The organism is Blastococcus carthaginiensis (assembly GCF_030731085.1).
GTDB classification, from domain to species: Bacteria; Actinomycetota; Actinomycetes; order Mycobacteriales; family Geodermatophilaceae; genus Blastococcus; species Blastococcus carthaginiensis.
Genome location: NZ_JASNFN010000002.1, coordinates 172,589 through 226,900, shown reverse-complemented (window position 1 = coordinate 226,900; position 54,312 = coordinate 172,589). Strand labels below are relative to the sequence as shown.

Annotated in this window: 61 protein-coding genes and 2 riboswitches (2 of these 63 only partly in view); of the genes, 22 read left to right on the top strand and 39 right to left on the bottom strand. The window is 75.9% G+C overall.

Going from position 1 to position 54,312, the window contains the following annotated elements; all coding sequences use genetic code 11:
• Both QOZ88_RS03915 and QOZ88_RS03910 read left to right on the top strand, forming a co-directional pair.
• A protein-coding gene (locus QOZ88_RS03915) for a S8 family serine peptidase (protein ID WP_305998481.1) crosses the window boundary here: on the top strand, positions 1–401 show its 3' portion. The gene continues 898 nt to the left of window position 1, outside the view; only the last 401 of its 1,299 coding nucleotides appear in the window; its start codon lies off the left edge, out of view; its stop codon occupies positions 399–401.
• A gap of 38 nt (positions 402–439) precedes the next feature.
• Complete coding sequence (locus QOZ88_RS03910) at positions 440–673, top strand: hypothetical protein (RefSeq protein ID WP_091929751.1); 234 nt, start codon at positions 440–442, stop codon at positions 671–673.
• A gap of 13 nt (positions 674–686) precedes the next feature.
• On the opposite strand, the gene QOZ88_RS03905 is transcribed toward QOZ88_RS03910, so the two are convergent.
• On the bottom strand, positions 687–1,142 hold the full coding sequence (locus QOZ88_RS03905) for an STAS domain-containing protein (protein ID WP_305998480.1): 456 nt from the start codon (positions 1,140–1,142) through the stop codon (positions 687–689).
• A gap of 277 nt (positions 1,143–1,419) precedes the next feature.
• Between QOZ88_RS03905 and QOZ88_RS03900 the strand changes: the two genes are divergently transcribed.
• The 6 genes from QOZ88_RS03900 to mug all read left to right on the top strand — a co-directional run bounded on the left by QOZ88_RS03900 (position 1,420) and on the right by mug (position 6,138).
• Positions 1,420–2,487, top strand: a complete 1,068-nt coding sequence (locus QOZ88_RS03900) for a phosphotransferase family protein (RefSeq protein WP_305998479.1) — start codon at positions 1,420–1,422, stop codon at positions 2,485–2,487.
• Positions 2,478–3,134, top strand: coding sequence for a histidine phosphatase family protein (locus tag QOZ88_RS03895; protein ID WP_305998478.1), 657 nt, complete (start codon positions 2,478–2,480; stop codon positions 3,132–3,134). Before QOZ88_RS03900 ends, QOZ88_RS03895 begins: the two co-directional genes overlap by 10 nt.
• 69 nt (positions 3,135–3,203) lie before the next feature.
• The gene (locus QOZ88_RS03890) at positions 3,204–4,562 is read left to right on the top strand and encodes an RNA-guided endonuclease InsQ/TnpB family protein (RefSeq protein ID WP_305998477.1); all 1,359 of its coding nucleotides are present in this window, start codon (positions 3,204–3,206) and stop codon (positions 4,560–4,562) included.
• Between the two features lie 164 nt (positions 4,563–4,726).
• A complete protein-coding gene (locus QOZ88_RS03885) occupies positions 4,727–5,086 on the top strand; it encodes a GAF domain-containing protein (protein ID WP_305998476.1) in 360 nt (119 codons plus the stop codon).
• 99 nt (positions 5,087–5,185) lie between these two features.
• Positions 5,186–5,437: an ANTAR domain-containing protein gene (locus tag QOZ88_RS03880; protein ID WP_305998475.1), complete on the top strand. Its 252-nt coding sequence runs from the start codon at positions 5,186–5,188 to the stop codon at positions 5,435–5,437.
• A 119-nt stretch (positions 5,438–5,556) separates the two neighbouring features.
• Positions 5,557–6,138: a G/U mismatch-specific DNA glycosylase gene (gene mug / locus QOZ88_RS03875; protein ID WP_305998474.1), complete on the top strand. Its 582-nt coding sequence runs from the start codon at positions 5,557–5,559 to the stop codon at positions 6,136–6,138.
• A gap of 9 nt (positions 6,139–6,147) precedes the next feature.
• On the opposite strand, the gene QOZ88_RS03870 is transcribed toward mug, so the two are convergent.
• A complete protein-coding gene (locus QOZ88_RS03870; protein WP_305998473.1) occupies positions 6,148–6,315 on the bottom strand; it encodes a YciI family protein in 168 nt (55 codons plus the stop codon).
• Between the two features lie 66 nt (positions 6,316–6,381).
• Here QOZ88_RS03870 and QOZ88_RS03865 point away from each other — a divergent pair, with 66 nt between their 5' ends.
• The gene (locus QOZ88_RS03865; protein ID WP_305998472.1) at positions 6,382–6,822 is read left to right on the top strand and encodes an NAD(P)H-dependent oxidoreductase; all 441 of its coding nucleotides are present in this window, start codon (positions 6,382–6,384) and stop codon (positions 6,820–6,822) included.
• 24 nt (positions 6,823–6,846) lie between these two features.
• Here QOZ88_RS03865 and QOZ88_RS03860 read toward each other — a convergent pair whose 3' ends face one another.
• The 3 genes from QOZ88_RS03860 to QOZ88_RS03850 form a co-directional block, all read right to left on the bottom strand.
• Positions 6,847–7,149, bottom strand: coding sequence for a hypothetical protein (locus tag QOZ88_RS03860; protein ID WP_305998471.1), 303 nt, complete (start codon positions 7,147–7,149; stop codon positions 6,847–6,849).
• A gap of 35 nt (positions 7,150–7,184) precedes the next feature.
• Positions 7,185–7,388 (bottom strand): cold-shock protein, encoded by a 204-nt coding sequence (locus QOZ88_RS03855; RefSeq protein WP_091929744.1) that lies wholly within the window; start codon positions 7,386–7,388, stop codon positions 7,185–7,187.
• 237 nt (positions 7,389–7,625) lie between these two features.
• The gene (locus tag QOZ88_RS03850; protein WP_305998470.1) at positions 7,626–7,820 is read right to left on the bottom strand and encodes a hypothetical protein; all 195 of its coding nucleotides are present in this window, start codon (positions 7,818–7,820) and stop codon (positions 7,626–7,628) included.
• Positions 7,821–7,926: 106 nt separating this feature from the next.
• On the opposite strand from QOZ88_RS03850, the gene QOZ88_RS03845 reads away from it, so the two are divergent.
• From QOZ88_RS03845 to QOZ88_RS03835, 3 genes are all read left to right on the top strand, one after another.
• Positions 7,927–8,109: a PspC domain-containing protein gene (locus QOZ88_RS03845; RefSeq protein WP_091929742.1), complete on the top strand. Its 183-nt coding sequence runs from the start codon at positions 7,927–7,929 to the stop codon at positions 8,107–8,109.
• A gap of 64 nt (positions 8,110–8,173) precedes the next feature.
• The gene (locus QOZ88_RS03840; RefSeq protein WP_305998469.1) at positions 8,174–8,950 is read left to right on the top strand and encodes a cyclase family protein; all 777 of its coding nucleotides are present in this window, start codon (positions 8,174–8,176) and stop codon (positions 8,948–8,950) included.
• The gene (locus tag QOZ88_RS03835) at positions 8,947–10,590 is read left to right on the top strand and encodes a thiamine pyrophosphate-binding protein (protein ID WP_305998468.1); all 1,644 of its coding nucleotides are present in this window, start codon (positions 8,947–8,949) and stop codon (positions 10,588–10,590) included. The genes QOZ88_RS03840 and QOZ88_RS03835 overlap by 4 nt, the downstream gene beginning before the upstream one ends.
• A gap of 30 nt (positions 10,591–10,620) precedes the next feature.
• On the opposite strand, the gene QOZ88_RS03830 is transcribed toward QOZ88_RS03835, so the two are convergent.
• The 4 genes from QOZ88_RS03830 to QOZ88_RS03815 form a co-directional block, all read right to left on the bottom strand.
• Positions 10,621–11,400 (bottom strand): alpha/beta fold hydrolase, encoded by a 780-nt coding sequence (locus tag QOZ88_RS03830; protein WP_305998467.1) that lies wholly within the window; start codon positions 11,398–11,400, stop codon positions 10,621–10,623.
• 4 nt (positions 11,401–11,404) lie between these two features.
• On the bottom strand, positions 11,405–11,767 hold the full coding sequence (locus QOZ88_RS03825; RefSeq protein WP_305998466.1) for a DUF1330 domain-containing protein: 363 nt from the start codon (positions 11,765–11,767) through the stop codon (positions 11,405–11,407).
• A 73-nt stretch (positions 11,768–11,840) separates the two neighbouring features.
• On the bottom strand, positions 11,841–12,602 hold the full coding sequence (locus tag QOZ88_RS03820) for an SDR family oxidoreductase (protein WP_305998465.1): 762 nt from the start codon (positions 12,600–12,602) through the stop codon (positions 11,841–11,843).
• Between the two features lie 35 nt (positions 12,603–12,637).
• Complete coding sequence (locus tag QOZ88_RS03815; protein WP_305998464.1) at positions 12,638–13,111, bottom strand: hypothetical protein; 474 nt, start codon at positions 13,109–13,111, stop codon at positions 12,638–12,640.
• A 108-nt stretch (positions 13,112–13,219) separates the two neighbouring features.
• On the opposite strand from QOZ88_RS03815, the gene QOZ88_RS03810 reads away from it, so the two are divergent.
• The gene (locus QOZ88_RS03810; protein ID WP_305998463.1) at positions 13,220–14,092 is read left to right on the top strand and encodes an alpha/beta fold hydrolase; all 873 of its coding nucleotides are present in this window, start codon (positions 13,220–13,222) and stop codon (positions 14,090–14,092) included.
• A gap of 6 nt (positions 14,093–14,098) precedes the next feature.
• Here the strand turns inward: QOZ88_RS03810 and QOZ88_RS03805 are convergent, their stop codons facing one another.
• The 8 genes from QOZ88_RS03805 to QOZ88_RS03770 form a co-directional block, all read right to left on the bottom strand.
• The gene (locus QOZ88_RS03805; protein ID WP_305998462.1) at positions 14,099–15,718 is read right to left on the bottom strand and encodes a peptide chain release factor 3; all 1,620 of its coding nucleotides are present in this window, start codon (positions 15,716–15,718) and stop codon (positions 14,099–14,101) included.
• 176 nt (positions 15,719–15,894) lie between these two features.
• Positions 15,895–17,478, bottom strand: coding sequence for a polyamine aminopropyltransferase (locus tag QOZ88_RS03800; RefSeq protein WP_305998461.1), 1,584 nt, complete (start codon positions 17,476–17,478; stop codon positions 15,895–15,897).
• A gap of 4 nt (positions 17,479–17,482) precedes the next feature.
• Complete coding sequence (locus QOZ88_RS03795; RefSeq protein WP_305998460.1) at positions 17,483–17,947, bottom strand: DUF350 domain-containing protein; 465 nt, start codon at positions 17,945–17,947, stop codon at positions 17,483–17,485.
• Between the two features lie 46 nt (positions 17,948–17,993).
• Positions 17,994–18,398, bottom strand: coding sequence for a DUF4247 domain-containing protein (locus tag QOZ88_RS03790; RefSeq protein ID WP_305998459.1), 405 nt, complete (start codon positions 18,396–18,398; stop codon positions 17,994–17,996).
• Positions 18,395–18,904, bottom strand: a complete 510-nt coding sequence (locus tag QOZ88_RS03785; protein ID WP_305998458.1) for a DUF2617 family protein — start codon at positions 18,902–18,904, stop codon at positions 18,395–18,397. The genes QOZ88_RS03790 and QOZ88_RS03785 overlap by 4 nt, the downstream gene beginning before the upstream one ends.
• The gene (locus tag QOZ88_RS03780; protein ID WP_305998457.1) at positions 18,901–19,515 is read right to left on the bottom strand and encodes a DUF4178 domain-containing protein; all 615 of its coding nucleotides are present in this window, start codon (positions 19,513–19,515) and stop codon (positions 18,901–18,903) included. The genes QOZ88_RS03785 and QOZ88_RS03780 overlap by 4 nt, the downstream gene beginning before the upstream one ends.
• Positions 19,516–19,609: 94 nt before the next feature.
• Positions 19,610–20,380 carry a DivIVA domain-containing protein gene (locus QOZ88_RS03775; protein WP_305998456.1) on the bottom strand — a complete coding sequence of 257 codons (771 nt, stop codon included), beginning with the start codon at positions 20,378–20,380 and terminating at the stop codon, positions 19,610–19,612.
• Positions 20,377–21,516, bottom strand: a complete 1,140-nt coding sequence (locus QOZ88_RS03770; RefSeq protein WP_305998455.1) for a globin domain-containing protein — start codon at positions 21,514–21,516, stop codon at positions 20,377–20,379. The genes QOZ88_RS03775 and QOZ88_RS03770 overlap by 4 nt, the downstream gene beginning before the upstream one ends.
• A gap of 249 nt (positions 21,517–21,765) precedes the next feature.
• Here QOZ88_RS03770 and QOZ88_RS03765 point away from each other — a divergent pair, with 249 nt between their 5' ends.
• Both QOZ88_RS03765 and QOZ88_RS03760 read left to right on the top strand, forming a co-directional pair.
• Entirely contained in the window at positions 21,766–22,755 is a 990-nt protein-coding gene (locus QOZ88_RS03765; protein ID WP_305998454.1) for an ATP-binding cassette domain-containing protein, read from the top strand.
• Positions 22,752–23,579, top strand: coding sequence for an ABC transporter permease (locus QOZ88_RS03760; protein WP_305998453.1), 828 nt, complete (start codon positions 22,752–22,754; stop codon positions 23,577–23,579). Before QOZ88_RS03765 ends, QOZ88_RS03760 begins: the two co-directional genes overlap by 4 nt.
• Positions 23,580–23,592: 13 nt before the next feature.
• Here the strand turns inward: QOZ88_RS03760 and QOZ88_RS03755 are convergent, their stop codons facing one another.
• The 10 genes from QOZ88_RS03755 to QOZ88_RS03710 all read right to left on the bottom strand — a co-directional run bounded on the left by QOZ88_RS03755 (position 23,593) and on the right by QOZ88_RS03710 (position 34,853).
• Positions 23,593–24,822: an MFS transporter gene (locus QOZ88_RS03755; RefSeq protein WP_305998452.1), complete on the bottom strand. Its 1,230-nt coding sequence runs from the start codon at positions 24,820–24,822 to the stop codon at positions 23,593–23,595.
• 167 nt (positions 24,823–24,989) lie between these two features.
• Positions 24,990–26,231 (bottom strand): C40 family peptidase, encoded by a 1,242-nt coding sequence (locus QOZ88_RS03750; RefSeq protein ID WP_305998451.1) that lies wholly within the window; start codon positions 26,229–26,231, stop codon positions 24,990–24,992.
• Positions 26,232–26,245: 14 nt separating this feature from the next.
• Positions 26,246–26,399: riboswitch (cyclic di-AMP (ydaO/yuaA leader) on the bottom strand.
• A 171-nt stretch (positions 26,400–26,570) separates the two neighbouring features.
• Positions 26,571–28,175, bottom strand: coding sequence for a uroporphyrinogen-III C-methyltransferase (cobA, locus tag QOZ88_RS03745; protein ID WP_305998450.1), 1,605 nt, complete (start codon positions 28,173–28,175; stop codon positions 26,571–26,573).
• Complete coding sequence (locus tag QOZ88_RS03740) at positions 28,172–29,017, bottom strand: energy-coupling factor ABC transporter ATP-binding protein (RefSeq protein WP_305998449.1); 846 nt, start codon at positions 29,015–29,017, stop codon at positions 28,172–28,174. Before QOZ88_RS03740 ends, cobA begins: the two co-directional genes overlap by 4 nt.
• Positions 29,014–29,751, bottom strand: coding sequence for a cobalt ECF transporter T component CbiQ (gene cbiQ / locus QOZ88_RS03735; RefSeq protein ID WP_305998448.1), 738 nt, complete (start codon positions 29,749–29,751; stop codon positions 29,014–29,016). The genes QOZ88_RS03740 and cbiQ overlap by 4 nt, the downstream gene beginning before the upstream one ends.
• Positions 29,748–30,101: an energy-coupling factor ABC transporter substrate-binding protein gene (locus QOZ88_RS03730; protein WP_305998447.1), complete on the bottom strand. Its 354-nt coding sequence runs from the start codon at positions 30,099–30,101 to the stop codon at positions 29,748–29,750. Before QOZ88_RS03730 ends, cbiQ begins: the two co-directional genes overlap by 4 nt.
• Positions 30,098–30,802 carry an energy-coupling factor ABC transporter permease gene (locus tag QOZ88_RS03725; RefSeq protein WP_305998446.1) on the bottom strand — a complete coding sequence of 235 codons (705 nt, stop codon included), beginning with the start codon at positions 30,800–30,802 and terminating at the stop codon, positions 30,098–30,100. Before QOZ88_RS03725 ends, QOZ88_RS03730 begins: the two co-directional genes overlap by 4 nt.
• Positions 30,789–32,174 carry a cobyrinate a,c-diamide synthase gene (locus QOZ88_RS03720; RefSeq protein ID WP_305998445.1) on the bottom strand — a complete coding sequence of 462 codons (1,386 nt, stop codon included), beginning with the start codon at positions 32,172–32,174 and terminating at the stop codon, positions 30,789–30,791. Before QOZ88_RS03720 ends, QOZ88_RS03725 begins: the two co-directional genes overlap by 14 nt.
• Positions 32,171–32,785, bottom strand: coding sequence for a cob(I)yrinic acid a,c-diamide adenosyltransferase (cobO, locus tag QOZ88_RS03715; RefSeq protein WP_305998444.1), 615 nt, complete (start codon positions 32,783–32,785; stop codon positions 32,171–32,173). The genes QOZ88_RS03720 and cobO overlap by 4 nt, the downstream gene beginning before the upstream one ends.
• 1 nt (position 32,786) lies before the next feature.
• On the bottom strand, positions 32,787–34,853 hold the full coding sequence (locus QOZ88_RS03710) for a putative cobaltochelatase (protein ID WP_305998443.1): 2,067 nt from the start codon (positions 34,851–34,853) through the stop codon (positions 32,787–32,789).
• A 73-nt stretch (positions 34,854–34,926) separates the two neighbouring features.
• Positions 34,927–35,068: riboswitch (cobalamin riboswitch) on the bottom strand.
• 126 nt (positions 35,069–35,194) lie between these two features.
• Here QOZ88_RS03710 and QOZ88_RS03705 point away from each other — a divergent pair.
• The 4 genes from QOZ88_RS03705 to cobM are packed head-to-tail and all read left to right on the top strand — an operon-like array spanning position 35,195 to position 38,615.
• Positions 35,195–35,839: a TetR/AcrR family transcriptional regulator gene (locus QOZ88_RS03705; protein WP_305998442.1), complete on the top strand. Its 645-nt coding sequence runs from the start codon at positions 35,195–35,197 to the stop codon at positions 35,837–35,839.
• Positions 35,840–35,855: 16 nt separating this feature from the next.
• Positions 35,856–36,617: a maleylpyruvate isomerase family mycothiol-dependent enzyme gene (locus QOZ88_RS03700; protein ID WP_305998441.1), complete on the top strand. Its 762-nt coding sequence runs from the start codon at positions 35,856–35,858 to the stop codon at positions 36,615–36,617.
• A gap of 28 nt (positions 36,618–36,645) precedes the next feature.
• Positions 36,646–37,878, top strand: a complete 1,233-nt coding sequence (gene cbiE / locus QOZ88_RS03695; RefSeq protein ID WP_305998440.1) for a precorrin-6y C5,15-methyltransferase (decarboxylating) subunit CbiE — start codon at positions 36,646–36,648, stop codon at positions 37,876–37,878.
• Entirely contained in the window at positions 37,875–38,615 is a 741-nt protein-coding gene (gene cobM / locus QOZ88_RS03690; RefSeq protein WP_305998439.1) for a precorrin-4 C(11)-methyltransferase, read from the top strand. Before cbiE ends, cobM begins: the two co-directional genes overlap by 4 nt.
• On the opposite strand, the gene QOZ88_RS03685 is transcribed toward cobM, so the two are convergent.
• On the bottom strand, positions 38,612–39,694 hold the full coding sequence (locus tag QOZ88_RS03685; RefSeq protein WP_305998438.1) for a cobalt-precorrin-5B (C(1))-methyltransferase: 1,083 nt from the start codon (positions 39,692–39,694) through the stop codon (positions 38,612–38,614). The two genes, cobM and QOZ88_RS03685, sit on opposite strands and share 4 nt — an antisense overlap.
• A gap of 26 nt (positions 39,695–39,720) precedes the next feature.
• Here QOZ88_RS03685 and QOZ88_RS03680 point away from each other — a divergent pair, with 26 nt between their 5' ends.
• The gene (locus tag QOZ88_RS03680) at positions 39,721–40,458 is read left to right on the top strand and encodes a cobalt-precorrin-6A reductase (RefSeq protein WP_305998437.1); all 738 of its coding nucleotides are present in this window, start codon (positions 39,721–39,723) and stop codon (positions 40,456–40,458) included.
• A gap of 43 nt (positions 40,459–40,501) precedes the next feature.
• Positions 40,502–41,119, top strand: coding sequence for a flavodoxin family protein (locus QOZ88_RS03675; protein WP_305998436.1), 618 nt, complete (start codon positions 40,502–40,504; stop codon positions 41,117–41,119).
• A 3-nt stretch (positions 41,120–41,122) separates the two neighbouring features.
• Here the strand turns inward: QOZ88_RS03675 and QOZ88_RS03670 are convergent, their stop codons facing one another.
• The 10 genes from QOZ88_RS03670 to QOZ88_RS03630 form a co-directional block, all read right to left on the bottom strand.
• Complete coding sequence (locus QOZ88_RS03670; RefSeq protein ID WP_305998435.1) at positions 41,123–42,355, bottom strand: MFS transporter; 1,233 nt, start codon at positions 42,353–42,355, stop codon at positions 41,123–41,125.
• A gap of 50 nt (positions 42,356–42,405) precedes the next feature.
• Positions 42,406–43,902 carry a precorrin-2 C(20)-methyltransferase gene (locus tag QOZ88_RS03665; protein ID WP_305998434.1) on the bottom strand — a complete coding sequence of 499 codons (1,497 nt, stop codon included), beginning with the start codon at positions 43,900–43,902 and terminating at the stop codon, positions 42,406–42,408.
• 74 nt (positions 43,903–43,976) lie between these two features.
• A complete protein-coding gene (locus tag QOZ88_RS03660) occupies positions 43,977–44,603 on the bottom strand; it encodes a precorrin-8X methylmutase (RefSeq protein WP_305998433.1) in 627 nt (208 codons plus the stop codon).
• An 84-nt stretch (positions 44,604–44,687) separates the two neighbouring features.
• Positions 44,688–45,512: an HNH endonuclease signature motif containing protein gene (locus QOZ88_RS03655; protein ID WP_319946871.1), complete on the bottom strand. Its 825-nt coding sequence runs from the start codon at positions 45,510–45,512 to the stop codon at positions 44,688–44,690.
• Positions 45,461–45,946 (bottom strand): hypothetical protein, encoded by a 486-nt coding sequence (locus tag QOZ88_RS23110; protein ID WP_319946870.1) that lies wholly within the window; start codon positions 45,944–45,946, stop codon positions 45,461–45,463. The genes QOZ88_RS03655 and QOZ88_RS23110 overlap by 52 nt, the downstream gene beginning before the upstream one ends.
• A gap of 102 nt (positions 45,947–46,048) precedes the next feature.
• Positions 46,049–47,260 (bottom strand): precorrin-3B synthase, encoded by a 1,212-nt coding sequence (gene cobG, locus QOZ88_RS03650; RefSeq protein WP_305998432.1) that lies wholly within the window; start codon positions 47,258–47,260, stop codon positions 46,049–46,051.
• Positions 47,261–47,301: 41 nt separating this feature from the next.
• Entirely contained in the window at positions 47,302–48,186 is an 885-nt protein-coding gene (locus QOZ88_RS03645; RefSeq protein ID WP_305998431.1) for a reverse transcriptase family protein, read from the bottom strand.
• Positions 48,187–48,192: 6 nt separating this feature from the next.
• A complete protein-coding gene (locus QOZ88_RS03640; protein ID WP_305998430.1) occupies positions 48,193–48,636 on the bottom strand; it encodes a hypothetical protein in 444 nt (147 codons plus the stop codon).
• A 308-nt stretch (positions 48,637–48,944) separates the two neighbouring features.
• Positions 48,945–49,517, bottom strand: coding sequence for a hypothetical protein (locus tag QOZ88_RS03635; protein ID WP_305998429.1), 573 nt, complete (start codon positions 49,515–49,517; stop codon positions 48,945–48,947).
• Between the two features lie 25 nt (positions 49,518–49,542).
• The gene (locus QOZ88_RS03630) at positions 49,543–50,331 is read right to left on the bottom strand and encodes a DUF4383 domain-containing protein (RefSeq protein ID WP_305998428.1); all 789 of its coding nucleotides are present in this window, start codon (positions 50,329–50,331) and stop codon (positions 49,543–49,545) included.
• Between the two features lie 290 nt (positions 50,332–50,621).
• On the opposite strand from QOZ88_RS03630, the gene cobN reads away from it, so the two are divergent.
• On the top strand, positions 50,622–54,239 hold the full coding sequence (gene cobN / locus QOZ88_RS03625) for a cobaltochelatase subunit CobN (protein WP_305998427.1): 3,618 nt from the start codon (positions 50,622–50,624) through the stop codon (positions 54,237–54,239).
• Between the two features lie 54 nt (positions 54,240–54,293).
• Here the strand turns inward: cobN and QOZ88_RS03620 are convergent, their stop codons facing one another.
• Positions 54,294–54,312, bottom strand: the 3' portion of a protein-coding gene (locus tag QOZ88_RS03620; RefSeq protein WP_305998426.1) for an ABC transporter substrate-binding protein. It continues 1,094 nt past the right edge of the window; 19 of the gene's 1,113 nt are visible here — the last part of the coding sequence; its start codon lies beyond the right edge, outside the window; its stop codon occupies positions 54,294–54,296.

Below are 54,312 nucleotides of genomic sequence, written 5' to 3'. Positions count from 1 at the left end.
TCGTCGTGGCCGCGGCCGGCAACAACGCCGACCGCCGGGCGGGCTCGTGGGGGTTCGTCGGTGCCCCGGCCAACAGCCCGGAGATCCTGGCGGTCGGGGCGCTCGACCAGGCACTGGTGCCCGCCTGGTTCTCCGCCCGCAGCCTCCCCGGCCGCGGCGGGCAGGTCGACGTCGCCGCCCCCGGCTCCGAGGTGTGCTCGGCGTGGCCGATGCCCGCCCGCTACAACACCATCAGCGGCACCAGCATGGCGACCCCGCACGTCGCCGGGGTCGCCGCCCTCTGGGCGGAGGCGACGGGCCGGCGGGGGCTGGAGCTGTGGGCCACGCTGGTCCAGGAGGGCGAACGGCTTGCGCAGCCCTCGGTCGATTCCGGCAGCGGCCTGGTGCTCGCGCCGCGGTGAGCGTTCCCGGCCCCGCGGGTTCCTTGTAGCGTCGGGGCATGACCCAGGTCAGCGTGACCGTGGACGAGCGGCACCTGAGCGCCCTCGACGGCGTCGTGCAGGGCCTGCGGGCGCGGGGGATGCAGGTCGACCAGGTCCTCGACGGGCTCGGGATCATCACCGGCTCGGTGCCGCCGGGCACGCTCGGCACGCTGAGCGCTGTGGCCGGCGTGGCGTCGGTCGACGAGCAGCGGGTGCACCGCCTGCCCCCGCCGGGAGCGCCCGTCCAGTAGCGGCCGTCCCGCGTCACACGTCCGTCGGGACGGCACGGACGGGGTGCCCCACCCGGAGCGGACCGCCGTGGGGGAGCGGGCGGCGTCCATCGGCCGCCGGGTTCGGCGCGGGCCCCGCCGGACGGACGTCCAGCATCTGCTGCAGCCCCACCAGCAGGATCAACCGGTGCAGGCAGGGGCTCGGCCGCTCCAGCACCAGTGCGCTCCCGTGCCTGCGCGCGAGGTGGTGCGCGGTGACCAGGACGCGCAGCCCCGCCGCGTCGCAGAAGACGACCTCGGCGGCGTCGACGGACCAGCGGCGGTGCGCGCCGGCGACCAGCGCCGCGAGCCCGTCGAGCAGCAGGTGGGCGTGCTCGCGGTCCAGCTCCCCGGCGACGGCCACCGTCGCCTCCACGAGGTCGACGTCGATGCGGAAGGGCACCGGCGGGATGTCGAGCGGGACGCCGGGCTGGTCCGGGTGCGGTGACATGGCAGGCCCCCTCTGGCAGGTGCCCCGGAGACGGCTCCGGGTGCACGGCACGCGTCGCCGCGTGCGTCGGGCCGGAGCTTCGACCTCCCGGCGAGGTTAGCCGGGGAAACCGGGCGGTGGGGCCCAGGGACGCGCGACGCCGACCCACCGTGACCGGGCGTAGGGAGGTGCGCACGTGTTCCACCCGTCGGTCCGGCCTGCGGGTCCGGGCGGCCGCCCGCGACGCGGCCCACCGGTCCCGCACGTCGTCGCGGCGGCTCGTGGTGGGATGGGTGCGATGAGCGAGAACGCCAGCCGGCTCCGTGAGGTCCGCCCCGAGGACGCCTTCGACGTCGAGGCCGTGCACGCGTGGCTGGTGCCGCGCGTCCCTGCGCTGGAGGGACGGCCCGCGCCTGCGGTGCGGCAGTTCTCCGGCGGGGCCAGCAACCTCACCTACCTGCTCGACTACGGCGACCCGCAGCTGGTGCTCCGCCGGCCACCGCACGGGCACAAGGCGGCCTCGGCGCACGACATGGGCCGGGAGGTGCGGGTGCAGCAGCGGCTGCGGCCGCACCTGGACGTCGTCGCGGAGATCCACGGGTTCTGCGAGGACCACTCGGTCATCGGCAGCGACTTCTACGTCATGGAGCAGCTGGTCGGCACCGTGCTCGGCCGGACGCTGCCCGAGGGCGTCCAGCTGTCCCCGGAGCAGGCACGGGTGCTCGGCGAGACGGCGTACGACACCCTCGCCGACCTGCACTCCATCGACGTCGACGCCGCCGGGCTGGCCGACCTCGGGAAGGGACCCGGGTACGTCCGCCGGCAGGTGGAGGGCTGGTCCCGCCGCTTCCGCGACGCGCTCACCGACGACGTCCCGCCCGCCGAGGAGCTGATGGCCTGGCTGGCCGAGCATCAGCCGGAGGACGTGCGGGCCAGCCTCCTGCACGGCGACTGGAAGCTCGACAACCTCGTCCTCGACCTGTCCGGCACGCCGCGTATCACCGGTGTCCTGGACTGGGAGATGGCCACGGTCGGCGACCCGCTCATGGACCTCGGCGCGTCGCTGGCCTACTGGGTCACCGCCGACGACGACGAGGAGTTCGGGCTGGTCTCCACCCAGCCGAGCACGCTGGCCGGGATGCCCACCCGCGAGGAGATCGTGGCGCGCTACCTCGAGCGCACGGGGCTGCGCACGGAGAACTGGGCCTTCTACGAGGTCTTCGGGTTGTTCCGGCTCGCGGTGATCATCCAGCAGATCTGGGCGCGCTACCGCTCCGGGCACACCACCAACCCGCGGTTCGCGCACTTCGGCTTCGCCGCCGCGGCCCTGCTCCAGCGCGCGGAGCGGCTGGCCGGATGCCGCTGATCTGCCTCGTCCGGCACGGGCAGGCCTCCTTCGGTGCCGACGACTACGACGTCCTGAGCGAGCTCGGCCGCGAGCAGTCGCGCTGCGTCGGGGAGGAGCTGCGACGCCGGGAGCTGAGGGACCCGCTGGTGGTCTCGGGAACCCTGCGCCGGCAACGCGACACCGCGGCGCTGCTCGTGGAGGCGGCCGGCTTCGGCCCCGTCGGGGCCGCCGACCCCCGGCTGGACGAGTACGACCACCTCGACCTGCTGAAGCGCTACCCCGCCGACGACGGGGAGCCGGTCGGGGACTCCGGATCCCGCCAGGTGCAGCGGCTGCTCGACGGCGCGCTCCGCTCCTGGATCGCGGCCGGCGACGCGGACGGCTGGCCGGCCTTCTCGTCGGGGGCGGCCGCGGCCGTCGCGGACCTGGCCGCCGGCCTCCCGCGGGGGCGCGACGCCGTCGTCGTCAGCTCCGGCGGGGTGATCGCCGCGCTGGTGGCCGGGCTGCTCGGCGCCCCGGCCGACGGCGTGGTGGCGCTGAACCGGGCCGCGGTGAACGTCGGGGTCACATCTGTGCTGGCGGGCGCATCGGGGCTGTCCCTGCTGGCCTTCAACGACCACGCGCACGTCACGGGCGACCGGCGGCACCTGCTCACCTACCGCTGACCCCCCTTACGGTGAAGGTGTGATGCGGGCTTCCTGATCTTGTCGGACCCGCCCGGCACTATCGGGGTCGTGGCGCATGGGGCGGTGCGGGTGCGGCTGGACGTGACCGACGTCCAGGCCGGGATGCTGCTGCGCGCCGCGGGTGCTCGCCGCAAGGCGTGGAACTGGGCGGTGGCGAAGATCAAGGCCAACGCCGACCAGTGGCACGCCGAGGCCAGCTACGGCATCGAGAAGCCCGACCGGGTCCGCCCGCTGACCTACTTCACCCTGGGCAAGCTCTGGACCGCCGAGCGGCCCGAGGTGGCGCCGTGGGCGGGTGAGCACTCGACCTGGACGTTCCGGTACGCACTCCGTGACGCGGCGACCGCGCACCAGGCGTTCCTCGCGGGGAAGCGTCGGTTTCCGCGGTTCAAGTCCCGGCACCGCGACCGGGCCCGGTTCACCGTCCGCGACGGGCTGGCACTCGAGTCCGGGCGGGTGCGGTTGGCCAAGTACGGCTGGGTCCGTATCGCCGCCGCGTGCCCGCAGCAGGCGAAGCTGCGCCGGCTGCTGCGCCGCGGACACGCGATGCTGCAGCACCTCACCGTCACCCGGCACTCTGACGGGCACTGGTACGCGACTGTGAACTTCACCCGCGAGGCGCGGATCCCCGGTGAGCGGCACGTGGCACCGGCCGGGCCGGTGGCCGGCGTGGACCGTGGGGTGACGACCGCCGCCGTGGTCGCCACGGCCGACGGTGCACTGGTCGCTGAGTTGCCCGCGTCCCGGGCGCTGCGCGACCGGCTGCGACATGTGAAGCACCTGCAGCGGGCGGTGTCGCGGACGGCGAAGGGATCGGCGAACCGGCGCAAGGCCGTCGAGCGGCTTGGCCGCGCGCACGCGCGTGCCGTCGCTGTCCGCGCCGACACCCTGCACGGCTTCACCGCCCGACTCGCCCATGCGCACGGGGTCGTGGTCATCGAGGACCTCGCCACGGCAAACATGCTGCGCAACCGGCACCTGGCCGCCGCGATCGGCGACCAGGGCTGGGCCGAACTAGCCCGGCAACTGACCTACAAGACGATCCGCCACGGTGGGCAGCTGATCGTTGCGGACCGCTGGTTCGCGTCCTCCAAGACATGCTCCGCGTGCGGTGCGGTGAGACCCAAGCTCACCCTCGCTGAGTGCACCTACCGCTGCGGCAACGACTCGTGCGGCCATGTGGCCGACCGGGACGTGAACGCCGCCGCCAACCTCGCCGCCTGGGGCGAGCACACGCTCGGGCTCTGCCCGTGTGTGATCCGGGCCGGGGACCGCCACCCGGGCGGCCCGACAGCCGAGAGCACTCGGCATGCCTGTGGAGGGTGGGTGTCAGGACCAGCCGCTCCGGCTGGTCCGGTGCTGCCCGGTGAAACAGGAACCAGCCGGCCACGCGTCAGCGTGGCGTAAGCACTGGACGCCCCGGATAGGGGCGCTTGCGGTCGATGCGATGGCTGGTCATCTCACCCTCACCGTAAGGGGGGCCTACCGCTGACCGCACCGGGACGGGTCCCCCGTCGTCCCGGGTGACGTGGTGGGGCCGGAGGTGACGCCTCGCCCACCACGGTCGGGGGGTGGGGGACGACCAGGGCACCGGTGCCGTGCCGCACCTCGGCGAGACGATGAGCCGGGTCGCGCGGCGGCTCCAGGAGGAGCACGGTGATGTCGAGGCCATCACCACCGCTGCGGTCGGTGCGGTCCCCGGTGCTCACGAGTGCGGCATCACCTACGTCATCGGGCGCACGCGGGTCGAGCCGCGCGCAGCGACCAGCGACCTGCCGCGCGAGGTCGACCGGCTGCAGGACCGGGTCGGGGAGGGCCCGTGCCTGGACGCGGTCTTCGAGGAGGAGACGGTCCGGGTCGACGACGTGGCCGGTGACCGGCGGTGGCCCGAGTTCGCTCCCGGGCTGCTGCGCTGGGCGCGGGCAGCGTGATGTGCTTCCGGCTCTTCGTCGAGGGCGACCGGCTGGGCGCTGAACGTCTACGCGCGGGTCGCCGGCGCCTTCGACGAGGAGGCCCAGGAGATCGGGCAGATGTTCGCCAGCCACGCGGCGGTGGCGCTGGCCGGCGCCGAGCACGAATCGAACCTGCGCGTCGGCATGGGCACCCGGGACCTCATCGGGCAGGCCAAGGGCATCCTGATGGAACGGCACAGGCTCACCGCGGAGCAGGCGTTCGGCGTGCTCGCCACGGTGTCGCAGGAACTGAACCGGAAGCTGCTCGACGTCGCCCGCGAGCTCACCGACACAGGTGCGGTGCCGGCGGGGAACCGTCGCCGCGACTGACCCCCGCTGGTGCCGCCGCCCCCGTCGGGGCCGCAGTCCTCGGTCGCGCGGGCCGCTTCCCCCGGGGGGCGTCGACGGTCCCCGAGCGGCGGACCTGCCCTGCGCCCCAGGATGGGGCGGTGCCCGCTGGATCGCTGCCCGATGGAGCGCTGCCCGATGGAGCGCTGCCCGATGTGCCCTCCTCCGGCAAGCCCGTGCCCGACGTCGTCGCCCCGGGGCTCGACGTGCTGTTCTGCGGCATCAACCCCTCGCTGCTGTCGGCCCAGGTCGGGCACCACTTCGCCCGGCCGGGCAACCGGTTCTGGCCGGCGATCCACCTCGCGGGGTTCACCCCGCGGCTGCTGCGCCCGGAGGAGGGCCGCGAGCTGCTGCGGTACGGGCTCGGGATCACCAACGTCGTGGACCGGCCGACGCGCACGGCGGCGGAGCTGTCCCTCGAGGAGCTGCAGGCCGGCGCGGAGGCGCTGGAGCGGCTCGTGGCCCGCGTGCAGCCGCGGGTGCTGGCGGTCCTCGGCATCACCGCCTGGCGGCAGGGGTTCGCGCGGCCGAAGGCGGTCGCCGGGCGCCAGCCCGAACGGGTGGGCGGCGCGGTCACCTGGGTGGTGCCGAACCCGAGCGGGCTCAACGCGCACGTCCAACTCCCCGACCTGGCCCGCATCTACCGGCAGCTGCGCCCGGGAGGGGACGGCGTGCGGAGCTGACCGGCCGGGTCAGCCGACGACGACGGTCCAGGGCCGGATCGTCCACGCCGTCACGAGGCCCTGGGTGACGCAGGGGTCCTCCGCCACGAACCGCTCCACCACCTCGCGCGGCGCCGTCCACACCAGGAGGGCGCGGTCGTAGGGGTCGGCCAGCACGTACTCGAGGACCAGGTGCACGCACCGACTCCCACACCTCCGGCCGCTGGTGGCGCCCGGGTGCGGACGGGGGGAGAGAATGTCGGGATGCCCCGTCTGCTCGTGGTCCACCACACCCCCTCGCCGGCCCTGCAGGCCGTGCTCGAGGCGGTGCGCGAGGGCGTCGCCCTCGTCGACGACGTGGAGCCGGTGCTGCGCCCGGCGCTGTCGGCCGGTGCCGCGGACCTGCTCGCCGCTGACGGGGTCCTCCTGGGCACCCCGGCCAACATCGGCTACATGTCGGGGGCGCTCAAGCACTTCTTCGACACCGTCTACTACCCGTGCCTCGAGGCGACCGCCGGTCTGCCGTTCGGGGTGTACGTGCACGGCAACGATGACACGGCCGGCGCGCTGCGCAGCATCGAGCGGATCACCGGCGCCCTGCGCTGGAAGCAGGTGGCGGCGCCGCTGAGCCTGATCGGCGCCCCCGGTCCCGCGGACCTGGAGGCCTGCCGGGAGCTCGCGGCGACCGTCGCGGTCAGTCTCTGACCATCCGCGCCCCGCGCCGCCCGGTCACCAGCGCAGCGGGTGGGTGGACCGGGAGTGGGCGGTGCGGCAGGCCCGGCAGTTCCCCCAGGAGACGATGGCCAGCGGGGTCGTCGGACCGCCGCACTCGGGGCACTCGACCGCCTCCCCGGAGCCGGCGCGCGCCTCGGCGAGGGCGCGGGTCCGCTCCTCGTGGATCCTCTCGTCGCCCCGGCAGGGGCAACCGAGAGGGGCTTCCTCGCAGCGTCCGGCGTGCGTGGCGATGGCGTCCTCCTCGGTGTGCGGGGCCGGTGCGGCGGGCGTGCCGGGACCGGGACGCGAAAGGGCCACGGCGCAGTGCGCCGTGGCCCTCCCTCATGCGTCGATCAGAGGGCGCGGACGTTCTCCGCCTGCGGGCCCTTCTGGCCCTGCGTGACGTCGAACTCGACCTGCTGGCCCTCGTCGAGGGACTTGTAGCCGTCGCCGCTGATGGCGGAGTAGTGGCAGAAGACGTCGGCGCCGCCGCCGTCCTGGGCGATGAACCCGAAGCCCTTCTCCGCGTTGAACCACTTCACAGTGCCCTGAGCCATGTCGTTCTTCTTCCGTGCTGGGAGGTGACCGCACAGGTACGTACCGGGTGCGGGGCCGCCGCACCGACCGGCAGGACCGAGAGGAACGTCAGGCAGAGACGACTGCGGACGTCCAAGAACGAAAGCAGAGGCGCAACAGCGACCAACGATCACTGTACAACCCGTTCGCCCTCCGCGGGGAAGGCCCGCGCGGTGAGTTCCCCCATGCGGGGTGGGGCCCGGCCGGCGGTCGCCGGTTCAGCGGCTGGTCGCGAGGTCCTTCACCGCCTTGGCCACGTACATGACCGACAGGGCGAGGAAGAGCGCCCCGATCGCGGCCCGCACCTGGTCGTCGCTGACCGGGGTGCGCTGGGCCACCGGCCCGGCCACGGCGTCGGCCACGCGTGCACGCCAGCCCTTGAGGCCGGCCTTCCCGAAAGTCACGGCATCCATGGTCGGCCTCCCTACCCCGCCCGCGACGGGATAGGCGGGCGGGCGTGCCCGGTCGTGCAGGCCTGACCGAGGTGTTCCCGCCGGGGCGGGCGGGTAGCGGGCGGGGATGACATCACCGCTGGTCAGACCACGTGGACGCAAGATGATCGCCGGCGTGTGCGCCGGCCTCGCCCAGCGCTTCGGCATCTCGACGGGCCTGGTGCGGATCGGGTTCGTGCTGTTCGGGCTCTTCGGCGTCGGCGAGATCGCCTACATCGTGCTGTGGATCATGATCCCCAAGGAGCGCTGAGCGCCGTCGCCCGTGGGCCTGTGATTGGCTGTCGGCCCGTCCGCCGGCCCACGAAGGAAGTGCGATGTCGATCCTCTCCAGCCTCGCCGAGGCGCTGGTCAGCGCGCGGATCGAGGTCGTCGACCTCACCGCGCCCCTGTCGGCGGAGACGCCGGTCATCCAGCTCCCCGAGCAGTTCGCCCAGACGGCGCGCTTCGAGCTGGAGGAGCTGAGCCGGTACGACGACCGCGGCCCGGCCTGGTACTGGAACAACTTCCGCACCGGCGAGCACACCGGCACGCACTTCGACGCGCCCAACCACTGGGTCACCGGCCGCGACGGCGACGACGTGGCCTCCGTGCCGGCGGGGCGGCTGATCGCCCCCGCCGTCGTCCTCGACTTCTCGGAGCAGGCGGCGGCCGACCCCGACTTCCTGCTCGAGGTCGAGCACGTGCGCGCGTGGGAGGCCGAGCACGGTCCGCTGCCCGAGGGCGGGTGGCTGCTCTTCCGCACCGGCTGGGACGCCCGCTCGGCCTCCCAGCAGGAGTTCCTCAACGCCGACGACACCGGACCGCACACCCCCGGCCTGTCGGTGGAGTGCGCGCGCTGGCTGGCCGACGAGTCGCCGGTGCTGGGGCTGGGCGTGGAGACGGTGGGCACCGACGCCGGCGCGGCGCACTCCTTCGACCCGCCCTTCCCCTGCCACGCCTCGCTGATGGGCAGCGGCAAGTACGGCCTCACCCAGCTGCAGAACCTCGCGCTGCTGCCGCCCACCGGCGCCCTCCTGGTCGCCGCCCCGCTGCCGATCGTCTCCGGCTCGGGCTCGCCGTCGCGCGTGCTGGCGCTGGTCGAGCGGGGATGAGCGGCGCGACCGGGCGCACCGTCGCGCAGGCGGTCGGGGAGACCCTCGTCGCACGGGGGGTGGAGGCGGTGTTCGGCGTCGTCGGCTCGGGCAACTTCGTGGCGACCAACGCGATGGTCGCCGCCGGCGCCCGGTACGTCGCCGCCCGCCACGAGGGCGGGGCGGCCACGATGGCCGACGCCCACGCGCGGGTGACCGGCCGCCCGGCGGTGCTCAGCCTGCACCAGGGCTGCGGGCTGACCAACGCGCTCACCGGCATCACCGAGGCCGCCAAGAGCCGCACCCCGCTGGTGGTGCTGACCGCCGAGGCCACCTCCCCGCGGTCGAACTTCTTCGTCGACCAGCCCGCCCTGGCCGCGGCGGTCGGTGCGATGTCCCTGCGGGCGACCTCCGCGGACGACGCGGTGGCGGTGGCCGCGGCCGCCGTCGACACCGCGCGGCTGGAGCGGCGCACCGTCGTGCTCAACCTGCCGTTGGACGTCCAGGGCCTCCCGGCCGGCGGCGCCGCACCGCCGGCGGTGCCCGCGCCGTCCCCGGTCCCCCCCGACGAGGCGGCGGTGGCGCGGCTCGCCGAGGCGCTGCGCGCCGCCCGCCGACCGGTGTTCGTGGCCGGTCGCGGCGCACGGGCCGCCCGCACCGCGCTGGAGTTCCTCGCCGAGCGGTGCGGCGCCCTGCTCGCCACCTCGGCGGTGGCCAAGGGGCTGTTCCGCGGCAGCGACTGGGACCTCGACGTCTCCGGGGGCTTCGCGACCCCGCTGGCCGCCGAGCTGATCTCGGAGGCGGACCTGATCGTGGGCTGGGGCTGCCAGCTCAACATGTGGACGATGCGCCACGGCCGGCTGATCGCCGAGGACGCCGTCGTGGTCCAGGTCGACGACGACGGGACGGCCATCGGGGCGCAGCGCGAGGTGGCGTTCGGCGTCGTCGGCGACGTGCACGCCACGGCCGAGGCGGTCACCGCGGTGCTCGGGGGCCCGGCCGCGGGCGGGTACCGCACCGCGGAGGTGCGGGACGCGATCGCCGCCCGCGGGCGCTGGCGCGACGAGCCGCGCACCGACGAGGAGGGCGGCCGGATCGACCCGCGCGCCCTCACCGCCGCGCTGGACGACCTGCTGCCCGCCGAGCGGGTCGTGGCCGTCGACTCCGGCAACTTCATGGGCTACCCGAGCATGTTCCTCGACGTGCCCGACGAGCAGGGCTTCTGCTTCACCCAGGCGTTCCAGTCGGTCGGGCTGGGGCTGGCGACGGCGATCGGCGCGGCGCTCGCCCGCCCCGACCGGCTCCCGGTGGCCGCGCTCGGCGACGGCGGGGCGCTCATGGGGGCCGCCGAGCTGGAGACGGTGGTCCGGCTCGGCCTGCCGATGGTCGTGGTGGTCTACGACGACGCCGGCTACGGGGCCGAGGTGCACCACTTCGGCCCCGACGGCCACCCGCTGGACATCGTCCGGTTCCCCGAGACCGACTTCGCCGCCATCGCCCGCGGGCACGGGTACGACGCGGTCACCGTCCGGGGGCCCGCCGACCTCGAGGGCGTCGCGGCCTGGCTGGCCGGTCCCCGGTCCGCGCCGCTGCTGGTCGACGCCAAGGTGACCCGCGAGGTGCCCTCCTGGTGGCTCGAGGAGGCCTTCCGCGGCCACTGACCGCGACACCGGCGAGGTGCCGGGCCGGCTTCAGCCGAGCTCGTCGAGCAGCGCCTCGACGGCGTCGACGACCGCCTCCGGCTCCTCCGACGGGATCTGGTGCCCGGCGTCGACGACCACCGACCGTGACCGCGGCGAGAGGGCGGCCAGCGCATCCTGGCCGGCGGACCAGGCGGGCGAGGCGCCCCGCCCGCGGCTGAGCACGACCACCGGCGGGTCGCCGGGCAGGATCTCGACCGATGCGGCGGCGCGCTCCACGTCGCGGAGGTCGAGGCGCTCGCCGGCCATGGGCACGTCCTCGAGGGAGCCGGCCCCCGTGCCGCGGACCACGCCGACCGAGGGGTCCAGCGCATCGACGAGGACCAGGCCCGCCACCCGCTCGGGGTGCCGGTCGGCGTAGACCCGGGCCGGGTAGCCGCCGAAGGAGTGCGCGACCAGGACGACGTCGCTCTCGACGGCGGCGTGCCGCACCACCGCGTCCAGCTCGGCGTCGAGTGCGTCCGCCCCGCGCCCCGCCGTCGAGGGCACCGGGCTGTCGCCGGTCCCCGGCCGGTCGTAGCGGCAGACCCGCGCCCGGTCGGCCAGCGCGCGGTGCACGTCCACCCACTGCGCCGAGGACGCGTCGTCGCCGAGGCCGTGCACCAGCACGACCGCCGGTCCGCTGCCTGCACAGCTCACCCGCTGGGCACCCGGCGAGACCGTGCCCGACACCTCGCCGGGCACCGGGTCGGGTGCGCCGCCGCAGCCGGCGAGGACGGCAGAGGCCAGCAGCGCGGCCGCCGGGCCGCGCCACCGCCGCCGTGGCCCCACGGGGCTACCAGGCCGTGGTGGCCTGGAGGACCGCCTCGGTCAGCGCCCGGGTGCGCAGGCCCGTCACCTGCTGGTACTCGGGGTCGGCGACCATGCGGCTGAACGCCTCGCGGGAGGGGTAGCGGACCAGCAGCACCGCGTCCCAGTCCTGCCCGGTCTCGGCCACCAGCGGGGTGGAGCCGCTCCCGGCGTAGAGCACCTCGCCGCCGTACCGGGGGAGGAACGTCGTGGACAGGGCGTCGGCGTACTGCGCGTAGAGCTCCCGCCCGCCCTCGGCGAACCGCAGCAGGTTGAGCATCACGACGGGGCCGCCGGGGTCCTCCTGGAGATAGCGCTTCAGGTCCGCACCGCGTGGATCGATCGCCATGCCGGCAAGCTACCGGTCCGGGTGGCCGGGCCGGGCGACGTGCCGACAGGTCGGCGTACCGGTCCTGTCGCGCTCAGGGCCAGCCCTGCTCGTGCAACGGGGTGACGGTCACCTCGTTGAGCACCAGCTCACCCGGTGCCTGCACCAGCCACGCCACCAGCTCGGCGACCCGCTCGGGCGGCAGCGCGTCCCGCGGGTCGGGCGCGTCCCCGGTGGCGGCTGCCCGGCGCGCGCCCGGGTCCCAGACGCCCCAGGACGTCGCCATGGCTCCCGGGTAGAGGACGCAGGCGCGGATCCCGTGCGCGCGGCCCTCGGCCGCGAGCGCCTGGGTGAAGCCGGTGAGGGCGGACTTCGACGCGCAGTACGCCGCCGCCGACGCCCAGCCGCGCAGCCCGGCGACCGAGGAGACGTTGACGATCGTGCCGCCGCCGGCGCTCCGCATGTGGGGGAACACCGCCCGGCTGAGCACGAAGGGGGCACGCAGGTTCACCGCGAGGACGCGGTCCCAGTCCTCGACCGTCGTCTGCTCGACGGTGCCGGGGGCGTCGGTGCCCGCCGCGTTGACCAGCACGTCCACCCGTCCCCAGGCTCCGACGACCTGGTCGATGGCGGCCTCCGACGATCCGGCATCGGCGAGGTCGACGGTGCGCGGCAGCGCCGTCCCGCCGGACCGCTCGACCTCCGCGGCCACGGCCGCGAGGTCCTCGGCCCCCCGGGCGAGGAGGGCGACGCGGTGGCCGTCGGTGGCCAGCCGGAGCGCCACCGCGCGACCCAGCCCGCTGCTGGCACCGGTGACGACCGCTACCGGTTGGGGGTCCGCATCGGTGTCCGCCACGTGGTCAGCCGGTCGTCCGTCCGCGGAACGGGCGGTCAGCGCTGCCTCGCCGGGTCGAGCAGCCGGTCGAAGACCAGTCCGGTGCCCTGCGCCTGGACGTATTTGTCTGCGACGTCGATCGCCCAGTCGCGTGCCGACCACCGGGTGGGGTGGTAGAGCCCGAGTGCGGTGTTGAGCAGCACGTCGCCGGTGTACACGGTGGCGAAGACCGTGTTCACCGCCCGCTGACCCCGGAGGCCCTTCCAGGCGGCGATGCCGTACGCGGTGCCCCACATCATGCCCAGCGAGAAGTGCGTCGCGTAGTTCAGCCGGCGACGACCCTGCGGTGTCCTCGGATCGGCGGGGGTGACCTTCTGGGCGAAGTCGGCGGGGGCGTAGCTCTCGCTCCGCTGGGTGAGCGGCATCTCGACGAGCTTCTGGAAGGCGGTCATCACGACGGTGCCCCCGAGGCCGGCGAGGACGCCGCGCCCGATCACCCCGGCGGCCGATGTACGTCTGGCGATATTCATCTGGTCGCCCTACCCGCGGACGGTGGCGCCGAACACGGTGCCCGGGTCGACCGGCGCGGCGACCTGTGACTGCCGGGTGAGGACGGACGCCTCGGGTAGGGGTGCGACATGCAGAACGGACCGCAACTGCGTGAGGGCAGCCTCCAGCTCGCCGACGGCCGCACGCTGGCGTACGCCGAGCACGGCGACCCCGACGGGTGGCCGGTGCTGGGTTGCCACGGTTCGCCGAGCTCGCGGCTGGAGCGGCACGTCGAGGACCCGGCGGACTACCCGCGGTGGGGCGTGCGGTTCGTCGTCCCCGACCGCCCCGGCTTCGGGCGCTCGGACCCGCACCCCGGCCGCCGGGTCGCGGACTGGCCCGACGACGTCGCCCAGCTGCTGGACCACCTCGGCATCGACCGGTGCGCGGCGCTCAGCCTCTCCGGCGGGGCCGCCTACGCGCTGGCCTGCGCGCACGCCCTCGGCGACCGGGTGACGACCGTGGGGATCCTCGGCGGTGCACCGCCGCCGGACGTCCCGTGGCCGTGGCCGCGCTGGATCCCCGGGCAGCTGCGGGCCGCCCTGCACCGCCCGGCCCGGCTGGCGGCGGTGCTGCGGCCGGTGCTCGCGCCGATCGGGCTGCGGCCGGCGATGATCCCGCGCTACCTGCAGCTGCGGCTCAACGCGGCCGACCGGCGGGTGATCGGGCGCCCGGCCGTCCGGCGGGTCCTGGCCGACACCTTCACCGAGGGGTTGCGCAACGGCAGCGCGGTGCTCGCCGAGGACCGCGCCCTGCTGTTCCGGCCATGGGGCTTCCCGCTGTCCGAAATCCGACAGCAGGTGCACATCTGGCACGGCACGCAGGACTGGCAGGTGCCGGTCGTGCTCGGCCAGGTGCTGAGCGCGATGCTGCCCCGCTGCTCGGCGCACTGGCTGCCCGGGGAGGGGCACTTCCTCGTCTTCGACCACGCCGAGGAGATCTACGCGGCCCTCCGGCCGTGATGCGGGTCAGGCCAGCTGGGCGGCGACCAGCGGTTCGAGCGTCGCGCGCGGGTGGCGCTGCTGCAGGATCCGCAGCGCCCACTTGTCGGGGAACAGGGCCAGCAGCTCGCCGCTGGGCCGGCGCACCACCTCGACGCCGCCGGAGGAGGCGATCATCGGCAGCGACTCCTCGTCGGTGCGCATCGCCAGGTTGTAGGGCAGCCGGTCCAGCGCCACGGGGGCGTGGAACTCGTGCTCCATGCGGTGGGTGGCGACCTCGAACTGCATCGGCCCGACGACGGCGAGCACGGGGGAGCCGTCGCCGCGCCGGTCGGAGCGGAGCACCTGCACCACGCCCTCGGAGTCGAGCTGCTCGATGCCCTTGCGGAACTGCTTGTGCTTGGCGGTGTCCCGGCTGCGGACGACGGCGAAGTGCTCGGGCGCGAAGGTGGTCAGCAGCGGGAACGCGACCGGCCGCTCGGTGAAGAGGGTGTCGCCGACGCCGAGGGCCGAGGCGTTGACCAGGCCGACGACGTCGCCGGGGTAGGCGACGTCGACGCTCTCCCGCTCGCGGCCGAACACCTGCTGGGCGTACTTGGTGGCGAAGGGCCGCCCGGTGCGGCCGTGGGTGACGACCATGCCGCGCTCGAAGACGCCCGAGCAGATGCGGATGTAGGCCAGCCGGTCACGGTGGGCGGCGTCCATGCCCGACTGCACCTTGAACACGAAGGCGCTGAACGGCTCCGCCAGGTCGCGCACCGCGCCGTCGGCGTCGGGGCGTCCGGTGGGGGCGGGCGCGAGGTCGACCAGCGTGTCCAGCAGCGCGCCGACCCCGAAGTTGGAGACGGCGGAGGCGAACAGCACCGGCGTGGTGACCCCGCCGAGGAAGGACTCCTGGTCGTGCTCGGCGCCGGTGGCCTCGAGCAGCTCGGCCTCCTCGACGGCCTGCGTCCACACCTCGCCCTGCCGCGCGGTGGCCTCCGCCGCGGTCAGCTGCTCCTCGGGGGCGATGGTCGCGCCACCGGCGGTGCGGGTGAAGCGGCGGAAGGTGCCGTCGCGGCGGTCCAGCACCCCGCGGAAGTCACCGGCGATCCCCACCGGCCAGGTCAGCGGGGTGGGGGTGAGCCCGGTGCGCTCGGCGATCTCGTCCATCAGCTCCAGGGCGTCCTTGCCCGGGCGGTCCCACTTGTTGACCACGGTGACGATCGGGATGCCCCGGTGCTTGCAGACGGCGAACAGCTTCATCGTCTGGGTCTCCAGGCCCTTCGCGGCGTCGACCAGCATCACGGCGGCGTCGACGGCGGTGAGCACCCGGTAGGTGTCCTCGGAGAAGTCGGCGTGGCCGGGGGTGTCGAGCAGGTTGATCACCGCGTCGCGGTACTCGAACTGCAGCGCGGCGGAGGTGATGGAGATCCCGCGCGCCTTCTCCATGTCCATCCAGTCGGACACCGTCCCGCGGCGGCCGGCCTTGCCGTGCACCGCGCCGGCCTGGCCGATCACCCGGGCGTGCAGGGCCAGCGCCTCGGTGAGGGTGGACTTGCCGGCGTCGGGGTGGCTGATGACGGCGAAGGTGCGCCGCCGGGCGGCCTCGACGACCGCTGCCCGGCCGGTGCGGTCGACGTCGCCGGCGGGTGGGGCGGCACTCACGGTGGTTCTCCTCGGGGTCCGTGGGCGCGCGGGTGCGGAGGCGGCGGCCCGGGGGTGCTCCGGGACACCGGGCGGGGGAGGGGCCAGCGATCAGCGGGCCGGCCGGCGGCGTCCGAGCACCCCGAACGCTACAGGCGTCAGCCGACGGCCTCCTCGCTGCGATGCTCACGGCGCCGTCAGCCGACGTAGCCGCTGCGCATGTCCTCGACGACGAGCGGCCGGTCCAGGGTCGAGGGCTCCAGCCGCTGCCGCGGGCGGTCGGCCGGGAAGACCCCGGCCGCCGACAGGACCGCCGCGTCCAGAAAGCGGGTGGGCGGTGCGTCGGGGGAGAGGGCCAGGTCCGGCGGCTGCTGCGCCTGCTGGGCCAGGGCGAAGCCCCAGTCGCCGAAGCTCGGCACGTGCACGTGGTACGGCGTCGCCGCCAGCCCGGCCGCCTCCAGCGTGGAGACGGTCCGCCAGTAGGCGTCCGGCGTCGAGTACGGGCTGCCGGCCTGCACCGTGACCAGCCCGCCCGGTGCGAGCGCGGCGGAGACCAGGCCGTAGAACTCGGCGGAGTACAGCCGTCCGAGCACGGGGGTGTCGGGATCGGGCATGTCCACCACCACCGCGTCGAAGCCGGTCGCGGCCGGCGAGCGCAGCCAGCGGAACGCGTCGTCCACGACCACCCGCACGCGGGGGTCGTCGAACGCGCCGGCGTTGAGCCCGGCCAGCCGGGTGCGGGCGAGGCGGAGGATCTCGGGGTCGAGCTCGACCTGGACCACCTCGCGCACCGAGGGGTGGCGCAGCACCTCCCGCGCGGCCAGCCCGTCACCGCCGCCGAGGACGAGCACCCGGCCGGGGTCGCGCGCGAGCACCGGGTGCACCAGCGACTCGGTGTAGCGGTGCTCGTCCCGGCTGGAGAACTGCAGGTCGCCGTCGAGGTAGAGCCGGAGGTCCCCGGAGCGCTCGGTCAGCACGATCTCCTGGTAGGTGGAGCGCTCCGCGGCCACCACCGGGTCGGCGTAGAGCCGCTGCCGCGCGGTCGTCTCGATGTCCCGCGCCTGGACCAGCAGCGTGCCGAGCAGCAGGGCCGCCGCGAGCAGGGCGCCGGTGGCCGTGCGCCGCGCCCGGGGCGTCATCTGCCGCCGCAGCAGCAGGCCGCACACCACCGCGGCGGCGACCAGGTTGACCAGCCCGGTGATCGCCGCGCCCCGCACCTGACCGGCCAGCGGCAGCAGCACGAACGGCCACACCAGCCCGCCGAGCAGCGCACCGGCGTAGTCGGCGGCGTTGAGGTCGGCGAGCACCTTGCCGCTGCCCTCGGCGTCGATGCCGTCGCGGCCGGTCTGCAGCAGGGTCATCAACAGCGGCACCTCGGCGCCGACCAGGACGCCCAGGACGGCGGTCGCCGCGAGCAGCACGGCGGTGCTGGTGCCGTAGAAGGAGAACGACACGTACAGGGTGACGGCGCTGAGGCCCCCGGCGACGCCGAGCAGGATCTCGACCGCGACGAAGGTGGTCGCGGCGTGCGGCAGGAAGGGCTTGACCAGCAGCGCGCCGGCGCCGAGCGCGGCCACGAACCCGGCGACGATGAGCGAGGTCTGGGTGATCCCGCCGCCGACGAGGCTGGCCGACAGGGTCAGCAGCACCAGCTCGTAGACCAACCCGCAGGCGGCGCAGACGGCGACGGCGGCCAGCAGCAGCGGGCGCGAGCGCACGGCACCGTCGTCCCCGGTCCGGGCCGGTGCCGGGACGGCGACCCGCTCCGCCGACGACGTCACGGCGTCACGACAGCGCGGCGGCGTTCACCGCGCCGATCGCGACCAGGCTGATGCCCACGGCCCAGGCCGAGCCGCGCAACCGCGGCTCGTTGACCAGGGCGCGCAGGTCGGCGGGGATGGCCGCGTCCAGCAGACGGAGAGCCACGGCCTGCAGCACGACCCCGATCGTGCCGTAGACGGCCGTGTCGACCAGCCCCTGGCCGAGGTCGTCGCCGCTGGTCATGATCGCCGTCACCACGATGATCGCCAGGGCGAGGTGGTTGGCACCCAGCAGGATCGCCGCGTTCGGGTTGTGGTCGAGGTAGACCTGGGTGCGCAGGTTGCCCGGGGTGATGAGGTCCAGCGCCAGGAACCCCAGGGCCAGCACGCCCACCCCGATGACGAAGAACAGCAGCGTCCCCACGACACCCTGGACCAGCAGGTCGCCGTCGACGGTGCCGAACTCGAGGGCCTGCCAGGTCGTGGTCACGTCGGGAACTCTCCTGAGGTCGGTGAGGGGCTGGGGGAGCGGCGGGTCACTTGCCGTCGCCGGGACCGCCGCCGCCACCGGTGCCGGCGGGGGAGCCGGGGCGGAAGCCGGGCCCGAGGAAGGCGAAGAAGCCGCTGCGGTAGCGGCCGTCGAGGTCCTCGACGCGCACCGTGCTGCCGCCGGTGGCCGCGCTCACGATGACGATGTCGTCGTCGTAGCGCAGGTATTCGTCGCCGCCGTCGGCCTGCCGCTCGGCGGGCGGCACGGCGTCGGCGATCGCCGCGGTGGTGGTGCCCACCGGGTCCGGTGAGCTGTAGACCGAGGTGTCGTCGATGATCTCGGTCCGCTCGTAGGTGTCGTCGAGGAAGTCGCGGACCCGCGTCCCGCTGCCGCACCCGGCGAGCAGGGCGGCGGTCAGCAGCAGCGCCGCCAGCCGGCGGGCCGGGCTCACGGCGTCCACCTCGTCCGCGTCGTGACCACCTCGCCGGAGCCGTCGCCGGGGTAGAGGTGCCAGGTCTGCCAGGCCCAGCCGCCGGGGGCGAGGGGCTGCGCCGTCATGGCGGTCAGCGCGCCGGCGGCCCCGGGGAAGGCGCCGCACAGCCAGGCCGGATCGCCGGTGGCCAGCTCCCGCAGCCGCCGTGCGGTCGCGTCGAGCTCGTCCGCGGACGTGGCGGTGATCGCCGAGGCGAACGCGTAGCCGCCCGCGCGCAGCCGGGCCGGGAGCGCGCGGCCCCCGGCGCCGACGGCGTCGCAGGAGACCTCCTCGGTCAGCCGGTGGCCGCCGGCCTCGGCGGAGACCACGTGGGATGCGCCGAGCACGCCGAGGGTGAGCGTCGCGCCCGCGACGCCGGCGATCCGGAGCTGCGCCAGCGGGACGGGCGCCGGCCCGTCGAGCAGCAGCCCGAGCGCTCCGGCGGAGACGTCGCGGGGGGTCACGTCGAGCTGGTGCAGGCTCATGTGCCCGGCGTCCGGTGGTAGACGGTCAGCTCGCCGCGGCTGACGGCCCGTCCCGTGGAGACCTCCCAGGACTGGGTGGGCGCCCAGCGCTCGAACGCGAGCAGCCCGGTCTCGTCCGCCGTCGCGTAGTCGGCATAGTCCACCGTGCCGCTGGGCGGGGTGCCGGTGGTGCCCTCGGCCGTGTACGAGGCCCGGCCCCGCTCGACCTGGCGGTGCACCCGGTCGTCGAGGACCACGTCGCCGTCGGGGGTCAGGTTCGTGCCCTCGCGACGCATCCACAGCGCCATCTCGAGGTCGCCCTCGTCGTCCTCCACGGTGAGCCAGCGCCGGCCGGTGGACCCGTCGAGCAGGTGCTCGCGCCAGGTCATCCCGCCCTCCTCGAGCACGATGGTGCCGCGGACGACGTGGTCGATCCCGGCGTAGGTGATCACGTCCCCCACGCCGATGGCGTGCGGGTCGTAGACGTCCGGCTCGTCGGCCAGCGGGTCCACCCGCGGCCGCGGGCCCGCCGCCCGTGCCAGGTTGCGCCGGCGGAGCACGAGCACGACGACGGCGAGCACCGCGAGGGCCGCGAGGACCACGACGAGAAGGACGAGCAGCACATCGGGCATCGCGGGGGCCTCTCGGCGGGGTGCGGTTCGGGGAAAACCTATCGCGCCGGAGGATGCCCTTGGGACCGAGCGCCCCGCCGCCGGGGGCGGTGGGTCAGGAGCCGGTGGCGCGCGCCCCCGCAGGCGCGACCCGGTCCGCATCCTCCGCGGCGTCCTCCGCCGGACCGGCGGCGCTGTTGCCGTGGAACGCCGTCTGCGGGACGACGGTGCCCCCGGGGCGCCGTCCGGCCTGGGCGGCGGTGAGCGCCTCCGGTGCCAGCGCCGGGTCGACCCGTCCCCACTCGGTCTCGACGTCGGTGAGCAGGGCCTCGAGGTAGGCGCGCAGCTGCGCCCGGCAGGCCTGGGCGAACGCCTTGAGGAACGCCACCTGCTCCTCCAGCTCGGCGGTGGTGCGCTCACCTGCGGAGTCGCCGTCGCCGCCGGTGGGCACGGTCAGCCGGGCGGCCGCCTCCTGCGCCGCCTGCATGATCGCCCCGGCGTTCTCGCGGGCGCGCCGCAGCTGCTCCTCGTACTGGTCGCGGGCCTCGGCGGTCATCTGCCGGCTGAAGTCCTCGGCCTCGGCGACGTACTCGTCGGCCGTCTGCTGGGCGCTGGCCAGGATCTTCACCGCCTGCTCGCTGGGCGGCTCGGGCACCACGACGCCCGAGACGCGCTCCTGCAGCGCGGCGACCTGGCGGTGCAGGTCGTCGCGCTCGCCGACGAGGGTGCGCACCTCGGCGGACACCATCTCCCGGAAGCGGTCGACCTCGGCCTGGTCGTAGCCGGGGTGGAGCATCGTGCCGGCGGTGAACCGGGCACCGCGGATCTGCTCCGGCGTGAGCCGCCGCGCGCCCCCTCCGGTCCCGGACGTCTCGGTGGTGGTCATTCGGTCACCTTCCCCTCGGCACTGGGCCCCGGTCGGCTGGGGGCGAACACCTCGCTGCGCACCCGTTCCCGTGGCACGCCGTGCCGCAGGAGGCCCCCGACGGTCGCGTCCACCATGGGCGCCGGACCGGCCACGTACACCTCCCGGCTGAGCCACGGCCCGTGCCGGAGGACGACGTCCCCCACGTCGCCGTGCTCCAGCCCGGACAGGTCGTCGTCGGAGACCGCGCAGGTCACGCCCAGCCACGGGTGGGCGGCCTGCAGCTCCGCGATCGCCGCGCGGTCGTGGAGCTGGTCCTCGGTACGGGCGCCGACGTAGAGGTCGACCCGGCGGGCCGGGCCCTGCCGGGCCACCTGGTCGACAAGCGCCTTGAGCGGCGCGAGGCCCATGCCGCCGGCGACGAGCAGCAGGTCGCGGTCGGAGCTGTCGGACAGCGTGAGCTCGCCCAGCGGGGGGCCCAGGCGCAGCAGGTCGCCCACCTCGGTGCTGCGCACCAGCGCGGTGCTGACCGGGCCGCCGGGGCGCGCCTTCACGTGCAGCTCCAGCGTGCCGTCCTCGCGCGGTGCGTTGGCGGGGGAGTAGTAGCGCCACAGCCGGGGGCGGCGGTCCATCTCCAGCGACATCGACTGCCCGGCGAGGTAGTTGACCGGCACCTCGGGCCGCACCTGCAGCACCGCGATGTCTACTGCGCGCCGCTCGTGGGCCACCACCTCGGCCCGCCAGGTCGCCGGCTGGTCCGCGGACTCCTCGGCGCCCTGGACCATCACCGAGGCGACGAGCTCGTAGGCCTCCGTCCAGGTGCGCGCACGGTGCTCGTCCCACTCGTCGTCGAAGTGCTCCAGCGTCGCGAGCAGGCTGGGCATCACCGCGGGGTAGTGCGCCGGCAGCGTGCCGAACTTGCGGTGGTCGTGGCCCAGCTGCTTGAGGATCGGCACCAGCGCGTCGAGGTCGTCGACGTGCGACACCACTTCGCCGAGGGCGTGGAAGAACCGGTCGCGCTGGTGAGCCATGGAGACCGGGAACATCGCCCGGGTCTCGGGGTGGCTGAGGAACAGGTGCGAGTAGAAGTACAGCGGCGCCTCGTCGCCGGTGGCGGCCGCCTTGGCGAAGCTGGCCCGCATCGCGGCGATGTCCATCGGTGCGTGCCTCCTCGCGGCGGGTTCCGTCCGTCCGGCCGAGCGCGCACCGGCTCCGGTGCGCGACGACGCCTGCGCGCTGCGCTTGGCCGTTCCCCGGTGCACACGGAGTCACACGGGTTGGACCGAGGTTTCTGAACCTCCCTCGCGGCCGGGGGAGAAAACTCGCTCGCCGCCGATGAGCCGGGCGGGGAGAGTCGGTCTGACACCACGAGGCAACCGCACGACGCGAACCCGGGTGAGGTACCCATGGCGCTGCACGCACCACTGGCCGTCGAGGCGACGGCGCTGACCAAGTCCTACGGGACGACGACCGCGGTGGCCGGGCTGGACCTGGCCGTGCCGGCCGGGACGGTCTACGGCGTGCTCGGCCCCAACGGGGCGGGCAAGACCACGACCATCCGGATGCTCGCCACGCTCATCCGGCCTGACTCGGGCAGCGCCCGGGTGCTCGGGCACGACGTGGTCACCGAGGCCGACGCCGTGCGCGCGCAGGTGAGCCTGACCGGCCAGCTGGCCTCGGTCGACGAGGAGCTGACCGGGCGGGAGAACCTCGTGCTGCTCGGCCGGCTCCTGGGGCTGTCGCGCGCCGGGGCACGGGCCCGCGCCGACGAGCTGCTGGAGGCCTTCGGCATCGCGGCGGCCGCCGGCAAGCTGGTCAAGCACTACTCCGGGGGCATGCGCCGCCGGCTGGACATCGCGGCGAGCATCGTGGTCACCCCGCGGCTGATGTTCCTCGACGAGCCGACCACCGGGCTGGACCCGCGGTCGCGCAACCAGGTGTGGGAGATCGCCCGTGCACTGGTGGCCGGGGGCACCACGATCCTGCTCTGCACGCAGTACCTCGAGGAGGCCGACCAGCTCGCCGACGGGATCGCGGTGATCGACCGCGGCCGGGTGATCGCCGAGGGCACACCGGCCCAGCTGAAGGCCTCGGTGGGCACCGGGGCGCTGCACGTGCGGCTGCTCGACCCGGACCGCCGCCCCGACGCGGCCGACGTCCTGGAACGCGCGCTGGGCCCGGTCTCCCTGGAGCCGGACCCGGCGGTCCTGGCGGCCACCTGCCCCGACCCCGCCCGGGCCGCGACCGCGGTGGCCGAGCTGGCCCGGACGGGCATCGGCCTCGCGCACTTCTCGCTCGACCAGCCCAGCCTGGACGAGGTCTTCCTCGCGCTCACCGGCCGCGGCGCGGAGGAGCCGCCCGGACCCGCACCGACCCTGGAGGAGCAGACGTCATGACCACCGCGACCACGGACGCCGACACCGCGGCGGTGCGCCGGGCGATCGCCGGCACCGAGCGGCCGCCACGGCCCGGCCCGCTGCAGACGGCGCTCACGTTCGGCTGGCGGGGCATGCTGAAGGTCAAGCACGTCCCCGAGCAACTGCTCGACGTCACCGTCACGCCGGTGATGTTCCTGCTGATGTTCACGTACCTGTTCGGCGGCGCGATCGCGGGCTCCACCAGCGCCTACCTGGACTACACGCTGCCCGGCCTGCTGGTCATGTCGGTGCTGTTCACCACCGTCTACTCCGGTGTCGCGCTCAACACCGACCTGACCAAGGGCGTCGTCGACCGGTTCCGCTCACTGCCGATCTGGCGCCCGGCGCCGCTGCTGGGGTCGCTGCTCGGCGACAGCGTCCGGTACGTCGTGGCGGGCACGGTGATCATCGTCGTCGGGGTGCTGCTGGGCTTCCGGCCGGACGCCGGGGTGTCCGGGGCCGTGGCGGCACTGGCGCTGGTGGTGGTCTTCTCGTTCGGGCTGTCGTGGGCGTTCTCGGTGCTCGGCCTGCTGCTGCGCAGCCCGAACGCCGTCATGAACGCCGGCTTCATGGGCATCTTCCCGCTGACGTTCCTGTCCAACGTGTTCGTCGACCCGGCCACCCTGCCCGGGCCGCTGCAGGTGTTCGTCGACGTCAACCCCATCTCGATCCTGGCGACGGCGTCGCGGTCGCTCATGGCAGGGGAGCCCGACGTGCCGGCGATCCTCGTCTCGCTCGCGGTGGCCGCGGCGCTGGCCCTGGTGTTCCTGCCGATCACCACGCGGCTGTACCGGAGCCGCTGAGCGCCGGGCCGGGTCAGGCCGCGCGCGCCGCGGCCGGTGCCGGGGCGGGCGCCGCCCGGGGGATCGCCAGCCCGCCGACGAGGCCGGCGGCGAGGACGGCGGTGCTCACGCCGAAGGCCACCTGGAAGCCGGCCACGTCGGTGAGCCAGCCGGCGACGAGGGGGCCGGCGATGGCGCCGAGGTCGGCCGACATCTGGAACACCGCGACGACGCGACCGCCCCGGCCGCCGCTGAGGTCGCCGACCAGTGCCGCAGGCGCGCTGGCCAGCAGGGAGGCGCCGAGCCCGAAGACGGCCATGGAGAGGAGGAAGGCCCAGATCGCCGGCGGCAGGACGAGCACCGCCATGGCCGCGGTCGCCAGGGCCGCCCCGAGGACCAGCGAGGGCCGCCGTCCCCAGGCGTCGACCAGCCGGCCCGAGCGGAGCAGCCCCAGCGCCTGGGCCAGCGAGCCGGCCAGCAGGCCGGCCCCGGCCCAGGCCACCGTGCGCCCGAGCTCCTCGGTGACGTAGAGCGGCACCAGGGAGTTGCGGACGCCGAACAGCACCCAGCCGACGCCGAAGTTGGCCACCAGCGCGGCCAGGTAGACCCGGGAGCGCAGCGCGCTGCCCAGCCGGACCGGGCCGGCGTCCAGGTCGGGGCCGGCGACGTCGGCCGCCTCGGGCGCGGCCGGGTCGGGCTCGGCGGTGCGCAGCAGCGCCATGCCGACCGCGCCGGCGACCAGCAGGAAGCCGGCGTAGAGGAAGAACGGCAGCCGCGGGGAGAGCTCCGCCAGCAGCCCGCCGGCCGCGGGACCGGCGATGCCGCCGAGGATGAAGCCGCCCTGCCAGGTGGCGGCGGCCCGGCCGCGGTGCGACGGCGGAGCGACCCGCAGCAGCAGCGACAGCGCGGCGACGGTGAACATCGCGCTGCCGATGCCACCGGCGGCGCGCAGCCCGAGGAAGAGCGGGAAGGACCCGGCGAGCCCCGCGAGCCCGGTGGTGACGGCGACGATCACCAGCCCGGAGGCGAGCACCAGCCGTTCGCCGAACCGCTCGACCAGGCTGCCGCCGCTGAAGGCCGAGACGAAGCGGAAGAAGGCGAAGGCGCTGACCGCGAGGCCGACGGCGGTGGTCCCGACGCCGAAGGAGCGGGCGAACAGCGGGATGGCCGGGGCGACGATGCCGAAGCCCAGGGCCACGACGAAGGCGATGACCGCCAGGACCCTGACCTCGCGGGGCAGCCCGCCCCCCGTCCCGACCCGCACGAGAGGCGATCGCCCCCCGCGCCGCCCGGGCGGCCGCCGCCGGGGGCCCGGGGCGCGGGCGGCCCGGCCGCCCGCGCACCGGAGGAGCTACCCGGCGGTGATGCCGGCCGGCTTCCGCGCCCCGGTCCGCTCCTCGCTCGTTCCTCGCTGCGATGCTCCCGCGGCTGTCAGCCGGCGATGCGCCGGGCGCTGTTGTAGCCGCCCATCGAGTCCACGGAGGCGACCTTCACCGGCACCCCGGACGTGGCGGCGTGCACCATCTGGCCGTTGCCGATGTAGATGCCGACGTGGCTGATCGGGCTGTAGAAGAACACCAGGTCGCCGGGCTGCAGGGCCGACCGGGAGACCGGCGTGCCCATGGTGGACTGCATCCGGCTGGAGTGCGGCAGGCTGATGCCGGCAGCCGCGTAGGCGTACTGCACCAGGCCCGAGCAGTCGAAGGCGTTCGGCCCGGCGGCCGCCCACACGTAGGGGTCGCCGATCTGCGCCATCGCCGTGCTCACCGCGGTCTGCGCCGCCGCGCTGCCCCCGGACGGGGCGGGCGGTGCCGGCGGTGCCGGCGGTGCCGGCGGCGGGGGAGCGGCGGGAGCCGGTGCGGGCGCCGCGGCGGCGGGAGCCGGTGCGGGCGCCGCGGCGGCGGGAGCCGGAGCGGGGGCCGCTGCCTGCGGGGCCGGTGCCGCTCCAGGAGCCGCCGCCGCCTCGGCCTCGGTCTCGGCCGCCTGCGCGGCCGTGGCCTCCTCGGCCGCGGCCTGCGCGGCCTCCTCGGCGGCGTGCCGCTCGGCGGCGGCCCGGGAGGCCCGCTGCTCCTCGGCGCTCAGCCGCTCGTACTGCGCCTGGTAGGAGGCGATCTGCTCGTCGAGCCGGGCCCGCTGGGCGTCCACGCGTTCGACCTGCGCCTGCGCGTCGGCCGCGGCCTCCTCGGCGGCCGCCCGGGCGCGCTCGGCGTCCTCCCCGGCGCTCTGGGCCTCACCCAGCACGCCGTTGTTGTGCGCGGCGATGGTGTCGAGCATGCCCATCCGGTCCACCAGCTCGGTGGGCGACCCGCTGGTCAGCATCGCCTCCACGGTGCCCAGCCGGTCGCTGGTCCAGGCGCTGCGCGCCACCGTGCGGACGCGGTCCTGCGCCTCGGTCAGCGCCGCCTGCGCGGCGGTGAGCTCCTCGGCGGCCGCGTCGGCGGCCGCCTGCGTGGCCTTGAGCTGCTCACGGGTCTCGTTGAACCGCTCGGTGAGGACCTCCAGGTCGTGCGCGCGGGCGGCGACGAGCTCCGCGGCCTCCTGCGAGGTGGCCGGCCGGTGCGGCTCGGCAGAGGCGGGGAGCGGCGTCAGGGCGACGCCGCCGGCGGCCACGAGGGCCAGCAGGGCCCGCCGACCGGTGATCCGGCGGTGGGCAGGGCTGAGCGAACTCGCCATGTTCGGCGGGTCTTCCTTTCTTCCACGGCCGCCTACCGGGTGAGCTGACGGGTTCGGGCGGGAAGGCGCCCGGCGTCCGGCGGCCCGCGCGGGCCGGTCGGTCGCTTCACCCCGGTGGTGCGTGTGGTTCCCCGGTCCGGTGCCGGACGGATCCGGCGGGTGGTTCGGCGGCGTCCGGGCGGCTGTCACCGGTTTCAGCGACGGACGGGTCCGTCCGGACGGGCCCACGCTAGGGGGCGATCCGCGGCACCACCATGCCTGCGGACGACTTCGCCCGGAACCGTCGCGCTGCGCCGCGAACCCGGGCACGCAGCGTCACCGGCACGCCGCGACACGCCCTCAGTCGGCTGACGTGAGGTGCGCCACCTCGCCGACGACCCAGACCGCCGGGGGGCGGACTTCGTGCTGGGTGAGGGTGGCGGGGAGGTCGGCCAGGGTGGTGCGCAGGGCGCGCTGGGTGGGGGTGGAGCCGTCGGTGACGACGGCGACGGGGGTGTCCGGCGCGCGGCCGTGCCCGATCAGCGCGGTGGCGATGGCGGGGGCGGTGTCGACGCCCATGAGGACGACCAGGGTGCCGCGCAGCCGGCCCAGGGCGGCCCAGTCGACGAGGGACTGCGGGTGGCCCGGGGGCAGGTGGCCGGAGACGACGACGAACTCGTGGGTGAGGCCGCGGTGGGTGACGGGGATGCCGGCCAGGGCGGGGACGGCGACGGCGCTGGTGATGCCCGGCACGACCTCGACGGGGATGCCGGCGGCGGTGCAGGCCTGGAGCTCTTCGTAGCCGCGGCCGAAGACGAAGGGGTCCCCGCCCTTGAGCCGGACGACGCGGCGGCCGGCGCGGGCGTGGGTGACGAGGAGTTCGTTGATGGTCTCCTGGGCCATGGCGCGGCCGCGGGGGAGTTTTGAGGCGTCGATGATCTGGACCTCGGGGGGCAGGGAGGCCAGCAGCGGCTGGGGGCCGAGGTGGTCGGCGACGACGACGTCGGCGGTGGCCAGGGCCTGGCGGCCGCGGACGGTGATCAGGCCGGGGTCGCCGGGGCCGCCGCCGACCAGCACCACGCTGCCGCGCCCGTGCTCCCGCCGGCGCACCGCCAGGGTCCCGTCAGTCAGACCGGCGAGGACGCCGTCGCGGAGCCCTGCCGCCGCCCGCTGGTCGTCCGCGCCGTGGACCGCCACGACGAGTTCCCCGGCGCGCCCGGTGACCGGCAGCTCGGCGCTGGCGGCCGGCGAGCCGTCGGTGCGGGCGCAGAACACCCGCTCCCGGTCGGCGTCGGCGAGCACCGCGGCGTCGACGTCCGGGTCGCCGGTCGCGGCGAGGGCGAACCAGGCGCCGGTGAGGTCGCCGGCGGCGTAGGGGCGGGCGCACCAGGTGAGCCGCCCGGCTGCGGCCGCCGACTCCAGGGCCGGGGTGACGTCGGGGCTGACCACCGCCACCTGCGCGCCCGCGGCCAGCAGGCCCGCCGCGCCGCGGTGCGCTGCCGCCCCACCGCCGACGACGACCACGCGCCGCCCGGCCAGGCGCAGCCCGACCGGGTGCGGTGCGTCGTGGGGAGTCACGGTTCCTCCTGGTGGCTCGGCAGCGGGGTGGGCGGGGGCCAGCAGCCGGGCGACGGCGACCGTCACCCGGCCGTGCACCGTCTTGCCGACCTCGAGCACGCCACCGGCGAGCAGCGCGGCGGCCTCGGCGACCGACGGGGTGCCGACCCGCCGGGCGACCCCACCGGACGGTGCCGGTACGCGGACGCCCGCCAGCACCTCGGCCGGGTGCCCGGTGAGCGGCCAGCCACGCCGCCCGGCGGCGTCCACCAGGCCCGGCTCGCGCACCCGGCTGTCCAGCGTGGCCAGCGCGACCGGCCCGGCCGGGTCGGGGAGCACCGCGTCGACGGCGGCCAGCACCTCGGCGGCGCTCACGCCGGAGGCGAGCCCGATGCCGACGGTCCTCACGTCGGCACCCCGGGGCGGTCGGGGAGGGCGGCCAGCAGCCCGGTGGCGTCCCGGGGGAGCGGCCCGTCGGGGAGCAGGCCGAGTGCGCGCAGCCGGGTGCCGACCGCGAGCGCCCAGGGGCGGGACAGCCGCGCGCGGGCGAGCAGGTCGCCGTCACCGAGGATCCTGCCGGGCGGGCCCTGCACCACGGTGCGGTCGACGACGACGGCGACCTCGTCGGCCCAGCGCAGCGCCAGGTCGACGTCGTGGGTGCTCATGACCACCGTGGAGTCGTGCTCCTGCAGCCGGGTGAGCGCGGCGAGGGTGTCGGCGACCGCGGTCGGGTCCAACCCGGCGGTCGGCTCGTCGAGCAGCAGCACGCAGGGGCGCATGGCGACCGCGCCGGCGATGGCGACCCGCTTGCGCTCCCCGTAGGAGAGCTGGTGCGTCGGGCGGGCGGCCAGCGGGGCGACGGCGAGCAGCTCGAGCGCCTCGGCGACACGGGCCCGCACCTCCTCCTCGGCGAGGCCGAGGTTCAGCGGGCCGAACGAGACGTCCTGCCCGACCGAGGCGCTGAACAGCTGGTCGTCGGGGTCCTGGAGCACCAGTTGCACCACCTGCCGGTGCTCGCGCAGCCCGCGACGGGTGTGCCGGAGCGGCGCGCCGTCGACCGTGATCAGGCCCGTGGCCGGGGGCAGCGCCCCGGACAGGCAGCGCAGCAGCGTGGTCTTGCCCGACCCGTTGGCGCCCAGCAGCGCCAGCCGCCGGCCCGGTGGGACGGTGAGCCCCGCTCCGTCGAGGACCGGTGCCGCACCCGGGTACCCCGCGACCAGGCCGGAGGCGGCGAGCGCGCAGTGGCTCACCGCACCACCAGCGTGAGCGCGGTGATGCCCGCCGGCAGGGCCAGGGCGAAGGCGAGGAAGGGCCGGGAGGAGGGCAGCGCGTCCGGCAGCACCCGGAGGCCGGTCTCCATGCCGCGGCCGGCCAGCCCGTCCTGCATGCGCCGCGCCCGGTCCCACGACCGGGTCAGCACGGCGGCGGCCAGCATCCCCGCCGAGCGGTAGGAGCGGCGGGGGCCGGCCCACCCCATGCGCGCGGCCTGCGCCTCGCGGATGGTGCCCAGGCTCTCGAGCAGCACGAACACCAGCCGGTAGGTCACGCCCGCCACCTCGACGACCGCCGCGGGCACGCGCAGCCGGCGCAGCTCGGGCAGCAGGTCGGACATGGGGGTGGTGGTGGCCAGGAGCAGCACCGCGGCGCTGCCGGCCACCGCGTGGCCCACGAGGGAGCCCGCCCGCGCCGCGGCGTCCGGCGCCCAGCCGATCCCGCCGTCACCGACCGCGACCACCGCGGTGAGCGCACCGATCGCGATGAACGCCAGCGGCCAGCGGATGGCCCGGCCGAAGGTGCGGGCGGGCACCCGGGCCGGGCCCAGCGCCAGCGCGACGGCGGCGAGGCCGACGAGCACGCTGCCCGGCCAGGCGGGCAGGAGCAGCGCGCAGCCGACCAGGCCGGCGCAGAGCAGCAGCTTGTCGGCGGGCGAGCGCCCGCGCCAGGCGCTGCCCCACGCAGCCTCGTCGACCGCCAGGCCCGTCACCGCCGGTCGGCCTCCGCCGCCGTGCCCGCGGACGTCGCCGCCGCCGTCGTCGTCGTCGTCGTCGCCGTCGCCGCCGTCGCCGTCCGCCGGCCGCGGAGCCGGCCCAGCACGTAGCCGAGCGCGCCGCCGCCCAGCGCGGCCTGCAGCGCGAACAGACCGGACTCGACCTCGCCGGCCGGGCTGAAGAGCGAGTCGAACCAGGGGGTGTAGCCGTCGGCCTCGAGCTCCTCGGTGACGGCGGCGTCGGTGCCGCCGTACCCGGAGGTGCCGCCGTCGACGAGCAGGGGGACGGCGAACAGCGCGACCACCGCGACGACGAGCAGGGCGTTGACGAGCGCGCGGCGGGTCATGCGGCACCTCCGGTGGTCACGGGCGCGGGCTTCAGGATGCCGAGCCGCTCGAGCTCGGGGCGGGCGTTGACGGTGAGGACGCGGAACAGCAGGACGCCCAGCAGGCCCTCGCCGATCGCCAGCGGGATCTGTGTGACGGCGAAGACGCCGAGGAACTTGGCCAGCGCGCCGGCGAGCCCGGTGCTCGCATCGGGGAAGGCCAACGCCAGCTGCAGCGAGGTGGTGACGTAGGTGGCGAGGTCGGCCAGGGCGACGCCGACGAAGACCGAGACCAGGAGCCCGCCCCCCCGCAGCCCGGCACCGGCCGCGCGGGTCAGCCGGTAGGCGGCGTACCCGGCCCACGGCCCGACGACGGCGAAGGCGAAGGCGTTGGCCCCGAGCGTGGTCAGCCCGCCGTGGGCGAGCAGCAGCGCCTGGAAGAGCAGCACCACCGTGCCGAGCAGGGCCATCACCGGTGGCCGGAACAGGATGGCGCCCGGGCCGGTGCCGGTCGGGTGGCTGGAGCTCCCGGTGATGCTCGGCAGCTTGATCGCGCTCAGCACGAAGGTGAACGCGCCGGCCGCGCCGAGCAGCAGGGTGGACTCCGGGTTCTCCCGCACCTCCTTGACCACGGCCCGGGCGCCGTGCGCGACGAACGGCGCCGCGGCGAGCGTCCAGCCCAGGGCGTGCCCGGCGGGCAGGAATCCTTCAGCGATGTGCACGGGCGTGCTCCGTTCGGACGGCGGGGGCGCAGGCGGTGACGAAGCGCTGGGCCAGCTCGGGGGCGCCGGCCCAGTTGAGGTGCAGGTAGGAGGCGTGCACGCCGCCCGAGACGAACCCCTCGGCGCCGGTCCTCGACCACTGCCAGGCGGGGGCCGGGCCGGCCGGGGGATCGGCGTGGGTGCGGTGGAACTCGTGGCCGCGCACCCGGGTGCCGGCCGGCGCGAGCACCGAGCCGGTCACCGCGACGGCGGCGCGGTAGCCCAGGGTCAGCCGGGGCGCCATCGCCGTCGCCACGTCCAGGACACCGCACATCGGCACGCCGTCGAGCTCGCGGGCCAGGTAGAGCAACCCGGCGCACTCGGCGGCGATCGGCGCCCTCCGGGCGGCGAGCGCCGCGACGTCGGCGCGCAGGGACTCGTTGGCCGACAGCTCGGCGGCGTAGACCTCCGGGAAGCCGCCGCCGACCACCAGCCCCGCCGTGCCCTCGGGCAGCGCCTCGTCGCGCAGCGGGTCGACGGTCACCACTTCGGCGCCGGCCGCGGCGAGCAGTTCGGCGTTCTCGGCGTAGCCGAAGGTGAAGGCCGGGCCCCCGGCGACGGCGATGCGGGGGCGGCTCCCGGTCGGCACCACCTCCGCCGCCGGGTCCCAGGGCCGGGCGGCGAGATCGGGCGCGGTGCGGGCGAGCCGCAGCACGGCATCCAGGTCGACGCCGTCGGCGACCACCTGGCCGAGCCGGCGCACCGTGGCCACCGCCTCGGCCGAGCGCTCGGCGGCCGGTACCAGGCCGAGGTGGCGGGAGGGCGTGTGCAGGGTGTCCAGTCGCCGGATCGCGCCGAGCACCGGGACACCGGCGGCACCGAGCGCCTCGCGGAGGATCGCCTCGTGCCGGTCGCTGCCGACCCGGTTGAGGACGACGCCGCCGAGGCGCACCGCCGGGTCGAAGGTGGCGAAGCCGTGCACCAGGGCGGCGACGCTGCGCGCCTGCGACGACGCGTCGACCACGAGCACCACCGGCGCCTGCAGCAATCGGGCCACGTGCGCCGTCGAGGCGAACCCGGGCTCGACGCTCGGGTGGGTGGCGCCGTCGAACAGCCCCATGACGCCCTCGACCACCGCCAGGTCGGCGCCGCGGGCGCCGTGCAGCAGCAGCGGGGCGATCCGCTCCTCGCCGACCAGCCAGGGGTCGAGGTTCCGGCCGGGGCGGCCGGCGGCGAGCCCGTGGTAGCCCGGGTCGATGTAGTCGGGGCCGACCTTGTGCGGGGAGACGGTCAGCCCGCGGGCGGAGAGCGCGGCGACCAGGCCGGTGGTGACCGACGTCTTGCCCGCGTTCGACGACGGCGCGGCGACGACGACGCGCGGGAGGCGGGTCACCACTCGATCCCCCGCTGGCCCTTCTGACCGGCGTCCATCGGGTGCTTGACCTTGGCCATCTCGACCACCAGGTCGGCGGCCTCGACCAGCGCCGGGGGAGCGTCTCGCCCGGTGATGACGACGTGCTGGTTGCCGGGGCGCGTCGCGAGCGTCGCGACGACGTCGTCGACGTCCACCCAGCCCCACTTCATGGGGTAGGTGAACTCGTCCAGCACGTAGAACCGGTGCGCCTCGGCGGCGAGGTCGCGCTTGATCTGCGCCCAGCCCTCGGCGGCGTCGGCGGCGTGGTCGATCTCGGTGCCCTGGCGGCGCGACCAGCTCCAGCCCGAGCCCATCTTGTGCCAGACCACCGGGCCGCCCTGGCCGGTGGTGGCGTGCAGCCCGCCGAGCGCGGTCAGCGCGTTCTCCTCGCCGACCTTCCACTTGGCGCTCTTGACGAACTGGTAGACCGCGATCGACCAGCCCTGGTTCCACGCCCGCATCGCCATGCCGAAGGCGGCGGTGGACTTGCCCTTCATCTCGCCCGTGTGCACCGCCAGCAGCGGGCGGTTGCGGCGCTGGCGCGTGGTCAGCCCGTCGGCGGGGACGACGGGGACCTGACCCTGGGGCACCTCAGGCCGCCTTTCGTGCGTCGCGGACGGTGGCGGCCAGCGCCTCGGCGCCCAGCTCCTCCAGGCGCATCGTCCGCGCGCCGAGCGCCGCGCCCAGCGACGCGGCCAGGCCCAGCCGCACCGGCCCGGACTCGCAGTCGACGACGACGCCCGCGACGCCGGCGGCGGCGAGCAGGCCGGCGGCCCGGCGGGCCTCGCCCAGGTGGTCGCCGCCGCGCGCGCCGGTGGCCCGGCCGTCGGTGACGGCGACCAGCAGCGGCCGGCGCCGGGGGTCGCGGACCCGTTCCAGGGCCAGGGTGCGGTGCGCCTCCAGCAGCCCGGCCGCCAGCGGGGTACGCCCGCCGGTGGGCAGACCGGTCAGCCGGGCGGCGGCGGCCTCCACCGACCAGGTCGGCGGCAGCGCCAGCTCGGCCTCGCCGCCGCGGAAGGTGATCAGCCCGACCTTGTCGCGGCGCTGGTAGGCGTCCAGCAGCAGCGACAGGACGGCGCCCTTGACCGCGGCCATGCGCGAGCGGGCGCCCATCGAGCCGCTGGCGTCGACGACGAACAGCACGAGGTTGCCCTCGCGGCCCTCGAGCACGGCTTGGCGCAGGTCGTCGCGCTCGACCAGCAGGCCCGGTCCGCTGCGGCCGCGGGCCCGCTGGTGGGGGGCGGCGGCGAGCACGGTGCCGGCCAGGTGCAGCTTCGTGACGCTGCCCTCGGGGCGGGTCGAGCCGACCACGCGGCCGCGCTCGGCCCGGGCCCGCGACCGCCGGCCCGCGGCCCCGGCACCGATGCCCGGTACCTCCAGCCGCCGGGTGCGGAACGGGTCGGCCGGCGCGACCGCGGCCTTCTCGGGGGCGGGTGCGGCGTCGGCGTGCCCGCCGCCCTCACCGCGCGGGGCGGTCGTCGGCCCGCCCGCCCCGTCGCCGTCGTCAGGCAAAGGATCCTTCACCTGCGTATCGGCGCTGGATCCGCCGGTATTGCTTCCTATGCCTGGGTCCGGGCCGCCGTCGTCCCCGCCGCCGTCCGGGCCGTCGTCGTCCGGGCCGCCGCCCTCGGGGGGCTGGGAGTCGTCGTCGGGACGGGAGTCGGCCAGCGCCTCGTCGAGCGTGTCGTCGTCCAGCCCCGGGGCGTCGAAGGGGTTGCGCCGGCGCCGGTGCGGGAGCGCCAGCCGGGCGGCGACGCGGACGTCGTCCTCGGTGACCTCCTCCCGGCCGCACCAGGCGGCGTGCGCGATCGCGGCGCGAGCGGTGACGAGGTCGGCGCGCAGCCCGTCGACGTCGAAGGCGGCGCAGACGGCGGTGACCTGGCGCAGCGCGGCGTCGGAGAGGATGACGCGGGGCAGGCGGGCGCGGGCGCCGGCGATGCGGGCGGCCAGCGCGGTCTCCTCGGCGGCCCACTGCGCGGCGAAGCCCGCGGGGTCGGCGTCGGAGGCGAACCGGCGGCGCACGACCTCGGCCCGCACGTCGGGGTCGCGCGGGGCGGCGACCTCCACGGTCAGCCCGAAGCGGTCCAGCAGCTGGGGGCGGAGCTCGCCCTCCTCGGGGTTCATCGTGCCGACCAGCAGGAACCGGGCCGCGTGCCGCACGGAGACGCCCTCCCGCTCGACGTACGCGGTGCCCAGGGCGGCGGCGTCGAGCAGCAGGTCGACCAGGTGGTCGTGCAGCAGGTTGACCTCGTCGACGTAGAGGATGCCGCGGTGCGCGGCGGCGAGCAGCCCCGGCTCGTAGGCCTTGACCCCCTCGGTCAGCGCCCGCTCCAGGTCCAGCGAGCCGACCAGGCGGTCCTCCGAGGCGCCCACCGGCAGCTCGACCAGCCGGGCTGCCCGGGTGCGCGCGGCGGCGCCGGGCTCGTGCGGGCCGTCGGGGCAGGCCGGGTCCGGGGCGGCCGGGTCGCAGCCGAAGCGGCAGCCGGCCACGACGTCGACCGGCGGCAGGACGGCGGCCAGCGCGCGGACGCTGGTCGACTTCGCGGTGCCCTTCTCACCCCGCACGAGGACGCCGCCCACGGCGGGGGAGACGGCGTTGAGCAGCAGGGCCAGGCGCAGGTCGTCCATGCCGACGACGGCGGTGAAGGGAAAGCTCATGCGGGGTACCCGCGCATGGCACGCGTCCTCTCCCCGGGTGTCCACGCCCGGAGGTGGCAGGGACGACGGCTGGAGTCTCCTGGCTCCCGGATCGACACCCGTCCCCGACCTTCCCGCGTCCCTCGGGCGGAACCCTTGGGGCGCAGTGGCCGAGCGTGGGGACGGGCTCCCCGGTCACAGTGGCGGGACCGCGCCGGGATCTCACCGGGCTTCCTCCACTGCCGTCGCGTGTGGCGGCGCCATCAGACCACGGCGACGCCCGCCGGGCCACGGGTACCCCTCCCCGACTCGAACCTACGAATGCGTTGACTTCCTAACGTCATTAGGGCCACACTGCCGCCGTGGCCGCAGCAGGTGCGCTCGACCGCCGGCAGCGGCGGCGGCAGGAGACGATCGAGGAGATCCTCGACGTCGCCGTCGCGGTCATGACCGAGCAGGGCGTCGCCGGGCTGACCCTCGGTGAGGTCGCCCGCCGGATGGGCATCCGCCCGCCGTCCCTCTACGGGTACTTCGACGGCAAGCACGCCCTGTACGACGCGCTCTTCGAGCGGGGGTGGCGCGCCCTGCAGAGGGTGCTCGAGCAGGCCGGGGCCACCGGGGACGGCGCCGACCCCCTCACCGCCTGGCGTGAGGGCACCGCCGTCCTGGTCCGCTGGGCGGTCGAGCATCCCGCCCACTCGGCGCTCATGTTCTGGCGCCCGGTGCCCGGCTTCACGCCCTCGGCGCGGGCCTACGAGCCGGCCGTCGAGCTCGACGCCGCCTCCCGCGTGCTGCTCGTCCGGCTGCGGGACGCCGGGCACCTCGCCGCGGACGTCGACGTCGACCGTGCCTACCGCACCTGGACGGCGCTGGTCGGCGGGGTCATCTCCCAGCAGCTGTCCAATGCGCCCGACGAGCCGTTCGAGTCCGGCACCTTCACCGCCGTCCTGCCCGACGTCATGGACATGTGGCTCGGCCACCACCGCAGCAACCCGTCCGCCCGCTGATCCCCGGAGGTCCGTCGTGACCGCTCCCGCTCCTGCTCCCGCCCGTCCCCGCCCGCGGTCCGCCGCGCTGGACAGGGCCACCGCCTACCGGCTCGCCGCCACGGAGTACGAGCGCATGCTCGTCCTCCTCCGCGACCTGGACCCGGCCGACTGGCGCCGGGCCACCGACTGCCCGGGCTGGGACGTCCGGGCCATGGCCGCACACGTCCTCGGGATGGCGGAGATGGCCGCCTCGGTGCGGGAGATGGCCCGGCAGAACCGTCTCGCCGGCAAGGCCGGCGGCGGCATCGACGCGCTGACCGGTGTGCAGGTCCGCGCGCACGCCGACCAGGACGGCCCGGCCATCGTCGCCGCTCTCGAGGCCACCGCGCCTCGGGCCGTGCGGGGTCGACGCCGGCTGTCCCGGGTCGTGGGCCGGGCGAAGCTGCCCGAGGAGCAGGTCAACGGTGCCATCCGGGAGCACTGGCGGATCGGCTTCCTGCTCGACGTCGTGCTGACCCGCGACGTCTGGATGCACCGGATCGACGTCAGCCGCGCGTCGGGGCGCGAACCGGAGCTCACGCCCGGGCACGACGGGGTCCTGGTCGCCGACGTCGTGGCGGAGTGGGCGCAGCGGCACGGCCGGCCGTACGGGCTCACCCTCACCGGGCCGGCCGGCGGGCAGTGGTCGTCGGGGACGGGCGGCGAGCAGCTCGAGCTCGACGCCGTCGAGTTCTGCCGGGTGCTCTCGGGCAGGGGCAGCGGCTCCGGCCTGCTGGGCCAGCTGGTGCCGTTCTGATCCCGGCGCATCCCTAGGATCGGCGCCCGTGCCCGACGCCGAGGACCCCGCGGACCGCCCGATCGTGGTGGTCGGCGTCGGCGCCGACGGCTGGGACGGGCTCTCCCCGCGGGCTCGGTCGGCGATCACCAGCGCCGAGGTGCTGCGCGGCAGCGCCCGCCAGCTGGCGCTCGTCCCGCCGGAGGTGGCCGCCGAGCGGGTGCCCTGGCCCTCGCCGCTGGGGCCGGCGCTGGCCGGGCTCCCGCGGGAGCACCCCGGGCGGCGGGTGGTCGTGCTGGCCAGCGGCGACCCGATGCTCTCCGGCATCGGCACCTCGCTGGTGCGGGCGCTGGGCCCGCGGGCGGTCGAGCTCGTGCCGCACCCGTCGTCGGTCACGCTGGCCTGCGCGCGGCTGGGCTGGGCGGTGGAGGAGGCGCAGGTGGTCTCCGTGGTCGGCCGCCCCGTCGAGCTGGTCACCCCCCACGCCACCCCCGGCCGGCGGCTGCTGGTGCTCGGTTCGGACGGGTCGACGCCGGCCGCGGTCGCGGCGCTGCTGGCGTCGCTCGGGCTGGGCGCCAGCCGGCTCACGGCGCTGGCGCAGCTCGGCGGCCCGGCGGAGCGCGCCGTCACGGGCACCGCGGCCGGGTGGCCGCACCCGGAGACCGACCCGCTGGTGCTCACCGCCGTCGAGGTGGCCGCCGATCCCGGGACCGTGCCGCTGCCGGCCCTTCCCGGGCTGCCGGACGACGCCTACGAGCACGACGGCCAGCTGACCAAGCGCGACGTCCGCGCGGTCACCCTGGCCCGGCTGGCCCCGCTGCCCGGGCAGCTGCTCTGGGACGTCGGGGCCGGCGCCGGGTCGATCGGCATCGAGTGGATGCGCACCCACCCCTCCTGCCGGGCGGTGGCCGTGGAGCGCGACCCCGCGCGGGCGGAGCGGATCGGGCGCAACGCCGCGCGGCTCGGTGTCCCTGGGCTGGAGGTCGTGCTCGGCGCCGCGCCCGGGGCCCTGGCCGAGCTGGCCGCGCCGGACGCGGTGTTCGTCGGCGGCGGGGCGACCCTGCCCGGCGTGCTCGATGCGTGCTGGGCCGCGCTGCGGTCCGGCGGGCGGCTGGTGGTCAACGCCGTCACGCTGGAGAGCGAGGCGGTGCTGGCCGAGCAGTACGCCCGGCACGGCGGCGAGCTGGTGCGGCTCGGCGTCGCCACCGCCGCCCCCGTGGGCGGCTTCACCGGCTGGAAGGCGGCCATGCCCGTGACGATCTGGTCGGGGGTCAAGCGATGACGGTGCACTTCATCGGCGCCGGCCCGGGCGCCGCGGACCTGGTCACCGTGCGGGCGGCGCGGATCATCGCGGCGGCGCCGGTGTGCCTCTACGCCGGCGCGCTGGTGCCGCGGGAGCTGCTGGACACCGCTCCGCCCGGCGCGCGGCTGGTGGACACCGCGGACCTCGACCTCGACGAGATCACCGCCGAGCTGGTCGCCGCGCACGAGGCCGGGCTCGACGTCGCCCGGCTGCACTCCGGCGACCCGTCGGTGTACAGCGCGATGGCCGAGCAGATGCGCCGGCTGGACGCCGCGGGCGTGCCCTACGACGTCGTCCCGGGCGTGCCGGCCTTCGCCGCCGCGGCCGCCTCGCTCAAGCGGGAGCTGACCGTGCCCGGCGTCGGGCAGACGGTGATCCTGACCCGTACCTCGGCCCGGTCGACGCCGATGCCGCCGGGGGAGGACCTGGCGACCCTCGGCGCCTCCCGCGCGACGCTGGTGCTGCACCTGGCCGTGCAGCGGATCGCCGAGCTGGCGCCCGAGCTGGTGCCCGCCTACGGCGCGGACTGCCCGGTCGCGGTCGTCGCCCGCGCCAGCCGCGACGACGAGCTGGTGCTGCGCGGCACGCTGGCCGACATCGCCGCCCAGGTCGAGGCCGCCGGGGTGCGGCGCACGGCGGTGGTCATCGTCGGTTCCGTGCTGACCGCGGGGGAGTTCCCCGACAGCCACCTGTACTCGACCGCCCGATGCCGCTAGGCCGACCCGACCACCGTGCCGGCGCGGTCGATCACGAGCACGTCGACCTCGACCGGGGCGCCGCGCAGCACGCCGAGCGCCGTCCCCCGCGCGGCGGCGGCCACCAGGTCACCCAGCGGCAGGCCGGCCGCGCGGCACTGCTGCAGCGCGTCCAGCGCCGTGTTGGCGTTCCGCACGCCGTCGACGAGGCCCGGTGCCCCGCCGGCCCCGCGGACGCGGTCCGCCAGCGACGCGAAGGACACCTGCGAGCGGCCGGAGTGCAGGTCCAGGTGCCCGTCGGCGAGCTTGGCGAGCTTGCCGATGCCGCCGGCGATCGTCAGCCGCGGCACGGGGTGGCGGCCCAGGTACTTCAGGACGGCGCCGGCGAAGTCGCCCATGTCCAGCAGCGCGTCCTCGGGCAGGCCGAACCGCTCGACGACGACGCGTTCGCTGGTGCTGCCGGTGCAGGCGGCGACGTGCGGGTGCCCGGCGGCGCGGGCGACGTCGATGCCCCGGCGGATCGAATCGATCCACGCCGAGCACGAGTACGGGACGACGACGCCGGTGGTGCCGAGGATCGACAGCCCGCCGAGGATGCCCAGCCGCGGGTTCCAGGTGCGCCGGGCCAGCTCCGCGCCGTGCTCCACCGACACCTCGACGACGACGTCGCCGGTACCCTCGTGCCGCGCGGCGACCGCGGCCACGTGCTCGCGGATGAACTGCCGGGGCATCGGGTTGATCGCCGGCTCGCCGACGGCCAGCGGCAGCCCGGGCTTGGTCACCGTGCCCACGCCCTCGCCGGCCCGGAAGCTGACCCCGCTGCCCGGCGCGCCGTGCGTCACCCGCACGGAGACGAGCGCGCCGTGGGTGACGTCGGGGTCGTCACCGGCGTCCTTGACCACGCCCGCGGTGGCGGCGTCGTCGTCCAGGCGCTCGGTGGCCAGCGCGAACGCCGGGTGCCGGTCCTTCGGCAGGTCGATCGTCACCGGGTCGGGGAACTCGCCGGTGAGCAGGGCGGTGTAGGCGGCGGTGGCGGCGGCGGTTGCGCAGGCGCCGGTGGTCCAGCCCGGGCGCAGGCCGGTGCCGGTCGTTTTCGCCACCCGACCAGCATGCACGGCGACCTCGGGTGACCGGCCGGGTGCTGGTCCTCGGCGGCACCGGGGAGGCGCGGCGGCTGGCGTCGGCGCTGGTGGCCGACGGGGTCGACGTCGTCAGCTCGCTGGCCGGACGGGTCGCCGAACCGGCGCTGCCAGCCGGGAAGGTCCGGATCGGCGGATTCGGCGGCGCAGAAGGTCTCGCGGAGTGGCTGCGGGCGAACCCGGTGGACGCGGTCGTCGATGCGACGCACCCGTTCGCCACCGCGATGACCGCCTCCGCCGCCGCGGCCGCCGGCGCCACCGGGGTGCCCCTGCTGCGCCTGCAGCGGCCGGGTTGGTCCGCGCAGCCGGGCGACGACTGGCGGTGGGTCGACTCGCTGGCCGGGGCGGCGGAGGCGGTGCAGGGGTTCGACTGCGTCTTCCTCACCACGGGCCGCCAGGGGCTGGCCGCCTTCGCCGGGCTGGCGGCCCACTGCGTCGTCCGCTCCGTCGACCCGCCGGAGCCGCCGTTGCCGGCGCGCACCACCACCGTCCTCGCGCGCGGCCCGTTCAGCCTCGACGACGAGCTGGCTCTGCTGCGCGAGCACGCCGTCGACGTCGTCGTCACCAAGGACAGCGGCGGCCCGATGACGGTGGCCAAGCTCACCGCGGCCCGGGAGCGCGGGGTGCCGGTGGTGCTGGTGCGCCGGCCACCGCTGCCGACCGGCGTCCCGGTGGTGGCGACGGTGGACGAGGCGCGGGGCTGGATCCGGTCGCGCGCAATCTGATCGTCATGTGTGTCGATGCAGGTCAGCGGGGCAGTGCACCGGCATGACCGAATCCGCACCGCTTCGCGCACTGGCCCTCGTCTGCAGCCTCAAGCCCACGCCCGCACCGTCGAGCAGCGACCTGATCGCCCGCCAGATCCTGGGGGAGCTGGAGAAGCACGGCGTCACCGGCGATGTCGTCCGGGTCGTCGACCACGACGTCAAGCCCGGCGTCGAGGTGGACATGGGCGAGGGCGACCAGTGGCCCGCGATCCGCGAGCAGATGATGGCCGCCGACATCCTCGTCGTGTCCACGCCGACGTGGGTGGGGCACATGAGCAGCGTCGCCCAGCGGGTGCTGGAGCGCCTCGACGGCGAGCTCTCCGAGACCGACGACTCGGGCCGGCCGAAGGTCACCGGCAAGGTGGCGGTCGTCTCCGTCGTCGGCAACGAGGACGGCGCACACAAGATCGTCGCCGACCTGTTCCAGGGCCTGGACGACATCGGCTTCACGATCCCGGCGCAGGGGGCGACCTACTGGAACGACCAGGCCATGGGCGGCACCGACTACAAGGACCTCGACGAGACGCCCGAGGCGGTCGCCTCCACGACCGCGACCCTGGCCGAGAACGCCGCGCACCTGGCCAAGGCACTCAAGGCGCAGCCCTACCCCGGCCGCTGATCGTCAGGCCGGGAGCCGTTCCGCTGCCGCGCCGGTCGTCGCCCCGGCGGGCCCGGCGCGGCGGCGGCGCACCCGCACCCCGGCGATCGCGGTCAGCGCGAGGACGACGAGCACGGCCGCGTACACCTCGGTGACCGTCTCCAGGCCGAAGGCCCCGGTGGCCGCCCCGGCGACGACCGCGGGCACGCTGAAGCTGAGGTAGCCGACGACGAAGATGCTGGACAGCAGCCCGGCGCGCTCGGCGGGGTCGACGCCGGCGCTGGCGGTCGCGACGGAGCCGAGGAACGACAGGCCGAAGCCGAGCCCCGAGACGACCGCGGAGACGAAGAGCACGGCGACCTGGCCGGTGAGCAGTGCGGCGATCGTGCCGGTGACGCCGCCGGCGAAGAGGGTGGCGCCGCCGACCATGGCCCGCTCCGCGGCGAGGTCGCGGCCCAGGATGGCGGCGACGCCGCCGGAGCCGTGCATGGCCAGGACCATGAGGCTGCCCACCAGGTGGTCCTCGATGCCGAACACGCCGGCGACGAGGGACGGCCCAAGCGACAGGTAGAGGCCGCCCAGCGCCCAGGCGGCGACCATGACCGGCAGCACGGCGAGGAACGCCGGCCGCTGCGAGCGCGGGACGCGGACCGTCGGGCGCAGCGAGCGGAGCGCCCCGGGGGCGCGGGGCGAGGTCTCGGGCAGGAGCACTACGGCCGCCGCCGCGACCAGCAGGACGACGGCGAGCACGCCGAACACCCAGCGGGCGGGCGAGGCGACGTACTCGACGACGAGGCCGGCGCCGACCGCGCCGACCGACAGGCCCAGACCCGGGGCGGCGCTGTTGAGCAGGGCGCCCAGTGGGCGGGCCGGGCGCTGGGTGTCCAGCAGCACCGCGCCGAGGGTGCCGGTCAGGACGCCCATGGAGAGGCCCTGCAGCACCCGGGCGGCGAGCAGCCAGCCGACGCTGTCCGCGGCGAGGAAGACGACCATCGAGACCGCCTGCAGCAGCAGCCCGCCGGCCAGCACCGGTCGCCGTCCGACGTGGTCGGAGAGGCCGCCCACCACCAGCAGCGCGGCGAGCAGGGCCAGGGCGTAGATGCCGAAGACGGTGGTCAGCATCCCGGGGCCGAAGCCGAACTGCTCCTGGTAGACGCGGTACAGCGGCGTGGGGACGCCCGACGCGGCCAGGACCAGGATGAGCAGGCCGGCGGCGGTCCGGAACGCGGGGTTCCGGCGGAGGGTCGGTGCAGCCACGATGGTGGCCAAGGGCAACGATCGCGCCGGCATTCCCGCGCCGCGGTGTGTCAGCGCGGGTAGCTGCGGGAGGTGTAGACCGCGCCCGACGGCGTGACGCGGGTCTGCGAGGAGCCGACGAGCACCAGGCAGCGCATGTCGACGGTCGCGGGGTCGAGCGTGCCGAGGGCGGTGACCCGGACGGTCTCCTCCGGCCCGCCGACGTCGCGGCCGACGACCACCACGGTCTGCGGCGGGCGCGCCTCCAGCAGCACCCGCAGCGCCTCGCCGAGCTGGTGGGGGCGGTGCCTGGAGCGCGGGTTGTAGAGGGCGATGACCAGGTCGGCGGCGGCGGCGTGGCGCAGCCGGTCGACGATCACCTCCCACGGCTTGAGGACGTCGGAGAGCGAGAGCACGCAGAAGTCGTGGCCCAGCGGGGCGCCGACCCGGGACGCGACCGCCTGCGCGGCGGTGAGACCGGGGACGACCCGCACCGGGACGCCGGTGAACTCGGGGCGCTCGGCGACCTCGAGCACCGCGGCGGCCATGGCGAAGACCCCGGGGTCGCCGCTGGAGACGACCGCGACCCGGCGGCCCTGCTGCGCCAGCGTCAGCGCGTGGGCGGCGCGGTCGGCCTCGACGCGGTTGTCGCTGGCGTGGCGGGTCTGGCGCGGGTTGACCGCGACGCGGTCGAGGTAGGGGCCGTAGCCGACCAGGTCGTCGGCGGCGGCGAGCGCCTCGGCGGCCTCGGGGGTCGTCCAGCTGCGGGCGCCGGGACCGAGGCCGACGACGACCACCTCACCGGCGTCGGTCGGCCGGCCGGCCTCCGGCGCCGGTCGGGTGACCTGAGGGGTGAGCGGGCTGGGCAGCAGGGCGAGGGAGAAGTACGGGACGCTCGCCGGGTCGACCTCGGCCAGCGGCAGGCAGCGCTGGCGGTCGGTGGTGGCCCGCTCGACGTAGAGGGCGCGGTCGAGGACGCCGGCGCGCTCGAAGGCCTCGCGCACCTGGGGGAAGGTGCGGCCGAGCTTCATGACCGCCGCCGAGTCGGTGGCGGCGAGGCGGGCGGCGAGCTCGTCGGCGGGGAGCGTGCCGGGGAGGACGGTGAGCACCTCGTCGCGCTCGACCAGCGGGCGCCCGACGGCCGCGGCGGCCGCGGTCACGCTGGTGACGCCGGGGACGACCTCGGTGGGGTAGCGGTGCGCCAGCCGCTTGTGCATGTGCATGTAGGAGCCGTAGAAGAGCGGGTCGCCCTCGGCGAGGACGACGACGTCGCGGCCGGCGTCCAGGTGCGCGGCGAGCCGGGCGGCGGCCGCCTCGTAGAACTCGTCGATGGCGCCCTGGTAGCCCCCGGGGTGGTCGGTGGTCTCGGTGGTGACCGGGTAGACCAGCAGCTCCTCGACCTGGCCGGCGCGCAGGTAGGGCTCGGCGAGGGCCCGGGCCACCGAGCGGCCGTGCCGGGCGGCGTGGAAGGCGACGACGTCGGCGGCGCCGATCAGCCGGGCGGCCTTGACGGTGACGAGCTCGGGGTCGCCGGGCCCGAGCCCGACCCCGTACAGCCGGCCGGTCATCGCACCCGGTTCACTCCCGCGGGGCGCTCCGCTCTTCGCTGGGTCCTCGCTGCGCGGCTCACGGTCCTGTCCACTCATTCGGCGTCGCTCGCGATCGCATTGACCGCGGCCGCCGTGATGGCGCTGCCGCCGCGGCGGCCCCGCACGACGAGGAACTCGAGGTCGGAGGCGGCGAGGGCGTCCTTGGACTCGGCGGCGCCGATGAAGCCGACGGGGATGCCGAGGACGGCGGCCGGGCGCGGACCGCCGGCGGCGACCATCTCGAGCAGGTGGAACAGCGCGGTGGGGGCGTTGCCGATGGCGACGACGGCGCCGTCGAGGCGGTCCCGCCACAGCTCCAGCGCGGCGGCGGTGCGGGTGGTGCCGAGCTCGGCGGCGAGCCCGGGGGTGCGTGGGTCGTCGAGGGTGCAGAGGACGTCGTTGTCCTTGGGCAGCCGGCGCCGGGTGATACCGCTGGCCACCATCTGGGCGTCGCACAGCACCGGCGCGCCGGCGTCGAGCGCCTCGCGCGCCCGCTGGACGACGGCGGGGGAGCAGGCGATGTCCTCGACCAGGTCGACCTGACCGCAGGCGTGGATCATCCGGACCGCCACGCGCGCGACGTCGTCGGGCAGCCCGCCGAGCTCGGCCTCGGCGCGGATCGTCGCGAACGACTGCCGGTAGATCTCGGCGCCGTCCTTCTCGTACTCGTAGACCACCATCGGGCGGAGAGGCTACGTCGGTGGCCGCCGCCCGCCCGCGCCCGGTCAGCCAGCCCGCGCCCGGTCTAGCCCGCGTGCGCCCGGTCAGCCAGCCCGGGATCGCTCGGGTTCTTCGGTGATGCGAGGGAGGATCAGGATCTCGGTGCCGTCGGGGCGGTAGGTGCGCCATCGGCCGTCGGGTTGGCGTTCGATCCGGAAGCCGTGGTGGATCTTGGTGTGGTGGCGTTCGCACAGGAGTGCGCAGTTCTCGAGGTCGGTCTGGCCGCCGTCGATCCAGTGGACGAGGTGGTGGACGTCGCACCAGTGGGCGGGGGCGTGGCAGCCGGTGAACACGCAGCCGCGGTCGCGGGCCTCCAGGGCGCGGCGCAGCGGGGGTGGGGAGACCCGTTGGCGGCGGCCGTAGTCCAGGACTTCGCCGTCGGGGCCGATGACGATGCGGCTGATGCCGCCGTCGCAGGCCAGCCAGCGGGCGCGGGCGGCGGAGATGATGGTGCCGAAGCCGGTCTGGGCTGCGCCGGGGGCGGCGGCGGTGGGGTCGATGAGGTCCTCGAGGTCCACCCGGACCACGACGTGTGGTTTGTGGGTGCGCAGGATCGGCAGACCGCCGGCGGCCAGGGCGTTGTCGCACAGCTGGACGAGGGCGTCGGCGGACTGCTGAGCCCGGGTGCGCGTGTCCCCGGCCGGGCGGTTGGCCTGCACGATCGACTCGATCGCGGTCTGCAGCTTCTCCCCGCCCACGGCGTCGAGCTCGAACCGGCCGCTCACGCTGCCGTCGGCGTGCTTGACGAAGGTCAGCGACCGGCCCTCGGTGGGGTCGGGTTCGGGCCCGTCGGGGTCCAGCCGGGCCAGGTAGTGCTTCATGACCTGGCGTAGCTCCTCGTGCGTCCGGGTGGCGGCGACCTCGGCCAGGGCGGCATCGACGCCGGCGAGGTCGACCTCCTGGCTGCGGCGGCGGCCAGCTTGCCCGGTGCGGCCACCGGGGCGATCACGGCCAGCGCCTCGGCGGGCACCGCCCCGGTCGCGGCCGCTGCGGCGACCGCGGGCAGGGCTTCCAGGGCGCGCCCGGCGGCGACCAGCCGCTTGGCGGCGGGGTCCGGCAGCCGGGCGTGCCCGCGCAGCCAGGAGGCCATCGTCTTCTGCCCGTCGTGCTCGGCGGCGCCGGTCAACTCGCCCTGGCGGACGGTGCGGGCGATCTCGGCGGTCAACCGGTTACCGGCCACCAGCAGGAGGCCCAGCCGTTCGATCAGCTGCGGCCCGAACGCAGCGGTCAGGTCCTGGGCGGCCAGGTCATCCAAGGCGGCGGCCAGCCGGTCGATCGCATCGGCCACACCTGTCGAACACATGTGCGAATACTACCGCCGGTCGACGACACCTGCAGCACGAATCCGCAGGTCAATGTCCTTGTCCACAGATCGCGAGACAACCTTGACAACGGCCCCACGCCGTCAGGCGGTCGGTGCGTCGATCCGGTAACCGGATCCGGTGGCGACCACGTCCACCACCGCCCCGCCGGGTCGGCCGCAGCGGCGCTCGCAGCCGGCCCAGTGCTGGCGCGCCCCACCGGCAGGCAGGGAGCCGACCATCACGGCGGCGGTCGCGTCGGCGCGGACGTCGGCGAGCGATCTGGCGCACCCGGGCAACCCGGCGCACGCGGTCACGCGGGTCCACGGGCTGTCCGGGTCGAGCACCAAGCCCGCCTCGACCAGGAGGGCAGCCGCCGAGCCGTCGGCCAGATCGGGGACCACGACCCCGCGCCACGGCGTCAGCTGGACCTCCGCCGCGAGGTCGGCCAGCAGCGTGAGCTGGGCGGCAGTCAACCGGCCCAGGGGCACCACCGCGGCGAGCGCCGTCCGGCCGTCGTCCTGCGGCACCGCGCCGATCGGACGCACCTGCGGCTCGGCCGGTACCTCGACCCGCGCACCGGCCGGCACCTCGACCCGCGGCTCGGCCGGTACCCCGACCCGCGCACCGGCTACCCGCGCCGCCACCCGTGCGCGTCCGTCCGCCAGCTCCGCCAGCCGCCAGGCGCTCCCACCCTGCACGGCGCGCTCGGCGAGGAAGGCCCGGGTGGCGGCCAGCGCGAGAGCGACGGCGCCGGCGGGGCCGGCGCGCAGCCCGGAGTCGGCGCCGGCCAGGGTGAGTGCGACGCTTCCGGGGGAGAGCGCCAGCAGGCCGACATCGCCGTCGAGCGCGGCGACGTCACCCCGGCCGTCGTCGAACGTGGCCAGGAACCGCCCCGGCAGCGCCGCGAGGGAGGGGTCCGCGCACAGGCCGGCGTCGAAGGCGCGCACCCACGGCCGGGCGTCGAGCCGACCTCCGGCCCGCCCGCTGAGCACGCTGCCCAGCAGGTTGCGCGCCGTCTCGTGGCTGTCGCTCGGCAGCAGCCCGGCCGCCGCCAGCCGGTCGCCCAACTCGCCTGCGGCGCCCGGCCGGAGGCCACGGAGCTGCACGTTGCCGCGGCTGGTGAGCTCCAGCGCGCCGTTCCCGAGCTCGATGGCGGCCGCGGCGAGGACGCGAAGCTGGTCGGCGCGGAGCAGCCCGCCGGGGACCCGCACCCGCGCGAGCTCGCCGTCGGCGGCGGAGTGGGTCTGCAGGGCCCCGGGGCAGGCGTCGGCCCGGTCGCGCGGCGGCGAGGTGGGCGGCCCGGCTGATGACATGGCGTCCGCGAGGCTACGTCCCGCGCCGAGGGCGGTCGGTCTCAGCTCCAGTCGACCCGGTCGGCCAGCGCGCGCAGCCGGGCACCGGACGCCGGGTCGACCGACGCCGCCCACGCCACCCGGCCCAGTACGTGGTCCCGGAAGGTCGCCGGGTCGCGGCCGCGGAGCTGGGTGGCCCAGCCGCGGGTGACGCAGTTGTGCAGCAGGGCGCGCAGCGCGTCCCGCTCCCGGCGGGGCAGGGCCGGGTGGTCGTTGACGACGATGCCGAGCACGTCCTGCCGGCGGGCCGAGCTGATCGCGCGGGTCTTGGCGGCGTTCACCCGGAACCCTTCCTCTCGCGCGATCTCGCCGACGAGCTCGGCCAGCCGGCGGCGGCCCACCCGCGGCCCGCCGCTGAAGGTCAGGTCGTCGACGTAGCGGGTGTAGGTCGCGCCGAACGCGTCGGCGAGCGCGGCCAGCCGGCGGTCCAGCCGGAAGCACACCAGGTTGGCCAGGGCAGGGGAGGTCGGCGCGCCCTGCGGCAGGTGCGGCACCGCCAGCCGCGTACCGAGCCGCCGGTGCCGCTCCCGGGCGCGCACGTCGTCCGGCAGCGGGACGCGCCGCCACACGGCGGAGGGGAGCACCGTCGTCACCAGGCCGGTGATCGCGTGCGCGACCGGCTCGGGGAGCCCCGCCTGCCCGAGCAGCAGGCCGTGGACCCGGGCCGCCGGAACGCTCCCGAAGAAGTGCTCCAGGTCCATCCGCAGGACGACGGCGGCGCCGGCGTGCGGCGCGGCCGCCGTCCGCACGGACCGGCCGGGGACGCAGCCGTGTGCGGCGCCGTGCACCGGGACCGCATCGAGGACGTGCCGCAGCAGCCGCCGCTGGATCTCCTTCAGCCGGGGCTTGGGTGCGGCGAGCAGCCGCACACCGGCCGGGCGGTCCACCGCGCGTCAGCGGTAGTGGCGCAGCGGCTCCGGAGCCGTGCGCTCCAGGCCGCGGGCGTCGGCGAACCAGGCCAGCTCGCCCTGGTCCAGGTCGAGCAGCCGAGCGAGGTCGCCCAGGTGGGCCAGCTCCGCCCCGGGCAGCCGGGGCCGGACGACGGCGGTCGGCACCGGCTCCCAGCGCACCACCCGCGGCGGCACATCGGCGGCCTGGCCGCGCGCCCAGCCCTCCGTCCTCCGGACGAAGAGCGCCAGCTCCCGCGGGCGGTCGGCCGGCGGATGCCAGTAGGCCTCGAGCACCTCACCGACCAGCGTGCCCACCCAGCGGGGCGCGCGGCGGTACCCCAGCGCGATGGCGACCCTGCGCACCATCTGCGGGCGCCGCCAGGTGCCCGCCAGCAGTGCCGTGGCGATGCCGCTCGCGGTGACCTCGGCGCGCCGGCCGGCCGTCACCGGCGCGGGAACCGGCGCAGGGACCGGCGCAGGAGCTGACGCGGAGGCCGACCGGCCAGCGGGCCGGCACGTCGGTGAGCACGGCGGTGGGCACGGCGGGGAGGGCAGCCGCTCCGCGACGGAGGCGCCGGGACGTGCGCGGAGCGCGCCGTCCGGCGGGTGACGCATCGTCCAGCTCTGCTGCGAGACCCCGGGGTAACCCCGGAGGGACCGGCTCCTCGCCGGTCGTCCTGCCCTCCCCGCCGCACCGGGGCCACAGTAGGGGGCCGATCTGGTCCTCACCAGGTCCGATGTGCCGGACCGGGCGGTCACGGGGCGTCCCGGTACACCTCCGGGAGCCGGGGGGACCGCAGGTCGAGCCGCCGCCTCCCCAGCCGGTGGCCGTCGGCGGCCAGCGTCTCCGCGGTGGGCGGCCGGCGCCCGGCCCAGACGACCACCAGGTGCCCGTGCCGGGGCACCGCGAGCAGGCGGGCGCCGACGCGCAGCCGGTCGACCTCCCGGCTCGCGCGCAGCGTCGCGTACGAGGCGTACCGGGCGCCCCACGGCAGCAACCGTCCGCCGTTGCGCAGCACCGATCCGCCCCCGGTCAGGACCAGCTGCCCGCCCAGGGCCGCCGCGGCGGGGCGGTCGGCCAGGTCGTCGTCCTCGAGGCCGCCCCCGCCGCCGCCGAGCAGCATCCACTCCTGCCCGCGCCGCACGAGTACCCACGTCTCCTCCGCGACCGAGCCGACGCCGCGGCGGGCGAAGTACGTGCAGGCGACGTCGCCGTCGACGTCCACGGCCAGGGCGGCGAACCGCCGCCGGCGGCTGAGCCTCGGCGGGGCATCCGGCACGCCGTGCTCGATGATCGCGATGCTCTCCGCGAACGCGTCGTAGGCCACCGCCGCAGGCCAGGGCCGCAGGAGCTCAGGAGGCGCGCCGGTCGAAGGAAAGCCACAGCCGGCGCCGCTCGGCCCGGCTGTGCGCGGACGCCATGGCCTCGACGCGGCGCTGCTGGTCGGGGGTCGCGGTGTGCTGCACGACCGCCACCTCGGCCTCGCGCATGGCTCTCTCGGCGGCGAACTCCTCGGGGGTCGAGGGGTTTTCGTCGACCTCGTCGTCAGCGGCGTCCTCGTCGCCGCTCGGCCGGGCGTAGGGGCTGTCGAGCGGCAGGTTCCCGCTCACCCGCCCGTAGGCGCCCAGGACGAGCAGCACCAGCCCGGCGACGACCGAGAACACGACGTTCGGGAAGCGGAACGCCAGCACGTTCAGGTCGGTGTTCAGCACGGCGAGGTTGGCCAGCGCCGACACCAGGAACAGCACCCCGACGACGATCATCACCGTCGAGGCGATCCGCGGCCCGCGCACCGCGGCGGCGATCAGGACCGCTGCGGTGACGACGGAGATGGCGGACAGCAGGCCGTTGGACGAGAGGCCGAGCACCCGTTCGCCCTCGGTCGAGAAGAAGTCCAGCCCGTCGGCGAAGCCGAGGATGCCGAAGACGGCGATCACCGCTGCGACGACCACCGCGCCGATCCGGTGCACGGCGGGCACGCGGCCGCCGGTCGGGGAGTGCTCCGGCGCGAGCCGCTCGCCGCGCACCGGCTGCTCGGCGCGCAGCTGCTGCGCGGGTCGGGCGGGCGGCGGGGCCTGCGGGGCGGCCGGTGGCGCCTCGGGCGCTCTGCGGGTACGGCGGAGGTGCGGACGCAGTGCCATGGCGACTCCCAGCTAGGACCGTTCGGTACCCCTGCTTCCCCTCCGGCACACCGCCCGGATGCGAAGCATGGGTACTGCGCCGCGGAGCGCGCACCCCCCGGTAGCGTCCGGGCCACATCACGGCAGTGCAGCGAGGCCGTCCCTTCGGGCCGCCCATGGTCAGCGGAGCGGCGGCCAGCGGTGGAGATCCGGTGCGGTCCCGCCACTGTGAGGCCTCCCGGCCGAGCCAGACACTCCGGCTGCCGTGCCCAGCGGACCGGGGCGCGGACCCCGAGGGAGGCGGCGCCGCCGTGTTCACCCTGCTCTCCACGAGCGACACCGACCTGCTCTCGGCCCGCGCCAGCGGCGCGGGCTGGCGCCTGGGCAACCCCGCCCGCCTCGACGCCGCCGGCATGGCCGCGCTCACCGAGGGCAGCGAACTGGTCGTCGTCCGGATCCTCGGCGTCCGCCGGCAGTACGAGGAGGTGCTGGCGCCGCTCCTGGCCGGGCCGGCACCGGTCGTCGTCCTCGGCGGGGAGCAGGTGCCCGACGCCGAGCTCATGGAGCTCTCCACCGTGCCGATGGGCGTGGCCACCGAGGCGCACGGCTACCTGGCCCAGGGCGGGCCGGACAACCTCACCCAGCTGCACCGCTTCCTCTCCGACACGGTGCTGCTCACCGGCGAGGGCTTCGAGCCGGCGTCGGTCGCGCCCGACTGGGGCCTGCTCGACCGGGCCGCGCGGACGGTCACCGGCCCGCGGGTCGCCGTCCTCTACTACCGGGCGCACCACCTCGCCGGGAACACCGCCTTCGTCGACGCCCTCTGCACCGCCATCGAGGACGCCGGCGGCCGCGCCGTGCCGGTCTTCGTGAGCTCGCTGCGCAGCGTGCCCGACGACCTGCTCGCCGCCCTGCGCACCGCCGACGCGCTGGTGGTCACCGTGCTGGCCGCCGGTGGCTCGCGGCCGGCCACCGCCCAGGCCGGTGGGGACGACGGCGCGTGGGACGTCGGTGCGCTCGCCGAGCTCGACGTGCCGGTGATCCAGGGGCTGTGCCTCACCCGTTCCCGCGACGAGTGGCTCGCCGACGACGACGGGCTCACGCCGCTCGACGTCGGCAACCAGGTGGCGATCCCGGAGTTCGACGGCCGGATCATCAGCGTGCCGTTCTCCTTCAAGGAGACCGACGACGACGGGCTCACCCACTACGTCGCCGACCCCGAGCGTGCCGCCCGGGTGGCCGGCACCGCCGTCGCGCACGCCCGGCTGCGGCACACCCCGCCGGGGGAGCGCCGGATCGTCGTGATGCTGTCGGCCTACCCGACCAAGCACGCCCGCATCGGCAACGCCGTCGGCCTGGACACCCCGGCGTCGGTGGTGCGGCTGCTGGCCGCGATGCACGGCGCCGGCTACGACATCGGCCCGTTCGACGGGCCCGACGCGCTGCCCGGTGTCGCCGATCTCGACGGGGACGCGCTCGTCCACGCGCTCATCGCCGCCGGCGGCCAGGACGAGAACTGGCTCACCGAGGAGCAGCTGTCGGGCAACCCGGTGCGCATCCCCGCTGCCGAGTACCGGCGCTTCTTCGACACCCTGCCCGACGACCTGCGGCAGGCGATGGTCGAGCACTGGGGCGAGGCGCCCGGGTCGCTCTTCGTGGACGGCGGCGACATCGTCTTCGCGGCCCTCCGCGCGGGCAACGTCGTCGTCATGGTGCAGCCGCCGCGCGGCTTCGGCGAGAACCCGATCGCGATCTACCACGACCCCGACCTGCCGCCCTCGCACCACTACCTCGCGGCGTACTGGTGGCTGCGGTCGGTGTTCGGCGCGCACGCCCTCGTGCACGTCGGCAAGCACGGCAACATGGAGTGGCTACCGGGGAAGACGGTCGGGCTGTCGGCCTCCTGCGGGCCCGACGCCGCGATCGGTGACCTGCCGCTGGTCTACCCGTTCCTGGTCAACGACCCCGGCGAGGGCAGCCAGGCCAAGCGCCGGGCGCACGCCACGCTGGTCGACCACATGGTGCCGCCGATGGCCCGCGCCGACAGCTACGGCGACATCGCGCGCCTGGAGCAGTTGCTCGACGAGCACGCCAACGTCGCCGCCATGGACCCGGCGAAGCTGCCCGCCGTCCGCGCGCAGATCTGGACGCTGCTGCAGGCCGCCAAGCTCGACCACGACCTCGGCCTGGCCGAGCGCCCCGAGGACGACCACTTCGACGAGATGATCCTGCACGTCGACGGGTGGCTCTGCGAGATCAAGGACTCGCAGATCCGCGACGGGCTGCACGTGCTCGGCTCACCGCCGGCCGGCCAGGACCGCGTCGACCTCGTCGTGGCGATGCTGCGCGCCCGGCAGATCTGGGGCGGCTCGGTGGCCCTGCCCGGGCTCCGCGAGGCGCTCGGCCTGGCCGAGGACGGCACCGCCGGCCTGCGCGAGACCGACCGGGTGGAGGAGCTCGCCGCCGCGCTCGTCGGCGGCATGGAGAGCCGCGGCTGGACGGCGGCCGCCGTCCCCGAGGTCGTGCGGGAAGTGCTCGGCCGGGACGACGACGCCGTCGCGGCCGTGCTGCGCTTCGCCGTCGACGAGGTCGTGCCCCGGCTGGCGCGCACCACCGACGAGCTCGACGCCACGCTGCACGCCCTCGACGGCGGTTACGTGCCCGCCGGTCCCTCGGGCTCGCCGCTGCGCGGGCTGGTCAACGTGCTGCCGACGGGGCGGAACTTCTACTCGGTGGACCCGCGGGCGGTGCCCTCGCGGCTGGCCTGGGAGACCGGCCAGGCGATGGCCGACTCGCTGCTGGAGCGGTACCGTACCGACACGGGGGAGTGGCCGCGCTCGGTCGGGCTCTCCGTCTGGGGTACCTCGGCCATGCGCACCTCGGGTGACGACGTCGCCGAGGTGCTCGCGCTGCTCGGCGTCCGGCCGGTGTGGGACGACGCGTCGCGCCGCGTCACCTCGCTGGAGCCGGTGCCGCTCGACGAGCTGGGCCGGCCGCGGATCGACGTCACGGTGCGGATCAGCGGCTTCTTCCGGGACGCCTTCCCGCACGTGGTGACCATGCTCGACGACGCCGTCACCCTGGTCGCCGGCCTGGACGAGGGTCCGGCGGACAACTTCGTGCGCGCCCACGTCGACGCCGACGTCGCCGGGCACGGCGACCGCCGGCGGGCCACCACCCGGGTGTTCGGCTCGAAGCCGGGGGCGTACGGGGCCGGGCTGCTGCCGCTGATCGACTCGCGCAACTGGCGGGGCGACGCCGACCTCGCCGAGGTCTACGCGGTGTGGGGCGGCTACGCCTACGGCCGCGACCTGGATGGCGTCCAGGCCCGCCCGGACATGGAGAAGGCGTACGCGCGGATCGCGGTGGCCGCCAAGAACGTCGACACCCGCGAGCACGACATCGCCGACTCCGACGACTACTTCCAGTACCACGGCGGCATGGTCGCCACGGTGCGCGCGCTCACCGGCTCCGCACCCAAGGCCTACATCGGCGACTCCACCCGGCCGGAGCAGGTGCGCACCCGCTCGCTGACCGAGGAGACCGCCCGGGTGTTCCGCGCCCGGGTGGTCAACCCGAAGTGGCTGGCGGCGATGCGGCGGCACGGCTACAAGGGCGCCTTCGAGCTCGCCGCGACCGTGGACTACCTGTTCGGCTACGACGCCACGACCGGCGTCGTCGCCGACTGGATGTACGAGAAGCTGGCGCAGACCTACGTGCTCGACCCGGAGAACCGGGAGTTCATGGAGAAGTCCAACCCGTGGGCCCTGCACGGCATCGCCGAGCGGCTGCTGGAGGCGGTGGACCGGAAGATGTGGGAGTCACCCGACCCGCAGCTGCTCGCCGAGCTCCAGCAGGCCTACCTCGACACCGAGGGCGACCTGGAGGGCGGGGAGACGCCCGCGGCCGCTGACGCGGGCCGCGACTGACGCCGCGCCCGGGGGTCGGCCGGGGTCGGCGGGTCCCGGCCGCGAACCGGTAGGTCACCGGAGCGACCAGTGC

Excerpts from the sequence above, each read along its gene's own strand:
- QOZ88_RS03910 (WP_091929751.1), top strand. The coding sequence starts at position 440 with ATGACCCAGGTCAGCGTGACCGTGGACGAGCGGCACCTGAGCGCCCTC.
- QOZ88_RS03905 (WP_305998480.1), bottom strand. The coding sequence starts at position 1,142 with ATGTCACCGCACCCGGACCAGCCCGGCGTCCCGCTCGACATCCCGCCG.
- QOZ88_RS03900 (WP_305998479.1), top strand. The coding sequence starts at position 1,420 with ATGAGCGAGAACGCCAGCCGGCTCCGTGAGGTCCGCCCCGAGGACGCC.
- QOZ88_RS03895 (WP_305998478.1), top strand. The coding sequence starts at position 2,478 with ATGCCGCTGATCTGCCTCGTCCGGCACGGGCAGGCCTCCTTCGGTGCC.
- QOZ88_RS03880 (WP_305998475.1), top strand. The coding sequence starts at position 5,186 with ATGTTCGCCAGCCACGCGGCGGTGGCGCTGGCCGGCGCCGAGCACGAA.
- QOZ88_RS03865 (WP_305998472.1), top strand. The coding sequence starts at position 6,382 with ATGCCCCGTCTGCTCGTGGTCCACCACACCCCCTCGCCGGCCCTGCAG.
- QOZ88_RS03855 (WP_091929744.1), bottom strand. The coding sequence starts at position 7,388 with ATGGCTCAGGGCACTGTGAAGTGGTTCAACGCGGAGAAGGGCTTCGGG.
- QOZ88_RS03850 (WP_305998470.1), bottom strand. The coding sequence starts at position 7,820 with ATGGATGCCGTGACTTTCGGGAAGGCCGGCCTCAAGGGCTGGCGTGCA.
- QOZ88_RS03845 (WP_091929742.1), top strand. The coding sequence starts at position 7,927 with ATGACATCACCGCTGGTCAGACCACGTGGACGCAAGATGATCGCCGGC.
- QOZ88_RS03840 (WP_305998469.1), top strand. The coding sequence starts at position 8,174 with ATGTCGATCCTCTCCAGCCTCGCCGAGGCGCTGGTCAGCGCGCGGATC.
- QOZ88_RS03835 (WP_305998468.1), top strand. The coding sequence starts at position 8,947 with ATGAGCGGCGCGACCGGGCGCACCGTCGCGCAGGCGGTCGGGGAGACC.
- QOZ88_RS03825 (WP_305998466.1), bottom strand. The coding sequence starts at position 11,767 with ATGGCGATCGATCCACGCGGTGCGGACCTGAAGCGCTATCTCCAGGAG.
- QOZ88_RS03815 (WP_305998464.1), bottom strand. The coding sequence starts at position 13,111 with ATGAATATCGCCAGACGTACATCGGCCGCCGGGGTGATCGGGCGCGGC.
- QOZ88_RS03810 (WP_305998463.1), top strand. The coding sequence starts at position 13,220 with ATGCAGAACGGACCGCAACTGCGTGAGGGCAGCCTCCAGCTCGCCGAC.
- QOZ88_RS03785 (WP_305998458.1), bottom strand. The coding sequence starts at position 18,904 with ATGAGCCTGCACCAGCTCGACGTGACCCCCCGCGACGTCTCCGCCGGA.
- QOZ88_RS03780 (WP_305998457.1), bottom strand. The coding sequence starts at position 19,515 with ATGCCCGATGTGCTGCTCGTCCTTCTCGTCGTGGTCCTCGCGGCCCTC.
- QOZ88_RS03775 (WP_305998456.1), bottom strand. The coding sequence starts at position 20,380 with ATGACCACCACCGAGACGTCCGGGACCGGAGGGGGCGCGCGGCGGCTC.
- QOZ88_RS03770 (WP_305998455.1), bottom strand. The coding sequence starts at position 21,516 with ATGGACATCGCCGCGATGCGGGCCAGCTTCGCCAAGGCGGCCGCCACC.
- QOZ88_RS03765 (WP_305998454.1), top strand. The coding sequence starts at position 21,766 with ATGGCGCTGCACGCACCACTGGCCGTCGAGGCGACGGCGCTGACCAAG.
- QOZ88_RS03760 (WP_305998453.1), top strand. The coding sequence starts at position 22,752 with ATGACCACCGCGACCACGGACGCCGACACCGCGGCGGTGCGCCGGGCG.
- QOZ88_RS03750 (WP_305998451.1), bottom strand. The coding sequence starts at position 26,231 with ATGGCGAGTTCGCTCAGCCCTGCCCACCGCCGGATCACCGGTCGGCGG.
- QOZ88_RS03730 (WP_305998447.1), bottom strand. The coding sequence starts at position 30,101 with ATGACCCGCCGCGCGCTCGTCAACGCCCTGCTCGTCGTCGCGGTGGTC.
- QOZ88_RS03710 (WP_305998443.1), bottom strand. The coding sequence starts at position 34,853 with ATGAGCTTTCCCTTCACCGCCGTCGTCGGCATGGACGACCTGCGCCTG.
- cobM (WP_305998439.1), top strand. The coding sequence starts at position 37,875 with ATGACGGTGCACTTCATCGGCGCCGGCCCGGGCGCCGCGGACCTGGTC.
- QOZ88_RS03675 (WP_305998436.1), top strand. The coding sequence starts at position 40,502 with ATGACCGAATCCGCACCGCTTCGCGCACTGGCCCTCGTCTGCAGCCTC.
- QOZ88_RS03665 (WP_305998434.1), bottom strand. The coding sequence starts at position 43,902 with ATGACCGGCCGGCTGTACGGGGTCGGGCTCGGGCCCGGCGACCCCGAG.
- QOZ88_RS03660 (WP_305998433.1), bottom strand. The coding sequence starts at position 44,603 with ATGGTGGTCTACGAGTACGAGAAGGACGGCGCCGAGATCTACCGGCAG.
- QOZ88_RS23110 (WP_319946870.1), bottom strand. The coding sequence starts at position 45,946 with ATGTGTTCGACAGGTGTGGCCGATGCGATCGACCGGCTGGCCGCCGCC.
- cobG (WP_305998432.1), bottom strand. The coding sequence starts at position 47,260 with ATGTCATCAGCCGGGCCGCCCACCTCGCCGCCGCGCGACCGGGCCGAC.
- QOZ88_RS03630 (WP_305998428.1), bottom strand. The coding sequence starts at position 50,331 with ATGGCACTGCGTCCGCACCTCCGCCGTACCCGCAGAGCGCCCGAGGCG.